The 57,671-nt window shown below is 63.6% G+C and carries 43 protein-coding genes, 2 tRNA genes and 2 rRNA genes (2 of these 47 running past the window's edge); 20 read left to right on the forward strand and 27 right to left on the reverse strand.

The genetic code is table 11. The features are described from left to right. The 4 genes from EJA05_RS18925 to EJA05_RS18940 form a co-directional block, all read right to left on the reverse strand. Window positions 1-2,709: ribosomal RNA gene (locus EJA05_RS18925) — 23S ribosomal RNA — on the reverse strand; it reaches 185 nt to the left of the window's first position. Between the two features lie 245 nt (window positions 2,710-2,954). Further along, a tRNA-Ala gene (locus EJA05_RS18930) sits at window positions 2,955-3,030 on the reverse strand. A 24-nt stretch (window positions 3,031-3,054) separates the two neighbouring features. Further along, window positions 3,055-3,131, reverse strand: a tRNA-Ile gene (locus tag EJA05_RS18935). 86 nt (window positions 3,132-3,217) lie between these two features. Beyond that, window positions 3,218-4,754 (reverse strand): 16S ribosomal RNA (locus EJA05_RS18940). The 16S and 23S rRNA genes sit together here with 2 tRNA genes alongside, the layout of an rRNA operon. A gap of 628 nt (window positions 4,755-5,382) precedes the next feature. Between EJA05_RS18940 and rhtA the strand changes: the two genes are divergently transcribed. Next, window positions 5,383-6,270 carry a threonine/homoserine exporter RhtA gene (rhtA, locus tag EJA05_RS18950; RefSeq protein ID WP_125859409.1) on the forward strand — a complete coding sequence of 296 codons (888 nt, stop codon included), beginning with the start codon at window positions 5,383-5,385 and terminating at the stop codon, window positions 6,268-6,270. Between the two features lie 187 nt (window positions 6,271-6,457). Then, window positions 6,458-6,739: a hypothetical protein gene (locus EJA05_RS18955; protein WP_125464811.1), complete on the forward strand. Its 282-nt coding sequence runs from the start codon at window positions 6,458-6,460 to the stop codon at window positions 6,737-6,739. 40 nt (window positions 6,740-6,779) lie between these two features. On the opposite strand, the gene EJA05_RS18960 is transcribed toward EJA05_RS18955, so the two are convergent. Beyond that, on the reverse strand, window positions 6,780-8,582 hold the full coding sequence (locus EJA05_RS18960; RefSeq protein WP_125859410.1) for an aminopeptidase P family protein: 1,803 nt from the start codon (window positions 8,580-8,582) through the stop codon (window positions 6,780-6,782). Window positions 8,583-8,777: 195 nt separating this feature from the next. Between EJA05_RS18960 and EJA05_RS18965 the strand changes: the two genes are divergently transcribed. After that, window positions 8,778-9,890 carry a DUF3182 family protein gene (locus EJA05_RS18965; RefSeq protein ID WP_125859411.1) on the forward strand — a complete coding sequence of 371 codons (1,113 nt, stop codon included), beginning with the start codon at window positions 8,778-8,780 and terminating at the stop codon, window positions 9,888-9,890. Further along, window positions 9,874-10,644 carry an alpha/beta hydrolase family protein gene (locus EJA05_RS18970; RefSeq protein ID WP_125859412.1) on the forward strand — a complete coding sequence of 257 codons (771 nt, stop codon included), beginning with the start codon at window positions 9,874-9,876 and terminating at the stop codon, window positions 10,642-10,644. Before EJA05_RS18965 ends, EJA05_RS18970 begins: the two co-directional genes overlap by 17 nt. Here the strand turns inward: EJA05_RS18970 and EJA05_RS18975 are convergent. Continuing rightward, window positions 10,623-11,003, reverse strand: a complete 381-nt coding sequence (locus tag EJA05_RS18975) for an antibiotic biosynthesis monooxygenase (protein ID WP_125464815.1) — start codon at window positions 11,001-11,003, stop codon at window positions 10,623-10,625. The genes EJA05_RS18970 and EJA05_RS18975 overlap by 22 nt on opposite strands. A gap of 147 nt (window positions 11,004-11,150) precedes the next feature. Then, on the reverse strand, window positions 11,151-12,128 hold the full coding sequence (locus EJA05_RS18980; RefSeq protein ID WP_125859413.1) for a GlxA family transcriptional regulator: 978 nt from the start codon (window positions 12,126-12,128) through the stop codon (window positions 11,151-11,153). An 82-nt stretch (window positions 12,129-12,210) separates the two neighbouring features. Between EJA05_RS18980 and EJA05_RS18985 the strand changes: the two genes are divergently transcribed. Further along, window positions 12,211-12,759 (forward strand): cysteine hydrolase family protein, encoded by a 549-nt coding sequence (locus EJA05_RS18985; RefSeq protein WP_125859414.1) that lies wholly within the window; start codon window positions 12,211-12,213, stop codon window positions 12,757-12,759. Window positions 12,760-12,763: 4 nt separating this feature from the next. Here EJA05_RS18985 and EJA05_RS18990 read toward each other — a convergent pair whose 3' ends face one another. Then, a complete protein-coding gene (locus EJA05_RS18990) occupies window positions 12,764-13,327 on the reverse strand; it encodes a helix-turn-helix domain-containing protein (protein WP_125859415.1) in 564 nt (187 codons plus the stop codon). A gap of 84 nt (window positions 13,328-13,411) precedes the next feature. Between EJA05_RS18990 and EJA05_RS18995 the strand changes: the two genes are divergently transcribed. The 7 genes from EJA05_RS18995 to EJA05_RS19025 all read left to right on the forward strand — a co-directional run bounded on the left by EJA05_RS18995 (window position 13,412) and on the right by EJA05_RS19025 (window position 20,563). Next, complete coding sequence (locus EJA05_RS18995; RefSeq protein WP_125859416.1) at window positions 13,412-14,356, forward strand: DMT family transporter; 945 nt, start codon at window positions 13,412-13,414, stop codon at window positions 14,354-14,356. Between the two features lie 149 nt (window positions 14,357-14,505). Further along, window positions 14,506-17,421, forward strand: coding sequence for a monovalent cation/H+ antiporter subunit A (locus EJA05_RS19000; RefSeq protein WP_125859417.1), 2,916 nt, complete (start codon window positions 14,506-14,508; stop codon window positions 17,419-17,421). Next, complete coding sequence (locus EJA05_RS19005; RefSeq protein WP_003250128.1) at window positions 17,421-17,765, forward strand: Na+/H+ antiporter subunit C; 345 nt, start codon at window positions 17,421-17,423, stop codon at window positions 17,763-17,765. Before EJA05_RS19000 ends, EJA05_RS19005 begins: the two co-directional genes overlap by 1 nt. After that, window positions 17,762-19,441 carry a monovalent cation/H+ antiporter subunit D gene (locus tag EJA05_RS19010; RefSeq protein WP_125464821.1) on the forward strand — a complete coding sequence of 560 codons (1,680 nt, stop codon included), beginning with the start codon at window positions 17,762-17,764 and terminating at the stop codon, window positions 19,439-19,441. The genes EJA05_RS19005 and EJA05_RS19010 overlap by 4 nt, the downstream gene beginning before the upstream one ends. Next, a complete protein-coding gene (locus tag EJA05_RS19015) occupies window positions 19,438-19,926 on the forward strand; it encodes a Na+/H+ antiporter subunit E (RefSeq protein ID WP_125859418.1) in 489 nt (162 codons plus the stop codon). Before EJA05_RS19010 ends, EJA05_RS19015 begins: the two co-directional genes overlap by 4 nt. After that, window positions 19,923-20,201 (forward strand): K+/H+ antiporter subunit F, encoded by a 279-nt coding sequence (locus tag EJA05_RS19020; protein WP_110994579.1) that lies wholly within the window; start codon window positions 19,923-19,925, stop codon window positions 20,199-20,201. Before EJA05_RS19015 ends, EJA05_RS19020 begins: the two co-directional genes overlap by 4 nt. Beyond that, complete coding sequence (locus tag EJA05_RS19025; RefSeq protein ID WP_125464823.1) at window positions 20,198-20,563, forward strand: Na+/H+ antiporter subunit G; 366 nt, start codon at window positions 20,198-20,200, stop codon at window positions 20,561-20,563. Before EJA05_RS19020 ends, EJA05_RS19025 begins: the two co-directional genes overlap by 4 nt. A 13-nt stretch (window positions 20,564-20,576) precedes the next feature. On the opposite strand, the gene EJA05_RS19030 is transcribed toward EJA05_RS19025, so the two are convergent. Together EJA05_RS19030 and EJA05_RS19035 are read right to left on the reverse strand one after the other, a co-directional pair. Beyond that, window positions 20,577-20,786, reverse strand: a complete 210-nt coding sequence (locus EJA05_RS19030) for a hypothetical protein (protein ID WP_125464824.1) — start codon at window positions 20,784-20,786, stop codon at window positions 20,577-20,579. Then, the gene (locus EJA05_RS19035) at window positions 20,783-21,253 is read right to left on the reverse strand and encodes a hypothetical protein (RefSeq protein WP_125464825.1); all 471 of its coding nucleotides are present in this window, start codon (window positions 21,251-21,253) and stop codon (window positions 20,783-20,785) included. The genes EJA05_RS19030 and EJA05_RS19035 overlap by 4 nt, the downstream gene beginning before the upstream one ends. Before the next feature lie 214 nt (window positions 21,254-21,467). Here EJA05_RS19035 and EJA05_RS19040 point away from each other — a divergent pair, with 214 nt between their 5' ends. Next, a complete protein-coding gene (locus tag EJA05_RS19040) occupies window positions 21,468-21,764 on the forward strand; it encodes a hypothetical protein (protein ID WP_125859419.1) in 297 nt (98 codons plus the stop codon). A gap of 5 nt (window positions 21,765-21,769) precedes the next feature. Here the strand turns inward: EJA05_RS19040 and EJA05_RS19045 are convergent, their stop codons facing one another. The 3 genes from EJA05_RS19045 to EJA05_RS19055 form a co-directional block, all read right to left on the reverse strand. Beyond that, window positions 21,770-21,964 (reverse strand): hypothetical protein, encoded by a 195-nt coding sequence (locus EJA05_RS19045; protein WP_125464827.1) that lies wholly within the window; start codon window positions 21,962-21,964, stop codon window positions 21,770-21,772. A gap of 115 nt (window positions 21,965-22,079) precedes the next feature. Then, the gene (locus EJA05_RS19050) at window positions 22,080-23,708 is read right to left on the reverse strand and encodes a methyl-accepting chemotaxis protein (protein WP_374046860.1); all 1,629 of its coding nucleotides are present in this window, start codon (window positions 23,706-23,708) and stop codon (window positions 22,080-22,082) included. 97 nt (window positions 23,709-23,805) lie between these two features. Next, the gene (locus tag EJA05_RS19055; protein ID WP_125859421.1) at window positions 23,806-24,210 is read right to left on the reverse strand and encodes a TraR/DksA family transcriptional regulator; all 405 of its coding nucleotides are present in this window, start codon (window positions 24,208-24,210) and stop codon (window positions 23,806-23,808) included. A gap of 354 nt (window positions 24,211-24,564) precedes the next feature. Between EJA05_RS19055 and EJA05_RS19065 the strand changes: the two genes are divergently transcribed. Next, complete coding sequence (locus EJA05_RS19065; RefSeq protein WP_125859422.1) at window positions 24,565-29,106, forward strand: DUF6543 domain-containing protein; 4,542 nt, start codon at window positions 24,565-24,567, stop codon at window positions 29,104-29,106. A 36-nt stretch (window positions 29,107-29,142) separates the two neighbouring features. Here EJA05_RS19065 and EJA05_RS19070 read toward each other — a convergent pair whose 3' ends face one another. The 9 genes from EJA05_RS19070 to EJA05_RS19110 form a co-directional block, all read right to left on the reverse strand. Next, window positions 29,143-29,916 carry an enoyl-CoA hydratase gene (locus tag EJA05_RS19070; protein WP_125464832.1) on the reverse strand — a complete coding sequence of 258 codons (774 nt, stop codon included), beginning with the start codon at window positions 29,914-29,916 and terminating at the stop codon, window positions 29,143-29,145. A 13-nt stretch (window positions 29,917-29,929) separates the two neighbouring features. Beyond that, a complete protein-coding gene (locus EJA05_RS19075; RefSeq protein ID WP_125859423.1) occupies window positions 29,930-31,057 on the reverse strand; it encodes an acyl-CoA dehydrogenase in 1,128 nt (375 codons plus the stop codon). A gap of 8 nt (window positions 31,058-31,065) precedes the next feature. Beyond that, on the reverse strand, window positions 31,066-32,259 hold the full coding sequence (locus EJA05_RS19080; protein ID WP_125859424.1) for an acetyl-CoA C-acyltransferase: 1,194 nt from the start codon (window positions 32,257-32,259) through the stop codon (window positions 31,066-31,068). 12 nt (window positions 32,260-32,271) lie between these two features. After that, a complete protein-coding gene (locus EJA05_RS19085) occupies window positions 32,272-33,039 on the reverse strand; it encodes an SDR family NAD(P)-dependent oxidoreductase (protein ID WP_125464835.1) in 768 nt (255 codons plus the stop codon). 12 nt (window positions 33,040-33,051) lie between these two features. Beyond that, window positions 33,052-34,698 (reverse strand): AMP-binding protein, encoded by a 1,647-nt coding sequence (locus tag EJA05_RS19090; RefSeq protein WP_125859425.1) that lies wholly within the window; start codon window positions 34,696-34,698, stop codon window positions 33,052-33,054. Window positions 34,699-34,851: 153 nt separating this feature from the next. After that, complete coding sequence (locus EJA05_RS19095) at window positions 34,852-39,402, reverse strand: NEL-type E3 ubiquitin ligase domain-containing protein (RefSeq protein WP_125859426.1); 4,551 nt, start codon at window positions 39,400-39,402, stop codon at window positions 34,852-34,854. 91 nt (window positions 39,403-39,493) lie between these two features. After that, a complete protein-coding gene (locus tag EJA05_RS19100) occupies window positions 39,494-44,017 on the reverse strand; it encodes an NEL-type E3 ubiquitin ligase domain-containing protein (RefSeq protein WP_190306005.1) in 4,524 nt (1,507 codons plus the stop codon). 90 nt (window positions 44,018-44,107) lie between these two features. After that, window positions 44,108-45,118, reverse strand: coding sequence for an AraC family transcriptional regulator (locus EJA05_RS19105; RefSeq protein WP_125859428.1), 1,011 nt, complete (start codon window positions 45,116-45,118; stop codon window positions 44,108-44,110). A gap of 41 nt (window positions 45,119-45,159) precedes the next feature. Then, window positions 45,160-46,023, reverse strand: coding sequence for a LysR substrate-binding domain-containing protein (locus EJA05_RS19110; RefSeq protein ID WP_125464840.1), 864 nt, complete (start codon window positions 46,021-46,023; stop codon window positions 45,160-45,162). Between the two features lie 114 nt (window positions 46,024-46,137). Between EJA05_RS19110 and EJA05_RS19115 the strand changes: the two genes are divergently transcribed. Together EJA05_RS19115 and phnX are read left to right on the forward strand one after the other, a co-directional pair. Continuing rightward, on the forward strand, window positions 46,138-47,244 hold the full coding sequence (locus EJA05_RS19115; protein WP_125859429.1) for a 2-aminoethylphosphonate--pyruvate transaminase: 1,107 nt from the start codon (window positions 46,138-46,140) through the stop codon (window positions 47,242-47,244). 34 nt (window positions 47,245-47,278) lie between these two features. Continuing rightward, the gene (gene phnX, locus EJA05_RS19120; protein WP_125859430.1) at window positions 47,279-48,106 is read left to right on the forward strand and encodes a phosphonoacetaldehyde hydrolase; all 828 of its coding nucleotides are present in this window, start codon (window positions 47,279-47,281) and stop codon (window positions 48,104-48,106) included. A 65-nt stretch (window positions 48,107-48,171) separates the two neighbouring features. On the opposite strand, the gene EJA05_RS19125 is transcribed toward phnX, so the two are convergent. Next, on the reverse strand, window positions 48,172-48,732 hold the full coding sequence (locus tag EJA05_RS19125) for an NADPH-dependent FMN reductase (protein ID WP_125859431.1): 561 nt from the start codon (window positions 48,730-48,732) through the stop codon (window positions 48,172-48,174). A gap of 157 nt (window positions 48,733-48,889) precedes the next feature. Here EJA05_RS19125 and EJA05_RS19130 point away from each other — a divergent pair, with 157 nt between their 5' ends. After that, window positions 48,890-49,108: a hypothetical protein gene (locus EJA05_RS19130; protein WP_110994558.1), complete on the forward strand. Its 219-nt coding sequence runs from the start codon at window positions 48,890-48,892 to the stop codon at window positions 49,106-49,108. On the opposite strand, the gene EJA05_RS19135 is transcribed toward EJA05_RS19130, so the two are convergent. From EJA05_RS19135 to EJA05_RS19150, 4 genes are all read right to left on the reverse strand, one after another. After that, window positions 49,092-51,341 (reverse strand): Orn/Lys/Arg family decarboxylase, encoded by a 2,250-nt coding sequence (locus tag EJA05_RS19135; RefSeq protein WP_125859432.1) that lies wholly within the window; start codon window positions 51,339-51,341, stop codon window positions 49,092-49,094. The two genes, EJA05_RS19130 and EJA05_RS19135, sit on opposite strands and share 17 nt — an antisense overlap. Window positions 51,342-51,504: 163 nt before the next feature. Beyond that, window positions 51,505-52,260: a DNA polymerase III subunit epsilon gene (dnaQ, locus tag EJA05_RS19140; protein ID WP_125859433.1), complete on the reverse strand. Its 756-nt coding sequence runs from the start codon at window positions 52,258-52,260 to the stop codon at window positions 51,505-51,507. Window positions 52,261-52,423: 163 nt separating this feature from the next. After that, a complete protein-coding gene (gene rnhA / locus EJA05_RS19145) occupies window positions 52,424-52,876 on the reverse strand; it encodes a ribonuclease HI (RefSeq protein WP_125464845.1) in 453 nt (150 codons plus the stop codon). A 13-nt stretch (window positions 52,877-52,889) separates the two neighbouring features. Further along, window positions 52,890-53,663, reverse strand: a complete 774-nt coding sequence (locus EJA05_RS19150) for a class I SAM-dependent methyltransferase (RefSeq protein WP_125464846.1) — start codon at window positions 53,661-53,663, stop codon at window positions 52,890-52,892. Between the two features lie 85 nt (window positions 53,664-53,748). Between EJA05_RS19150 and gloB the strand changes: the two genes are divergently transcribed. The 3 genes from gloB to EJA05_RS19170 all read left to right on the forward strand — a co-directional run. Then, window positions 53,749-54,528, forward strand: coding sequence for a hydroxyacylglutathione hydrolase (gloB, locus tag EJA05_RS19155; RefSeq protein WP_125859434.1), 780 nt, complete (start codon window positions 53,749-53,751; stop codon window positions 54,526-54,528). Window positions 54,529-54,628: 100 nt separating this feature from the next. Beyond that, window positions 54,629-56,056 (forward strand): lytic transglycosylase domain-containing protein, encoded by a 1,428-nt coding sequence (locus tag EJA05_RS19160; protein ID WP_125464848.1) that lies wholly within the window; start codon window positions 54,629-54,631, stop codon window positions 56,054-56,056. Window positions 56,057-56,268: 212 nt separating this feature from the next. Beyond that, a protein-coding gene (locus EJA05_RS19170) for an extracellular solute-binding protein (protein WP_223811857.1) crosses the window boundary here: on the forward strand, window positions 56,269-57,671 show its 5' portion. The gene runs 430 nt beyond the window's last position; only the first 1,403 of its 1,833 coding nucleotides appear in the window; its start codon is at window positions 56,269-56,271; the stop codon falls past the right edge of the window.

Below are 57,671 nucleotides of genomic sequence, written 5' to 3' on the forward strand. Positions count from 1 at the left end.
CCCGGCAATGCCACTGGCGTGACAACCGGAACACCAGAGGTTCGTCCACTCCGGTCCTCTCGTACTAGGAGCAGCCCCTCTCAAATCTCAAACGTCCACGGCAGATAGGGACCGAACTGTCTCACGACGTTCTAAACCCAGCTCGCGTACCACTTTAAATGGCGAACAGCCATACCCTTGGGACCGGCTTCAGCCCCAGGATGTGATGAGCCGACATCGAGGTGCCAAACACCGCCGTCGATATGAACTCTTGGGCGGTATCAGCCTGTTATCCCCGGAGTACCTTTTATCCGTTGAGCGATGGCCCTTCCATACAGAACCACCGGATCACTAAGACCTACTTTCGTACCTGCTCGACGTGTTTGTCTCGCAGTCAAGCGCGCTTTTGCCTTTATACTCTACGACCGATTTCCGACCGGTCTGAGCGCACCTTCGTACTCCTCCGTTACTCTTTGGGAGGAGACCGCCCCAGTCAAACTACCCACCATACACTGTCCTCGATCCGGATAACGGACCTGAGTTAGAACCTCAAGGTTGCCAGGGTGGTATTTCAAGGATGGCTCCATGAGAACTGGCGTCCCCACTTCAAAGCCTCCCACCTATCCTACACAAGCAAGCTCAAAGTCCAGTGCAAAGCTATAGTAAAGGTTCACGGGGTCTTTCCGTCTAGCCGCGGATACACTGCATCTTCACAGCGATTTCAATTTCACTGAGTCTCGGGTGGAGACAGCGCCGCCATCGTTACGCCATTCGTGCAGGTCGGAACTTACCCGACAAGGAATTTCGCTACCTTAGGACCGTTATAGTTACGGCCGCCGTTTACCGGGGCTTCGATCAAGAGCTTCGCTTGCGCTAACCCCATCAATTAACCTTCCGGCACCGGGCAGGCGTCACACCCTATACGTCCACTTTCGTGTTTGCAGAGTGCTGTGTTTTTAATAAACAGTCGCAGCGGCCTGGTATCTTCGACCGGCATGGGCTTACGGAGCAAGTCCTTCACCCTCGCCGGCGCACCTTCTCCCGAAGTTACGGTGCCATTTTGCCTAGTTCCTTCACCCGAGTTCTCTCAAGCGCCTTGGTATTCTCTACCTAACCACCTGTGTCGGTTTGGGGTACGGTTCCCAGTTATCTGAAGCTTAGGAGCTTTTCTTGGAAGCATGGCATCAACCACTTCGCGCTCTAAAGAGCACTCGTCATCAGCTCTCGGCCTTGAGATCCCGGATTTGCCTAAGATCTCAGCCTACCACCTTAAACTTGGACAACCAACGCCAAGCTGGCCTAGCCTTCTCCGTCCCTCCATCGCAATAACTGGAAGTACAGGAATATTAACCTGTTTTCCATCGACTACGCTTTTCAGCCTCGCCTTAGGGACCGACTAACCCTGCGTCGATTAACGTTGCGCAGGAAACCTTGGTCTTTCGGCGTGGGAGTTTTTCACTCCCATTGTCGTTACTCATGTCAGCATTCGCACTTCTGATACCTCCAGCAAGCTTCTCAACTCACCTTCACAGGCTTACAGAACGCTCCTCTACCGCATCACCAAAAGGTGATACCCGTAGCTTCGGTGCATGGTTTGAGCCCCGTTACATCTTCCGCGCAGGCCGACTCGACTAGTGAGCTATTACGCTTTCTTTAAAGGGTGGCTGCTTCTAAGCCAACCTCCTAGCTGTCTAAGCCTTCCCACATCGTTTCCCACTTAACCATGACTTTGGGACCTTAGCTGACGGTCTGGGTTGTTTCCCTTTTCACGACGGACGTTAGCACCCGCCGTGTGTCTCCCATGCTCGGCACTTGTAGGTATTCGGAGTTTGCATCGGTTTGGTAAGTCGGGATGACCCCCTAGCCGAAACAGTGCTCTACCCCCTACAGTGATACATGAGGCGCTACCTAAATAGCTTTCGAGGAGAACCAGCTATCTCCGAGCTTGATTAGCCTTTCACTCCGATCCACAGGTCATCCGCTAACTTTTCAACGGTAGTCGGTTCGGTCCTCCAGTCAGTGTTACCTAACCTTCAACCTGCCCATGGATAGATCGCCCGGTTTCGGGTCTATACCCAGCGACTAAAGCGCCCTATTAAGACTCGCTTTCGCTACGCCTCCCCTATTCGGTTAAGCTCGCCACTGAATATAAGTCGCTGACCCATTATACAAAAGGTACGCAGTCACCTAACAAAGTAGGCTCCCACTGCTTGTACGCATACGGTTTCAGGTTCTATTTCACTCCCCTCTCCGGGGTTCTTTTCGCCTTTCCCTCACGGTACTGGTTCACTATCGGTCAGTCAGTAGTATTTAGCCTTGGAGGATGGTCCCCCCATATTCAGACAAAGTTTCTCGTGCTCCGTCCTACTCGATTTCATTGATAAGAGATTTTCGTGTACGGGGCTATCACCCACTATGGCCGCACTTTCCAGAGCGTTCCACTAATCTCAAACCAACTTAAGGGCTGGTCCCCGTTCGCTCGCCACTACTAAGGGAATCTCGGTTGATTTCTTTTCCTCAGGGTACTTAGATGTTTCAGTTCCCCTGGTTCGCCTCTTGCACCTATGTATTCAGTACAAGATAACCAGCTTATGCTGGCTGGGTTCCCCCATTCAGAGATCTCTGGATCACAGTCTGTTTGCCGACTCCCCAAAGCTTATCGCAGGCTACCACGTCTTTCATCGCCTCTGACTGCCAAGGCATCCACCGTATGCGCTTCTTCACTTGACCATATAACCCCAAGCAATCTGGTTATACTGTGAAGACGACATTCGCCGAAAATTCGCATTTCGCTCAATTAAGAGCAGAACTCACAAATTTTACCTTAGCCTGATCACACACCAGTGAAAGTGCGTGTCAGTCTATCTATCACATATCCGAATTTTTAAAGAACGATCTGACAAAAGTCAGAAATCAACATTCATTGCCGAATGTTCATTTCTAAGTTCTGAGCAGTGCTGCGAAACCTGAAAGAGTGGTGGAGCCAAGCGGGATCGAACCGCTGACCTCCTGCGTGCAAGGCAGGCGCTCTCCCAGCTGAGCTATGGCCCCATTTGACCAGCCGCACCAAGTAATTGGTAGGTCTGGGCAGATTTGAACTGCCGACCTCACCCTTATCAGGGGTGCGCTCTAACCAACTGAGCTACAGACCTATAACAGGGTTGCGTTACAGCATCGTCTTTACACAATGAATCAAGCAATTCGTGTGGGAGCTCATCAGCAGGCTGATGTCGTCGATTAAGGAGGTGATCCAGCCGCAGGTTCCCCTACGGCTACCTTGTTACGACTTCACCCCAGTCATGAATCACACCGTGGTAACCGTCCTCCCGAAGGTTAGACTAGCTACTTCTGGTGCAACCCACTCCCATGGTGTGACGGGCGGTGTGTACAAGGCCCGGGAACGTATTCACCGCAACATTCTGATTTGCGATTACTAGCGATTCCGACTTCACGCAGTCGAGTTGCAGACTGCGATCCGGACTACGATCGGTTTTGTGAGATTAGCTCCACCTCGCGGCTTGGCAACCCTCTGTACCGACCATTGTAGCACGTGTGTAGCCCAGGCCGTAAGGGCCATGATGACTTGACGTCATCCCCACCTTCCTCCGGTTTGTCACCGGCAGTCTCCTTAGAGTGCCCACCATAACGTGCTGGTAACTAAGGACAAGGGTTGCGCTCGTTACGGGACTTAACCCAACATCTCACGACACGAGCTGACGACAGCCATGCAGCACCTGTGTCAGAGTTCCCGAAGGCACCAATCCATCTCTGGAAAGTTCTCTGCATGTCAAGGCCTGGTAAGGTTCTTCGCGTTGCTTCGAATTAAACCACATGCTCCACCGCTTGTGCGGGCCCCCGTCAATTCATTTGAGTTTTAACCTTGCGGCCGTACTCCCCAGGCGGTCAACTTAATGCGTTAGCTGCGCCACTAAAATCTCAAGGATTCCAACGGCTAGTTGACATCGTTTACGGCGTGGACTACCAGGGTATCTAATCCTGTTTGCTCCCCACGCTTTCGCACCTCAGTGTCAGTATCAGTCCAGGTGGTCGCCTTCGCCACTGGTGTTCCTTCCTATATCTACGCATTTCACCGCTACACAGGAAATTCCACCACCCTCTACCATACTCTAGCTCGCCAGTTTTGGATGCAGTTCCCAGGTTGAGCCCGGGGCTTTCACATCCAACTTAACGAACCACCTACGCGCGCTTTACGCCCAGTAATTCCGATTAACGCTTGCACCCTCTGTATTACCGCGGCTGCTGGCACAGAGTTAGCCGGTGCTTATTCTGTCGGTAACGTCAAAACAGCAAGGTATTAACTTACTGCCCTTCCTCCCAACTTAAAGTGCTTTACAATCCGAAGACCTTCTTCACACACGCGGCATGGCTGGATCAGGCTTTCGCCCATTGTCCAATATTCCCCACTGCTGCCTCCCGTAGGAGTCTGGACCGTGTCTCAGTTCCAGTGTGACTGATCATCCTCTCAGACCAGTTACGGATCGTCGCCTTGGTGAGCCATTACCTCACCAACTAGCTAATCCGACCTAGGCTCATCTGATAGCGCAAGGCCCGAAGGTCCCCTGCTTTCTCCCGTAGGACGTATGCGGTATTAGCGTTCCTTTCGAAACGTTGTCCCCCACTACCAGGCAGATTCCTAGGCATTACTCACCCGTCCGCCGCTGAATCGAAGAGCAAGCTCTTCTCATCCGCTCGACTTGCATGTGTTAGGCCTGCCGCCAGCGTTCAATCTGAGCCATGATCAAACTCTTCAGTTCAATACTGCTTGGGTTTTTAAGAAACCCTAAACTTGGCTCAGCAATCTCAAATGACTATGTGATTTCTCGCATGGCCACTTGTGATGCTGATAATCTTTTTGACTATCAGTCCGTACTCACAAGCACCCACACGAATTGCTTGATTCAATTTGTTAAAGAGCGTTTGGTTAAGAGCTTTTCGTCTCAACCGAGGCGCGCATTCTACGCTTTCCTCATTTACTGTCAAGCGTTTATTTGAAGTTATTTCCGAGAAACTCGTTTAGCTTCAACCGCTTAACTCGCTGCGATCTCTCGTAGCGGGAGGCGAATCATACAGCGTTACAACCTGCTGTCAACCACCTTTTTCACCGCTGCCGATCGTGAGACCGAAACGCTTCCGGAGCTTTCGAATCGCTTAACTCATTGAATTTCAAGGAGTTTTGCGTTCCGTTGTCGCTGGAAGTGGGGCGCATTATAAGGGGATCTGAAACCCCGTCAACCTTTAATTTCATGAAACTGAAATAAAGAGGTAACACCAAGCCCGCAACGCCCCTGCTCGCACAAGAGATAACCTTCCCTTGCACATCCCACCGCAAATTGCGCACTATATTGCTCACCCCGCCGTACAACCATGGACCCTCCCCCTACAATGAACACCCCCCAACGCAGCCTGGCCGCCACCCTGTTCCCCATCGGCCTGCTGCTGATCGCCATGGCTTCCATCCAATCCGGCGCCTCGCTGGCCAAAAGCATGTTCCCTGTCGTAGGCGCACAAGGTACCACCACCCTGCGTCTGATCTTCGCCAGCATCATCATGCTATTGCTGCTGCGCCCCTGGCGAGCACGATTGGACGCCAGCACTCTGCGCAGCGTGATCATCTATGGCATGGCCTTGGGCGGAATGAATTTCCTCTTCTATATGTCACTGCGCAGCGTGCCCTTGGGGATCGCCGTGGCGCTCGAATTCACCGGCCCACTGGCCGTAGCACTATGGGCCTCGCGCCGGGCGCTGGACTTTGTCTGGATTGGCCTGGCGGTAGTTGGCCTGCTGTTGCTGATCCCCGTCGGCCAGTCCGGCGCCAGCATCGACCTGTTGGGTGCCGGCTACGCACTGGGGGCAGGCGTATGTTGGGCGCTCTACATTCTATATGGCCAGCGCGCGGGCGCCGAAAATGGCATCCAGACTGCCGCACTGGGGGTAGTCATCGCCGCGCTGTTCGTTGCCCCCATCGGCATCGTCCATGCCGGCAGCGCACTGCTCACACCGGCTTTGCTACCTGTGGCGCTGGGCGTCGCGATTTTGTCGACCGCGCTCCCCTATAGCCTGGAAATGGTCGCTCTGACCCGCATGCCCGCACGTACATTCGGCACCTTGATGAGCATTGAACCGGCATTTGGTGCCCTTTCAGGCTTGCTGTTCCTGGGCGAGAAACTCACCACCTGGCAATGGCTGGCGATCCTCGCCATCATCACCGCATCGGTCGGTGCAACACTGTCGATGAGACGAGAAACAGCACCCGTCGTGGCCGCCGACTGATTTGAGAAATATTTGCATTTAAAACATGCCTGGCCTTGTACCGCTCCCGTCTGCTGATTAAGCTGTCACAAAATCATAATCAAGACGCTATCTACTTGGCTGCAAAAGGACGCAGGGGAATCTCAGGGAAGACTCGAAGCGCTGACGACAGGCCCAGGTATGTAACCGGGCCCGCATAAGGACAGGAATGAAACGTATTTTTCTCATCCTGGCCATCTTGGCCATTGCTGGATGTGCCGCGACTGCCAAGACCGAGGTGAAGCGGGGGAAAAAGGGCATGCACATCAACTGCTCGGGGCTCTCTTCGTCGTGGGACAAGTGCTACAGCAAAGCCGCTAGCGCCTGTAGCAGCAAAGGCTACAAAGTCATCGCCCGCTCTGGCGACAGCGATGAAGAGCCCGGCGACTATATCTTCGGCATCAACCCCGCCGGCTATACCAGCCGCAGCATGATCGTGATCTGCAAGTAGATATGAAAGGGCAGCCTCCGGGCTGCCCTTTTCGTTGCTGTCAGATCGGTGCGGTGCGCCGCTTCAGCCACTCCAGCGCATCACCCTGGAGCAGCGGCGATAGCCGCTCCCGCACGGTCTCGTGATAGCGATCGAGCCAGGCGATATCTTCGCTGCTCAGCCCTTCGCGCAACAGGCAGCGAGTATCGATCGGGCACAAGGTCAAGGTTTCGAATTCGAGGAAATCACCGAACGCACTGCTGCCTGCCTCGCGATTGACCACCAGGTTCTCGATCCGTACCCCCCACTGTCCCGGTCGATAAGTGCCAGGCTCGATCGAGCTGATCATCCCCGGCTGCATCGCCGTCTGTGGCATGGCCGCCGCCTGGTAGGCAATCACCTGCGGCCCTTCGTGCACATTCATGAAGTAGCCCACACCATGGCCGGTGCCATGCCCATAATCGACTTGGTCGGCCCAGATCGGCGCCCGCGCGATGGCGTCGAGCAAAGGTGAAAGAATGCCGCGAGGGAACTTCGCCCGCGACAGCGCGATCATGCCCTTGAGCACCCGCGTGCAATCGGCCTTCTGTTCATGGTTGGGCTCACCGATGGGCACCATCCGCGTGATGTCTGTGGTGCCACCCAGGTACTGGCCACCGGAATCGATCAACAGCAGGCCATTCCCTTCAACAATCGCATGCGATTGATGAGTGGCATGGTAATGGGGCATTGCACCGTTGGCGTTGTAGGCCGCAATGGTCGAGAAGCTCAACGATACGAAGCCAGGCCGCCGGGCACGCGCCTCGCTCAGTTTCTCGTCGATGGTCAGCTCGGTAATCTCCTGCTGCCCCTGATGGGCTTCGAACCAGGCAAAGAATTCGCACAGTGCCGCGCCGTCCTGCTCCATGGCTTTGCGAATGTGAACAAGATCCCCCTCCCCCTTGCGCGACTTGCTCAAGGTCGTGGGATTGATGGCTTCAATCAGCCTCACCTCGTTCGCAAGATGGTCCAGCAAACCACAGGTGACACGCGCCGGGTCCACCATCAAACTGCTTTCAGCGGGGATTGCCGCCAGCGCGCTGCGCACCTCGGTGTAGTCGCACACTTCGATGTGGTCGGCCTTCAGTACCTGGCTCAGATGCTCATCGACCTTGTCCTTGCCTACGAACAGGTAGGTATTGTCCTGACCGATCAATGCAAATGAGACAAACACCGGATTGTAGGAAACATCGCTGCCACGCAAGTTGAACAGCCAGGCAATGTCATCGAGCGTGGCAATAAAATGCCAATCAGCACCCTTGTCCTGCAGCGTGCGACGCAGCTCGGCAAGCTTTTGCGCACGATTGACCGTGGCGTGCGGCGCCAAGTGCTGGTACACCGGATTAGCCGGCAAGGGCGGCCGGTCAGTCCAGACCTGCTCAAACAAATCAAGATCGGTTCGCAGGCTCACACCTCGGGCCTGCAAGCGCTCGTTCAGTTGACGCGCCGAAGCCAAAGCCATCACCGCGCCGTCCACGGCAACCGTGCCTTGAACATGCTCGCCCAACCACTCAAGCGCCCCCGGCTGCCCGGGCCGCAGCTTCATCAGTTCGATACCGCTACCCGCCAGCTCTTTATCCGCCTGCTCCCAATAACGGCTGTCAGCCCACACCCCGGCGAAGTCCGCAGTCACCACCAGCGTGCCCACCGAACCGTAGAAACCGGACAACCATTGCCGCCCCTGCCAATGGCCCGGCAGGTATTCGGACAAATGCGGGTCGGCGGAAGGTACCAAAAGGGCATCGACCCCCTCGCGGGCCATGACCTGACGCACTCGGGCCAGACGCGCCGGTACGGATTCCTGAAGGGGGGACTGACTGTTCATGCGCACTCCTGCGGACACATCTCGACTGATCCAGGCCATCGATAATGGAACAGGCGGCCACCGCCCGCAATCTTCAAGACCGGAACAGGGCCAGGATTGCCCCATGCGCCGTGCAAACCGCCGATCAATCCCGCTGAACTTTGCCCCGCAGATGCCTTCATAGCCCATACACACTTCAGTGCACGCGAGGCCCTCATGCCCCACTCCCGCGAGCCGAAAACCGCTGTCGCACTGCTCGACACCCGCGAGCACACTTCGGACCACGAACACGCCGTCCAGCTCAAGCTGGCCGACTGCCTTGCACAGTTGCTGAACCTGCCGCGAGCCCAACTCGATCAGCCACCAACCGAGCATGCCCACTACTATTACTTGGCCACCGACACCCTGATCGACCCGGCACGCTACGCACCACTGGGCATCCACAGCGAACGCGACTTGTTCGGCGGTTTGGTCAGCCACCCCTACATGGCCACCAAGGCCATCTCCCATCCCCTGCCCGCCGGGGCAAGCTTCCCGCCGGGCTGGACCAATGCGTTCGCCCAGGATGCCGGCAACGCCTTGCTGCGGGGCTACACAGTCTTCAGCAAGAACGACGCGCGCCGTGCCGCCGCCTTGCTACTTGCCGAAGGCCGAATTCGCATCAAGCCAGTGCTGGCCTGCGCCGGTCGTGGCCAACAGGTCATCACCCGGCTTGAAGCATTGGAAACACTGCTGCAGCCGATGGACGAGCAACAGCTCGCCGTATGGGGCCTGGTGCTGGAAGAAGACCTGAGCGACGTCGAGACCTTCAGCGTCGGCCAGGTTCGTGTGGCCGGGCTCACCCTGAGCTACCACGGCACCCAGCAGCTCACCCACGACCACGCCGGCACCGAGGTGTACGGTGGCTCCGACCTGCACGTAGTGCGCGGCGACTACCAGCAACTGCTGCAGTTGCCGCTGGAAGACCATCTGCGGCTGGCCATCAACCAGGCCATGGCCTACGAGCAGGCTGCCGAACGCCACTTCCCTGGCTTCATCGCCTCGCGACGCAACTACGACATCGCCCGCGGCACCGACCCGCACGGCCACCTGCGCAGCGGCGTGCTGGAGCAATCGTGGCGCCCAGGCGGGGCCAGCAGCGCGGAGATTCTCGCGTTGCAGGCTTTCGCCGACGACCCGGCCCTGCAACAAGTGCGCGCATCAACCCACGAAGTGTTCGGCGAAGCCCAACTTCCGGCCGACGCCACGCTCTTCTATCAGGGGCATGACAGTGAACTGGGACAACTCAGCAAATATGCACGGATCCGCGACCATGACCATCGAAAGTGAAACCATCGAACTGGCCGTCGAAGGTGAATGCATCGCCGGCACCTTGGTCAGCCCCGGCAGCAAGATGCCGGGCATCCTTTTCGTCCACGGCTGGGGTGGCAGCCAGCAGCGCGACCTGGCGCGGGCCCGACAGATTACCGGGCTGGGTTGCGTGTGCATGACCTTCGACCTGCGCGGCCACGAGAAGACGCAAAGCCAGCGCCTGACCGTCACCCGCGAGCAGAACCTCGCCGACCTGCTGGCCGCCTACGACCGCCTCGCCAACCACCCCGCAGTCGACCCCGCCGCCATGGCCGTCATCGGCAGCAGTTATGGCGGCTACCTGGCTACCCTGCTCACCCGCCACCGAGCGGTGAAATGGTTGGCGCTGAGGGTGCCGGCACTGTACTGGGACGATGAATGGAACAGCCCCAAGCAGGCACTGGACCGTCAACGCCTCAACGCCTATCGCCTGCGCGCCTTGAGCCCGGCCGACAACAGCGCCCTTGCCGCCTGCGCGGAATTCGCCGGCGATGTGCTGCTGGTGGAGTCCGAACAGGACGACTATGTACCGCACAGCACCCTGATGAGCTACCGCTCGGCGTTCGTCAGCGCACATTCGCTGACTCACCGCACCGTCGATGGCGCCGATCACGCGCTATCGAGCGAAGAGAGCCAGAAAGCCTACAGCGCGATACTGAACGCATGGATCAGCGAGATGGTCATCGGCGCACGCCTGGACCGCTACCCACACTACGCGCCCTGGTACGCCTGAGCCTCGCCGACCTGGCAGTGCAGGCCGCCATCCGCCCCCCGCACCAGGCTACGCAAGGTCTGGTAGGCCGCGAAGTTGACGCCTCGGGCCTGGTGCTGACGCAACAGCTCGAGGAACGGCTCCTCGACGAAACAACTGGCGGCCGCCGCCCAAGCAACCCGCGACTGCCATTGCAGGTATTGGAGCACCCGACAGCCGTCATCACTGGCCTGGATGCTGACGCCCTGCAAACCGTCACAGCGTTGCGCCAATTGCTCGCTGCGCACGACCAGGGCCTGGGCCAGCATCTGCTGATGCCCAGGTGGGACGTCGTACTCGATCATCTGGGTGAACCACAGGGAAGGGGCATTTAGCACCATGGACTGTCTCCTTGCTTGGGCCACTATCAGCCTATTGGCACGCAGGTTAAAACCTCCAGTTAACTCAAGGTCAAGGACTTTTTCCTTGACGACACCCTCCCCCCCGGAATGGTGTGCCACCGCGCAACCAGCAGGATCGGCTGAGCCTCACTCACTGCCAACCGCAAAACGCCGTCGGTAGTCACTGGGGGTCATGCCGGTGAGGCGCTGGAACACCTTGCGAAAGGCGCCGGGGTCCTGATAGCCGACGCCCCAGGCGATCTGGTCGACACTGCGCCGGGTGAACTCCAGCAGCCGGCAGGCCCGGCCAACCCGCACTTGCTGGGCATACTCGGTGGGACGCAGGCCGGTGGCGGCACGAAAGCGCCGCAGGAAAGTGCGCGGTTCGAGCCCTGCACAGCGGGCCATGTCGGCCAGGCCGGCGACGCGAGCCTGCTCACCCTGCAACCAATGCTGCACCCGCAGCACCGCCTCGTCGCCATGTTCCAGCCGCGGGGTGAACAGCGCCCCCGGCACAGGCGCCGGTGCCGGCTCCACCGCCAGGTAGCGTGCGGTCTCACGGGCCAGGGTGTGGCCAAGGAAGCGCTCGATCAGGTGCAGCCCCAGGTCGGTCCAGGCCATCAGGCCAGCGGACGTGACGATATCGCCATCGTCCAGCAGTGGCTGGCTGGTCGCCACACGCACTTTGGGGAAGCGCTCGCTCAGGGCCTGGGCGTAGTTCCAGTGGGTGCAGGCCGAACGCCCGTCGAGCAGGCCGCTGCCCGCTATCAGGAACACCCCGATGCACACCGAAGCCAGCACCGTCCCCTGGCCATGCAAGTCGCAGAGTGCGGGGCGATGAGCGGCCAGCAGTTCGCCGGAAGGCGTCGCAGCAAGGCTGGGGGGAATCAACATAGCCCGTGGTGCATGCCCGGCCTGCGGCAGGCTGTCGTGAATGACCTGCAGTTGCCCAGCGGCATCGAGCTGCCAGTGGCTGACACGCAGCAGCGGCAACTGGTGTTCACCCAGTTCGGCCGCCACCCGGTTGGCCACCGTGAACAGGTCGGTCAAACCATGCACCGCCGCACTCTGGGCACCCGGGTACACCAGCACGCCAATTTCCAGGCTGTCAGTTTTTGCCGTCATTGTGTCGCTCGCGCCAATCCTCGATCCGATCGTTCAAGCCTATAACTATCAGCAGTTCATCACTACTGCCGAAGGAGGCACCATGAGCAAGCAGGCACTGATCATCATCGACATCCAGAACGACTACTTCCCGGGTGGTAAATGGACCCTCGACGGCGCCGAGGCTGCCGCCGACAACGCCGCACGACTGCTTGACGCTGCGCGTAAACGGGGCGACCTGGTGGTTCACGTGCGTCACGAGTTCGAAAGCAGCGACGCCCCCTTCTTCACCCCAGGCTCGGCCGGTGCACGGATTCACCACAAGGTCGAAGCTGCCAACAACGAGGCCGTGGTGCTCAAGCACAAGGTCAACAGCTTCCGTGACACCAACCTGAAGGCGCTGCTCGACCAGCATGATGTCAAGGCGCTGACCATCGCCGGCAGCATGAGCCATATGTGTGTCGATGCCGCCACCCGGGCGGCCGCAGACTACGGCTATGACGTCACCGTGGCCCATGACGCCTGCGCCACCCTGCCGCTGGCGTTCGACGGCAAGCAGGTGCCAGCCGCCGAGGTGCACGCCTCGGCGATGGCCGCACTGGCCTTCGCCTACGCCAAGGTGGTCAGCACCGACGAACTGCTCAAGGGTTGACCGCTCAGATCACCACATTGCGCACGAAGCGCACGGCCAGTTGACCATCGTTGCGATAGGCATAGCGGCAGTTGCTGGGGAACACATGGAACTGGCCGGTAATCAGGTGGTGCTCGACGCCTTCAATGACCAGCGTCAGCTGCCCTTCGGCGACGTAGATCTGTTCGCTCCAACCCGCCGCGTCGGCCTCGCTGGTGTAGCACTCGCCGGGCGCCAGGGTCCACTCCCACAGCTCTGCCTCGCGCCGGGCCGGGCTGCTGCCCAGCAGCACCGCCCGGCTACCGGGGTGTTCACCGGCCCAGGCCAACTCGTCGATGCGGCTCGGGTCGCGTTGGTCGGGCGCCTGGATCAGCGTGCTGAAAGCCACACCCAACGCCTCGGCAATCAGGTCGAGGGTGGTCAGGCTGACATTCTTCTCGCCGGCCTCGATAGCCACCAGCATTCGCCGGCTGACCCCGGAACGCTCGGCCAGGGCCGCCTGGCTGAGGCCGGCGTCGCCCCGCAGGCGGCGAACATTCTGGCTGACATGCTGCAACACCGAGGCACGGTGTTCGGTTTCTTTGTGCACTATATTGCTCACTAACAGGGGTTGCGCAGTATACTGCCCACTTTGCGGCGGATTGTGCGCCGCCCCTGCCGAGCACGCAAGCCCATGAACCAAGCCACCTACAGCAAGCCCGCCGCCTCCTTCCGCCTGAGCAAGGCCGAGTTGGTGCTGGTATTCATCACCATGCTCTGGGGTGGCACCTTCCTGATCGTGCATACGGTCATGAGCGTCAGCGGGCCGATGTTCTTCGTCGGCCTGCGCTTCGCCGCCGCCGCGTTGTTCGTCGGCCTGGTGTCGGCGCGTTCGCTGCCCGGGCTGACCTTCACCGAACTCAAGGCCGGCATGCTCATCGGCGTGTCGATCATGCTCGGCTACGGCTTGCAGACCATGGGCCTGCAGACCATCAGCAGCAGCCAGTCGGCGTTCATCACCGCGCTGTACGTGCCCTTCGTGCCACTGCTGCAATGGCTGGTGCTGGGGCGCCGCCCAGGGCTGATGCCGAGCCTGGGCATCTGCCTGGCCTTCGCCGGCCTGATGCTGCTGGCAGGCCCCGAAGGCGGCAGCTTGCACTTCAGCGAAGGCGAGCTGGTGACGCTGGTCAGCGCCGTGGCGATTGCCGGCGAGATCATCCTGATCAGCCGTTATGCCGGCAAGGTCGATGTGCGCCGGGTCACCGTGGTGCAACTGGCGACTGCCTCGGCGCTGGCATTCCTGATGATCGTGCCGACCCAGGAGCCGCTCCCCGACTTCTCCTGGTTGCTGCTGGTCAGCGCCGTAGGCCTGGGTGCCATGAGCGCGGTGATCCAGGTGGCGATGAACTGGGCGCAGCAGTCGGTTTCGCCCACACGCGCCACCTTGATCTATGCCGGCGAGCCGGTGTGGGCCGGCGTTGTCGGGCGCATTGCCGGCGAGCGCCTGCCGGGGGTAGCGCTGATCGGCGGGCTGCTGATCGTGCTGGCGGTGGTGGTAAGCGAGCTGAAGATCCGGCGCAGTGACGAGGCCGCCGCATTGCAGGACGACGACGAGCGTCAACGTGAAGCCGGGCTGTGATGCGGCCAACACCCGCTATGCTTTGTAAAGAACTGTTATAAAAAAACAGCTTGTCACAGCACATTTGTAGGATCCTGCAACCGCTTGCGTGTTGGTGATACACACCCCGGCACGTATGATCCTTGGCAAACTTCTCAGAACAGAACGCTATGTCATTGATTGTGCTATTGCTTCTGCCCTTCGTTGGCAGTTGCCTGGCGGCTGTCCTGCCGCACAACGCACGCAACGCAGAGTCCATTCTCGCCGGGCTCGTCGCCCTGGTCGGCACCGTCCAGGTGGCGTTGCTGTACCCCCAGATCGCCGACGGCGGCGTCATTCGCGAGGAACTGCTGTGGCTGCCCAGCCTGGGCATGAACCTGGTGCTGCGCATGGACGGCTTCGCCTGGCTGTTCAGCTTGCTGGTGCTGGGCATCGGCACCCTGGTGTCGCTCTACGCGCGCTACTACATGTCTCCCCAGGACCCTGTGCCGCGCTTCTTCGCCTTCTTCCTGGCGTTCATGGGCGCCATGCTCGGCCTGGTGATTTCCGGCAACCTGATCCAGCTGGTGTTCTTCTGGGAACTCACCAGCCTGTTCTCCTTCCTGCTGATCGGCTACTGGCACCACCGCGCCGACGCCCGCCGCGGCGCCTACATGGCGCTGATGGTCACCGGTGCCGGCGGCTTGTGCCTGCTGGTCGGGGCCCTGCTGCTCGGCCATGTGGTCGGCAGCTACGACCTGGACAAGGTCCTGGCTGCCGGCGACACCATCCGCCAGCATGCGCTGTACCCGGTGCTGCTGCCCCTGATCCTGATCGGCGCCCTGAGCAAGAGCGCGCAATTTCCCTTCCAGTTCTGGCTGCCCCACGCCATGGCGGCGCCCACCCCGGTCTCGGCTTACCTGCACTCGGCGACCATGGTCAAGGCCGGGGTGTTCCTGTTGGCCCGGCTATGGCCGGTGCTGTCGGGCAGCGAAGAATGGTTCTGGATCGTCGGCGGTGCCGGCGCCGCCACCCTGTTACTCGGCGCATTCGCCGCGATGTTCCAGAACGACCTCAAGGGCCTGCTGGCCTACTCGACCATCAGCCACCTGGGCCTGATCACCCTGCTGCTGGGCCTGAACAGCCCGCTGGCCGCCGTGGCCGCGGTGTTCCACATTCTCAACCACGCCACCTTCAAAGCCTCGCTGTTCATGGCCGCCGGGATCATCGACCACGAAAGCGGCACCCGTGACATCCGCCGCTTGAGCGGCTTGTTCCGCATGGTGCCGTTCACCGCCACCCTGGCCATGGTCGCCAGCGCCTCGATGGCCGGCGTGCCGTTGATGAACGGCTTCCTGTCCAAGGAAATGTTCTTCGCCGAGACCGTGTTCATCAGTTCAACCGCCTGGGTCGAGGCCGCCCTGCCGGTGATCGCCACCCTGGCCGGCACCTTCAGCGTGGCCTATGCGCTGCGCTTCACCGTCGACGTGTTCTTCGGGCCTAAGGCAGAGGACTTGCCGCACACGCCCCACGAGCCACCGCGCTGGATGCGCGCACCGGTCGAGCTGCTGGTACTCACCTGCCTGGTGGTCGGCATCTTCCCGGCGCAATCGGTCGGCCCGCTGCTGGCCGCCGCCGCCCTGCCAGTGGTCGGTGGCACCCTGCCGGAATACAGCCTGGCCGTCTGGCACGGCTGGAACGCACCGCTGATGATGAGCCTGATCGCTATGTGCGGCGGCATCCTCCTCTACCTGCTGCTGCGCAAGCAATTGCAACGTGGCCGCTTCGCCAAGCCACCGCTGATCGGCCGTTTCAACGGCAAGCACCTGTTCGAGCAGGGCCTGGTGCACCTGATGTTGCTGGCCCGGCACATCGAGCGGTTGCTGACCACCCGCCGCCTGCAGACCCAACTGTTCATGCTGGTGCTGGCGGCCTTCATCGCCGGCCTCATACCCTTGCTGTACAACGGCCTGAGCTGGGGCGACCGGCCGAAAATCCCCGGCTCAGGGGTGTTCGTCGCGCTGTGGCTGATCGCCATCGCCTGCGCCATCGGCGCCGCCTACCAAGCCAAGTACCACCGCCTCGCGGCGCTGATCATGGTCAGCGTCTGCGGCCTGATGACCTGCATCACCTTCGTCTGGTTCTCTGCCCCCGACCTTGCACTCACGCAGTTGGCGGTCGAAGTAGTGACCACCGTCCTGCTGCTGCTCGGCCTGCGCTGGCTGCCCCGGCGTATCGAAGGCGTATCGCCACTGCCCGGCAGCCAGGACCGCGCACGCCTGCGTCGCCTGCGCGACCTGGTGCTGGCGGTGCTGGTCGGTGGCGGCATGGCGCTGTTGTCGTACGCCATGCTCACCCGCCCCACGCCCAACGACATCTCCTCGTTCTACCTCAGCCGGGCCCTGCCACAAGGCGGTGGCACCAATGTGGTCAACGTGATGCTGGTGGACTTCCGCGGCTTCGACACCCTCGGCGAGATCACCGTGCTGGTGGCCGTGGCACTCACCGTGTTCGCCCTGCTGCGCCGCTTCCGCCCGCCCAAGGAGAGCATGCAGCTGCCTGCCCAGCAGCGCCAGCTGGCGCCGGACGTGGTCACCGACCTGGTCAACCCGCGTCACGCCACCGACACCGCGCTGGGCTTCATGATGGTGCCGGCCGCCCTGGTGCGTCTGCTGCTGCCGATCGCCCTGCTGGTGTCGATGTACCTGTTCATGCGTGGCCATAACCAGCCGGGCGGCGGTTTTGTCGCCGGCCTGGTCATGTCCGTGGCGTTCATCCTGCAGTACATGGTCGCCGGCACCCAATGGGTGGAGGCGCAGATGAGCCTGCGTCCGCTGCGCTGGATGGGCACCGGCCTGCTGTGCGCCACCCTCACCGGGGCGGGCGCCATCGGCCTGGGCTACCCGTTCCTGACCACCCACACCGCCCATCTGCACCTGCCGCTGCTGGGTGACGTGCACGTGGCCAGCGCGTTGTTCTTCGACATCGGCGTATTCACCGTGGTGGTCGGCTCGACACTGCTCATCCTCACCGCGCTGGCGCACCAGTCGGTGCGTGCCTATCGCCCGGGCAATCCCGGCAAAACCAGTCAAGCAGGAGCCGCCTGATGGAAGAAGTCATTGCAGTCGCCATCGGCGTGCTGGCCGCCTCGGGGGTGTGGTTGATCCTGCGCCCGCGTACCTACCAGGTGATCATGGGCCTGTGCCTGCTGTCCTACGGGGTCAACCTGTTCATCTTCAGCATGGGCAGCCTGTTCATCGGCAAGGAGCCGATCATCAAGGACGGCGTCACCCAGGACCTGCTGCACTACACCGACCCGCTGCCCCAGGCGCTGGTGCTCACCGCCATCGTCATCAGCTTCGCCATGACCGCACTGTTCCTCGTGGTACTGCTGGCCTCGCGTGGTCTGACCGGCACCGACCATGTCGACGGTCGGGAGCGTGACGAATGAGTGGGATGAACCAATTGATCATCGCGCCGATCCTGCTGCCGCTGGTGACCGCGGCGCTGATGCTGCTGATCGGCGAGAAGCACCGCTGGCTGAAGGCGCGGCTGAACCTGCTGTCGACCTTCACTGGCCTTGCCATCGCCGTCACCCTGCTGATGTGGGTGCGCACCCAGGGCCAGGCCGAGTCCATCGGCGTGTACCTGCCGGGCAACTGGCCAGCGCCGTTCGGCATCGCCCTGGTGGTGGACCACCTGTCGGCGTTGCTGCTGGTATTGACCGGTATCGTCGGCAGCAGCGCGCTGTTGTTCGCCCGGGCCCGCTGGGACAGCGCCGGGGCCAGCTTCCACGCCCTGTTCCAGATCCAGCTGATGGGCCTGTACGGTGCCTTCCTGACCGCCGACCTGTTCAACCTGTTCGTGTTCTTCGAGGTGCTGCTGGCAGCCTCCTACGGCCTGCTGCTGCATGGCTCGGGGCGCGCGCGAGTGCGGGCCGGGCTGCATTACATCGCCATCAACCTGTTTGCCTCGTCGCTGTTCCTGGTTGGCGCCGCCATGCTTTATGGCGTCACCGGCACCCTGAACATGGCCGACCTGGCGCTCAAGGTACCGCTGGTGCCAGAAGCTGACCGCGGCCTGCTGCATGCGGGCGCTGCCATTCTCGCCATGGCCTTCCTGGCCAAGGCCGGGATCTGGCCGTTGAACTTCTGGCTGGTACCGGCCTACTCCTCGGCCAGCGCCCCCGTGGCGGCGCTGTTCGCGATCATGACCAAGGTCGGGCTGTATGCCGTGCTGCGCCTGTGGAGCCTGCTGTTCTCCGGGCAGGCCGGCGCCTCGGCGAACTTCGGCGGCGAGTGGCTGGTGTATGGCGGCCTGGCGACGCTGGCAGTGGCTGCAGCGTCGATCCTTGCCGCCCAGCGCCTGGAGCGGCTGGCGGCGCTGAGCATCCTGGTGTCGGCCGGCACACTGATGGCCGCCATCGGCTTCGGTCAACCGGTACTGACCGGCGCCGCGCTGTTCTACCTGGTCAGCTCCACCCTGGCCCTGTGCACGCTGTTCCTGCTGGCCGAACTGGTCGAGCGCTCGCGTTCGGCCAACGAGGCGCCGCTGGATGAAGAGGAGGATGCGATGCCTTCGCCGCTGGAGTCGCTGCACCCGCCCAAGGGCATCAACCTGGACGATGAACAGAAGGCGGTGATCGGCCAGATCATCCCCTGGACCATGGCCTTCCTTGGCCTGTGCTTCATCGCCTGCGCCCTGCTGATCATCGGCATGCCGCCGCTGTCGGGGTTCATCGGCAAACTCAACCTGATCAGCGCGCTGTTCAACCCGCAAGGGCTGGGTATCGCACCAGGGCAGCCGTTGGGCACCGCCGGCTGGACGCTGGTCACCCTGTTGATTCTGTCCGGCATGGCTTCGCTGATCGCCTTTGGCCGGGTCGGCATTCAGCGTTTCTGGAAGCCCGAGGAGCGCCAGTCACCCTTGCTGCGCCGCTATGAATGCCTGCCCATCGTCATCCTGCTGGGCCTGAGCATTTTCCTCAGCTTCAAGGCCGAACCGCTGCTGCGCTACACCCAGGACACCGCAGCCAGCCTGCAGGCCCCCGACGCCTACATCCAGGCCGTCATGGCCACCCGGCCAGTGCCTGGCCCAACCACCCTGAATGCGCAGGTGCAGCCATGAACCGACTGTTCCCTGCACCGCTGCTTTCGCTTTCGCTGTTTGTCCTGTGGCTGCTGCTGAACCTGTCGGTCAGCCCGGGCAACCTGCTACTGGGGGCCGCGCTGGGCATCCTTGCACCGATCCTGATGGCGCCCCTGCGTCCGCAGCATGCCCACATTCGCCGGCCGTTGGTGGTCGCACGGCTGATCGGCCGGGTGGGCATCGACGTGATCGTCTCCAACCTCCTGGTGGCCCGTGGCGTGCTGCGTGCCGGCAGCAACCCGCCACGCTCGGCCTTCGTCCATATCCCGCTGGCGCTGCGCGATGCCCACGGCCTGGCGGCACTGTCGATGATCACCACGGTGGTACCGGGCACGGTCTGGTCGGAGCTGGCCCTGGACCGCAGCGTACTGTTGCTGCACGTGTTTGACCTGGACGACGAAGCGGCGTTCATCGAGCACTTCAAGCGCACCTACGAACGCCCGCTGATGGAGATTTTCGAATGAGCGGCCTGCTTGCCAACGCCGTCCTCGCCAGCCTGTTCATCTTTGCCTTGGCCATGGGCCTGGCACTGATCCGACTGTTCCGCGGCCCCTCCGCCCAGGACCGGGTGCTGGCGCTGGACTACCTGTACATTCTGGCCATGCTGATGATGCTGGTGCTGGGCATCCGCTACGCCAGCGACACCTACTTCGAAGGCGCCCTGCTGATCGCCCTGTTCGGCTTCGTCGGCTCGTTCGCCCTGGCCAAATTCCTGCTGCGAGGCGAGGTGATCGAATGAGCGAAACCCTGGTGTTGCCGTTCTGGCTGGAGCTCACGGTTTCGGCGCTGCTGCTTGTCGGCAGCCTGTTCGCCCTGATCGGCGCGATCGGCCTGGTGCGGCTGAAAGATTACTTCCAGCGCATGCACCCGCCCGCGCTGGCCTCGACCATCGGTGCCTGGTGCGTGGCACTGGCGTCGATCCTGTACTTTTCAGAACTCAAGCAGAGCCCGGTGCTGCATGCCTGGCTGATCCCGATCCTGCTGTCGATCACCGTGCCGGTCACCACCCTGTTGCTGGCCCGGGCGGCGCTGTTTCGCAAGCGCACCTCTGGCGAGGATGTTCCGGAAGAGGTCAGCAGCGGGCGCGACCGGGGCAACTGAAACTATCGCGGGCTCAGCCGCCCGCCAGGCGCTGCAGCTCACGCCGCACCATCGCCGCATAAGGCGGTGGGCTGAGCTGGTAGAGCTCGCTGGCTACCCAGGCCAGCCAGGCGCCCTGCAGCGCTTCACGGCGCGCCAGCAACTGCTCGGCCTGGGCAATGGCCTGGGCCTGGTGACGACGGTGGAAGTCGGCACGCGAGCCCGGCGCCGCCAGGTCACTCATTCGCTGGCCTTGAAGGTGGTCAGCTCGCCCTTGCGCCATTTGGCGACCTTGCCGGTCACTGCCTTGAGCAGCTTGCCCAGGCCTTCCTGTACCTGTTGTTCTGCGGCAAACACCAACATCACGCCCTGCCCCTCGCGAAACACGATGCCCTCGCCCTCGGGCACACGAACAAAGGCATAGTCGCCTTGCCCGTAGACATTCAACTTGATCTCGCGAAAACGCAGTTCCAGCTTTCCGCCTTCACGGCTGGGCAGCACCGCCGCGCGGAAGTGGTCGCCCACTTTCAGCTCCAGGCGCTGTTTGTCGTCGACCACCATGGCACCCTCGGGGTCGATCTCGGCCATGTACAGGCCTTCAGGGTTTTGCTCGGTAACGTAGATGAACCGCCCGTTGAACAACTTGACCAGCTTGGCGCGCAAATCGCCCAGGGCAAACAACGCATGGGTATCCAGAGTACTGACTGCCAATGAAGAGCTCCTCACATCAATTACTACAGGCCATCACCCGGCCGCGGTATCGCGCCAGGTGCCAGCCTTTTCAAGTCAACGTCCACAGGACTTCGCAATCACGCCACGGAGTATCCCCGCGAGATAAGCCGAGCGATAACCGGGAAATGCTTCACTCAACTATCGTTCGGGCGCGCGGGGTAGGCTTCGGCGTGATTCCATAAAGGGAACCGTAATGTCCGACATCAAAACTGCCAGAAAAGATGCGACAGCCAGCAACAGGTCCCTCAAAGAACAGGCCTGGCCTTCGGTCGCGCATTACAGGAGAACGAATATGCCCGAAAACACTGAAATCCGTCGAGAGGCGCAACACATTTCCTTCAAGTTCGCCCCTCCAAACCAAGCGCGCTTCATCGTCGTGCCTGCCGGTGTCGCGTTCTTTCATATCACCGAACGCACCACAGGCAGGGTCAGGGGCTTTCGCCAACGCCACCAGGACGCCTGCGAGCTGGCCCGCCAGCTGGAAGCTTGACGCCCTCAGGCCACCTCGCCCCGCGCCAACTGCGCCAACCAGGCGGCCTGGCACTCCAGCGCTTCGCCACGGCTGGCAAAGGCGGTGCCACGCCGTTCGCCATTGACCAGCACCACCCAGCACGCCCGCTTGCCCAACGCCTGCAAAGAGGCAGGAACACCCGTGCCAATCATCACTGCCACATCGACTTGGCTATTCATCATTCCCTCCGGAATTTAATTAGCAACCTAACGATATGGCTATGATACGTGCTGCATGCTTCAGGAAAAAGCCCAGGCAGGTAGAGCTGTATTGCACCTGAGGCAACAAATCGCCTCAATCAAGCCCGGGTTCGGGGCGGTAGCCCAGCCGCAGGCCGCCCCAGTGGCGCCCCTTGACGTAGATCGGCACCGACAGGTCATGCATCAACTCACCGGTATCGCGGGTGTAGGTTTGCAGCAATACCCGCTGCTGATGGCTGCCGCAGCGGATGCCGGTGCGGTCGTCGAAGGTACGCTTGCTGCGGTTATGCGCCGTATCCTCTACCGGGTCACCGGTCAGTGGCCGATTGAAGGCGTTGTTGTGGGTCGGCACATAGCCCTGCTGGGTACAGGCGATGGCGTAGACCAAACCCTCATGTTGCAGCAGTGGCTCCTGGATCTGCGGCAACACCGTGTCGGTGTAGTGGTCGAAGCGCGTGGTGAAACGTGGCGGCTGCATGCCGGCAATCGGCCGGTACTGGCGGTCGAACAGATCCTCCAGCGCCACCCGCCCCTGCTCGATATCGGCCTCGAAACGTTCGGCAATACGCCGTGCCCCACCCTGCGCCAGCTCGAACACCCGCTGGTGATAGGCGTCCAGCCCGACCTCGGCCAGGCGCTCGCTGAGGTGCTCGACCTGCCCTTCCATCTGCACCGCGGCCTGGGCCAGGCGCCTTGTTTGCTGCTCGCTCACCGCCAGGTCGCTGCGCACCTGCGCCACCGCCTGGAACAGGGTATCAAGCTGAGTACGATTGGTCTGGGTGCCCGCGGCGATTGCGCCGACCTGCCCTTCAACGCTGGCGGCCAGGCAGGCGATCTGCGCCAGTTGCCCGCCGGTCTGCTCCACCTGCGCCACGCCGCTGCCCAGGTCATCGGCCAACGCGCGGATCTGCGTGACCACCTGGGCGGTACGTTCCTGGATATCGGCCACCATCTGACCCACTTCCTGGGTGGCGGTGGCGGTACGCCCGGCCAGGCCGCGCACTTCATCGGCTACCACGGCAAAGCCGCGGCCATGCTCACCCGCCCGCGCCGCCTCGATGGCGGCGTTGAGCGCCAACAGGTTGGTCTGGCTGGCAATGGCCTGGATCACCAGGGTCACCCGGGCAATGTCCTCGCTGCGCAGGTGCAGCGCCTCGATCAGCTCACGGCTGGCGGTGGCGCGCTGGCTAAGGTCGTGCATGCACTGGATCGACTCGGCCAACACCGCACTGCCGGCGACACTGCTGCCATGGGCCGAGCGGGCGGCTTCCAGGGCCTGATGACTGAGCTGGGCACTGGCCTGTTCAGTGGCGATCATGATCTCGGCACTGCCGACGATCTCCTCGGCGGCGCCCAACTGCGACTGCACCCGCGCAGCCAGTTGCTGCACCGCGTAAGCCACCGCCGCGGCCGACAGCGCATTGTGGCTGGTGCCCCGGGCCAGTTGCGCAATCAGGTCATCGTCCTGCGCAGCTGTCTCCACCGGCATCGTTACCGGTGCGCGCCGCAGATGAGGTAGCCACAGCACCAGCAGGGCCGACGGCAGAGCCAGGTACAGCGCCAGGCCGGCATAAGCCTGGGCCGCCAGCAGCGCGCACAGCATGCCACCCTGTAGCAAGGCGATGGCAACAGCCAGCCGAGTTCCTTCTCGCATCATCTTCGTGGTCCGTCCGCGTGTCGTTATTGTGACGCCATTAAACGCCACCATAACGCCACTATCCATAGTCCCTTGGATGTATGACGATCACACTTGATGCAAGGCAAGAAAACACAAAGGCCCCAGGGATCGCTCCGTGGGGCCTCGCGCAGTGCGCCGAGTATCAGATCTGCCGCTGGTGGCGGTCGAGCTGCTCGTGACGCTCCTGGGCTTCGATGCAGTACTTGGTGGTCGGGCTGATCAGCAGACGCTTGAGGCCGATTGGCTCGCCGCTGTCGTCGCACCAACCGAAGCTGTCGTCACCGATACGGTCCAGGGCCATCTCCAGCTGCGGCAGCAGGCGCTGATCGCGGTCGATGGCGTTGACCAGCCAAGTGCGCTCTTCCTCGACCGAGGTCACGTCAGCTGGATCCGACGGGGTATCCAGGCCTTCGATGGCAATGCGGTTGAGTTCGATGCGCTCATGCGTCTCGACTTTCATCGCTTGCAGCAGCTTGGTAAAGAACACCAGTTGGTCGGCATTCATGTAGTCATCGGCCGACATGGCCAGCAACTGTTCCTTGGTCATCGATTTCTCTATGAAAAAATGTGCATTTGGGCGATTCGAGTGCCACCGATGATGGCTCATCGGCAGCGGAATTCTTCAAGCGCCAACCGGCACTCTTTTACAGGGGGCGGAAGTCTAAGGTGCCAAGCGGCAAGGGGCAACAGAAATGACGGCAGATTTGACCGAAATACCGAGGAATCCGCCCATTGGTGCCGCGTTAGCCCTCGCCGGCGCGCTTGCCAAGCGCCAGCGGGCAATATGCCGCAACACATCTCCCCACTGCCAGCCCCTCCTGCAGGCACAGGTGGCAGTTAGCTAACACCGACGATTGCGCTCAGTACCGTTTGATGACGCCTTTCATCAACGGAGCTTGCCATGAACCTGCATCAACGCCTCATCGCCCTCAGTGACCTGGACTGCGCAGTCGCCCGGCGCTTCCAGGATCGTCCCGTACTGACCGAGGTGGCGGGCCGACTGCTGGCCGAGCAGTGGCGGCAACGCCGCCTTGGCGACTCACACGATCCGCTGAGCCTCTACCTGATCAGTCGCCCTCCGCCCGGTGCCCGCGCCTGGATACGCCCGCTCTCGACACTGTTGATCGAGCGTTTCTGTCGCCGCGTCACCCTCAACCTCACCGAGGGCGAGGACTTCATCAGCACCCACGCCGAAGACAACCCGGACTGGGCCGTGGCGATCGACCTGCACGCGGTCGAGTTGCTGATCAACGACTGCGGCCCGTTCATGCTCGATCGTTATCGGGAAGAACTGCTGGCTTACTGGAGCCGATTCGACATCACCGGCCAGACCCCTTGGCAGTGGTACACCGAACATCTTCGCCAACAGTTCATTAATGCACTGGACGCAGGCAAGCGGGCCAGTCGCCTGCGACCACAGGTGATCGACCTCGCCAACCGCCTGCTGGTGATACCCGAAACTGCAGTTACGCCCACCGCTTCGCCCTCAGTCAGCCTGCTGTCCAGCGACCTGTCCGCCAGCGGCAAGATCGACCGCGACCTGGGCAGCGCCTTGCTGATAGAGCACAGCAGCGATACTGCAGGCACGTCAGTCACGCTGCTGTTCACCCTGGTCGGCAAGCTGCTGGTGTTTCCATCCCGTCAGGTGATGATCAATATCCTCGAGCGCCTGTGGCCGGTCACGCCCACCCCGGCGCCCCATGTCCTGCGCATTCTGCCGCAGACCGAGGAACCATTCGCGGCACAGGCCCTGGGCTTGCTTCGCCAGCAACTCGACGTGGTGCAAGCTGTCGCGAACAACTATCACACCCAGGGTCTGGCGCTGGCCCTGGGTCGGAACACGGACCATCTGACATCGATGGTGGAACTGTGCAACCGTGCCGAGCGCACACAGCGCCAGCGCCTGACCGAACAACTTCCCGACTGGCTGCGGCACGCCCCCTACACCGCCCAGGCACTCTATGCCCGCAACCTGGTGGACGTGGCACAGAGCTACGAAGATGCCAATGGCCAGTTCTGGCTCGACGGCATCGTCAGCGCAGAGGCGTTCGCCAATCAGCAACTGCGTGCCCGGCTGGCCGTCGACCATCCCGGCGAAAGCCTGGCGCCGGAAGAAGTGCTGGTTCTGAATTACCAGATCACCACCTCCAGCACCGCCATCGGGGACACGGCGTTCACCAGTGGCGAGATCCACACCGTCACATTCAGCCTCGCCGAGCTGGCCATCGGCAACCTCGTACTGCTCAAGCCCGGCAAGGTGGCGCTGGCCTCGTCCACTGGCCAGCCGCTGCCCGCATGGTTGAACGAAGGCTATGTGAAGACCCTGGTCAGCGAACTGGACATCGGCGCCTCCTACCCACGCCTGCTACGCACAAAGCTGCTCGATGACCCAGAACAGAGGCACGCACGCGAACGGCTGCTTGATGCCCAACTGCGCAGTCAGCTGCCCGCGCAGGCCATGGAGTTGCACCTGCGCGGCGAGGGGATCAGCGAAGCCAGTGCGCTGCGCATCGCGCAGATCTTCACCCGTACCCCTGATGATCGGACGCACTGGGTGATGCGTCCATTGGGGCTGCTCCGGCGAGCGGACGCCGAACCCGATCACCCGCTCAACACCTGGCTGATCGAAGCGGCCAACCCCACGAGTGGCGTCTGCCTGCTGTACCGCCCGCAGCACGAGCAACCCTTGCTGGAGTATGACGACCGCCTGGCCCTGCTGGTCGCCATCGGCACGCCCGGAGCGCTGCAGGACGATCTGCTGCAGCGCCTGCCTGCGCCGGACCGCAAGGTCTACGCCCACGGCGGATTCCAGGAACCCCACCTGTTCCACCCGCTGGACGACAGCTTCGCCGTCCCCTTCGGCACCCCCGCCCCGGTGACGCTCAGCACCGAGCCCGCTGTCGATGACATCGGCAAGGCCATCTACCAGGCCAGCATCGAGGAAACCATCCAGCACTTCCAGGCACACGCCGTGACCACCCACGAAGCCACCTGGAAGAGCCGGATAACGTTCGGCTGGCTGCTGTTCAACAGCGTGCTGCCGTTCGCCGGACGCCTGGCTGGCAGGCTTGCCTGGCTGGCCCAGATTGAGATCGCCCTGGCGCAGGTCATCGATACCGACGACAGTCTCTCGCCAACCGAACACCGCATCGCCTGGGTCAACTTGTTGCTCAACCTTGCCCTGTTGCTGCTGTCGAGTTCGCCGGCACAGCTGCAACTGGAGGAAGGCGCGGAGGACCACCTTGCGCCTCCACCGTTGCCATCCCCCCTGCCCCCTGCCCTCCCGCAGGTAGAAACCACGGTGCCTGACAGCGAGCTCGACTTCAGTTGGGCGCAGCCGGCCGGCAAGCTCAGCCAGGCGCAACGACAGGCACTCAATGCCCTGTCTTCCCGTACGCTGCCGCAAAGCCTTGGCGAGCCTATTCCCCACGGCGCCCTGGCTGGACTGCACCTGCATGACAACAACCTTTACGTGCTGCTCGAAGGCAAGGCCTATAGCGTGCTGCTGGACGAACCCAGCGGCCAGCCCAGGATCGTCGGCGATTCGCCGGAGCAGCTCCCCGGCCCCTGGCTGCGACGTGACGAAGCAAACCGATGGGGCATCGACCTGCGCCTGCGCCTGCGGGGCGGCATGCCCATGACCTCGCGCATTGCCCGGCTGCGCGAGGCGAACAGACAGGCATTGGTCGAACTCGACCGCACCCTTGCGCAAGATCTCGAGCAAGGGCTGGAACAGTTGCGGCGCATGCGCATAGACGCGTCGAGCTTCAACGACGACATGCCCGAGGATGACCTGCGCAAGCACCTGCACACCTGCCAGGCCGCCTCGCTGCACTGGAAGGCCTATCTGGAGCGCCTCAACCAGCGCAACGCGCTGGAGGTCCGTGACGGCTTCAAGCTGGAGCGTGCCAACGCACTCACCCAGCGCGCTTTCAGCGAGCAGATGATCTACGCCACACTGCATCAGTTGTATACGCCCAAGCGCACGCAGCTCATGCGTTTCATCAGTGAGAACGAAACCCGCATGAGCCCTGCGGACCTGGTCATCTACAGCCGACGCCTGGCCGAAATCTCGCCCCTGCTCGACGAGCTGGTGATCAACGCCGATGCCATGCACGACATTCATGCCCAGTTGAAGAAACTGACCAATCGTGGCCAGGACCGCATCCAGGCAATGTTCGACAGCCTCGAGCGCGGATGGCCCAGCGCCGAGCGCCCGATCACCTGCCGCTACATACGCCTGGAAAACCACTTCAACCGGCTGTTCGCCTTCCACCCGCTCAAATCCAGCGAGCCCAGGAACGGCGGTTTCTGGCTCAAGCTGGCCAACGACAACATCAGCCTGGTCATTGCCCAGCGCCGACAACTGGCGGCCCTGGCCAAGCCAAGCGACGAGCTGGCCACGCGCCTGCTAAAAAGCGCCAAAGAGTGGCTTGCCCAGGCAGACCGACAACTGGGCAACTTCAAGACACTGTCCACGGACACGGCGTCGACGGCCTTGCTGGCCCCTATCGAACAGGACCTGGCGTACATCCAGGCGACAGTCAGCAGCGAACTGGCCGAGTACCCGGACTACCCACCCACCACGACACTCTCGCGCTTGCGCGAGCAGACACCCGGGCTGATCGAGACCGAGGAACACGGGGTGCTGCTGGGCGTACCGCGTGCGGGCGATGAGACGACCGTCGACATCGAGGCGCCGGGGCCGGAGGGCCGCACACGTACCTACCGCCAAGACCACGGCAACTGGGTCGAAGTCCCGCCAGCCCCGGTTGCACGAGCGAGAGCCAATGACAGCCTGAAACGCCTGCTCAAGGGTAGCCAGGCACTCATGGACAACGCCCGTGCAACCCTCCATCACCTGCAGGGCAGCCCCAGTGAGCGCTACCTGCCCGTGGAGATCCACGATGAACTCATGCTGCATGGGCAACGGTTGACGGAACGTGCCGATGCCATCGAACGAAGGCTGACTGCCGACAACGCCAGTGACGAGGCCAGCGGCGGCCAGGATGCAGCGCGGGTCGGCAAAGCGCTGAGTGACCTGGCCATGATCCTGGAGAGCCAGGCCAAGGCCTTGCGCATCCAGGCTGCCCTGAGCCAGAAGCCGCGCATGGGTGAGCTGCAGAACCTCATCGACAATCATGAAGTGACCGTGCATGCCCTGGGGGCTCGCACGCGGCTGGCAAAGGTCAAGGGGCGGCCCGCCGACTACCTGGACGAATACGTCATTCGCCATCAGGGCCGCGACCTGTGGTACGCGCACTTCCACTACCCCGCGCAGGACACAGCCAAACCCCAGTTCCTCGCCGGTCACCTGAAAACAGCCGACCAACGCCATCTCAAGGGCCAGACTGCCGTGGACGTCGCCACGGGTCGGCCGGTCGAGGTCTACCGCTCACCCATCACCCTGGCCGCGGCGACTCGATTCTTCTTCAGCCTCTGATGCGACGGGCGCCGGCCGCGGCGCCCGTTCCCGTGCTCAGCGATCCTTGAACTGTGCCTCGCGCTTGGCGATGAACGCCGCCATGCCTTCCTTCTGGTCCTCGGTGGCGAACGCCGCATGGAACACCCGGCGCTCGAAACGCACGCCCTCGCTCAGGGTCACTTCGAAGGCGCGGTTGACGCTCTCCTTGACCATCATGCTCACCGGGATCGATTTGCTGGCAATGGTCGCGGCCACCTTCAGCGCCTCCTCAAGCAACTCGGCCTGCGGCACGACGCGCGCCACAAGGCCTGCCCGTTCGGCTTCCTCGGCCCCCATCAGGCGGCCGGTCAGGCACAGTTCCATGGCCTTGGCCTTGCCCACTGCGCGGGTCAGGCGCTGGGTGCCGCCCATGCCCGGCAGCACGCCGAGGTTGATTTCCGGCTGGCCGAACTTGGCGTTGTCGGCGGCCAGGATGAAATCACACATCATCGCCAGCTCGCAGCCACCGCCCAGGGCGAAGCCGGACACCGCGGCGATGATTGGCTTGCGCCGGTTGGCGACGCGGTCGGCGTCGCTGAACAGGTCTTCGACGTAGATCTGCGGGTACTTCAGGTCGGCCATTTCCTTGATGTCGGCGCCAGCGGCGAAGGCCTTGGCGGAGCCGGTGAGCACCACGCAGCCGATGTTCGGGTCACGCTCGAGCTGATCCAGGGCCTGGTTGATCTCGCCGACGATCTGCGCGTTCAGGGCGTTGAGCGCCTGCGGGCGGTTGAGGGTGATCAGGCCGACCTTGCCGTGGATGTCCAACAGGATGGTTTCGAATGCCATGCAGACTGCTCCTTCAAAGATTGCGCGCAATGACCATGCGCTGAATGTCGCTGGTGCCTTCGTAGATCTGGCAGACCCGCACATCGCGGTAGATGCGCTCCAGCGGGAAGTCGCTCAGATAGCCATAACCACCGAGCGTCTGCAAGGCATCCGAACAGACCTTTTCGGCCATTTCCGAGGCGAAAAGCTTGGCCATCGAAGCTTCCACCAGAGCCGGTCGCCCAGCATCGCGCAGGGCAGCGGCATGCAGCACCATCTGCCGGGCCACGGCAATCCTGGTTGCCATGTCGGCCAGGCGGAAGGCCACGGCCTGGTGCTCGATCAGCGCCTTGCCGAAGCTCTGGCGTTCGTTGGCGTAGTCGCGGGCCACCTCAAAGGCGGCGCGGGCCATGCCCACCGCCTGCGAGGCGATGCCGATGCGCCCGCCTTCGAGATTGGCCAGGGCAATCTTGTAGCCCTGCCCTTCTTCGCCCAGGCGGTTGGCCACCGGCACCCGCACATTGTCGAAGACGATCTGGCAGGTGTCGGAGGCGTGCTGGCCGAGTTTGTCCTCGACCCGTGCCACCTGGTAGCCGGGGGCGTCGGTCGGCACGATGAAAGCGCTGATGCCACGCTTGCCGGCGTCCGGATCGGTGACGGCAAAGACGATCACCACCCCGGCGTTCTGCCCGGAGGTGATGAACTGCTTGCTGCCGTTGAGCACGTAATGGTCACCGTCCAGGCGCGCGCGGGTCTTCAGGCTGCTGGCGTCGGAGCCGGCCTGGGGTTCGGTCAAGGCAAACGCGCCAAGCATCGCACCCGTGGCCAGCGGCGTGAGGAACTGCTGCTTTTGCGCCTCGTTGCCGAACTTGAGGATCGGCACGCAGCCCACCGAGTTGTGCACGCTCATGATGGTCGAGCAGGCACCGTCACCCGCGGCGATTTCTTCCAGGGCCATGGCGTAGGCCACATAGCCCGTATCGCTCCCACCGTACTGCTCCGGCACCAGCATGCCGAACAGGCCAAGTTCGGCCATTTCCTCGATGGCCTCTTTGGGGAAGCGGTGCTCCTTGTCCCATTGCTCGGCGAACGGCTTCAAGCGCTCCTGGGCAAAAGCCCGCACGGCGTCGGCGATCTGTTGTTGCTCGTCAGTTACCAGCATGGCTCACCTCAGTACAGGCATTCGACGGCCATGGCCGTGGCCTCGCCACCGCCAATGCAGATGGCCGCCACGCCACGGCGCAGGTTGTTCTGGCGCAACGCCGACAGCAGGGTCACCAGGATGCGTGCGCCCGAGGCGCCGATCGGGTGGCCCAGGGCGCAGGCGCCACCATGGATGTTGACCTTGTCGTGGGGCAGGTCGAGGTGCTTCATGGCCGCCAGGGTGACCACGGCGAAGGCCTCGTTGATCTCGAACAGGTCGACCTCTGCCAGGTCCCAGCCGGTGCGTTTCATCAGCTTGTCGATGGCGCCGATGGGGGCGGTGGGGAACAGCGCCGGGGTGTCGGCGAAAGCCGCGTGACCGTGGATCACCGCCAGCGGCTTGAGGCCGCGCTTCTGGGCCTCGGAGCGACGCATCAGCACCAGTGCCGCAGCGCCGTCGGAGATCGAGCTTGAGTTGGCCGCGGTCACGGTGCCGCCTTCGCGGAAGGCCGGCTTGAGCTGCGGGATCTTGTCCAGGCGCGCTTTCGGCGGCTGTTCGTCATCCTTGATGACGCGCTTTTCCCTGCCCTCGGTGACTTCCACGGGAACGATCTCGGCAGCGAAGCGGCCGTTCTTGATGGCGTCCTGGGCCCGGGTCAGCGAGGCGATGGCGAAGTTGTCCTGGGCCTCACGGCTGAATGCGCCATGCTGCGCGCAGTCCTCGGCGAAGGTGCCCATCAGCCGGCCCTTGTCGTAGGCGTCTTCCAGGCCGTCCATGAACATGTGGTCGATGATCTTGCCGTGGCCCATGCGGTAGCCGCCACGGGCCTTGTCCAGCAGGTACGGCGCATTGGTCATGCTCTCCATGCCACCGGCGACGATCACCTCGGCGCTGCCGGCCAGCAGTTGGTCATGGGCCAGGATCGCCGCCTGCATGCCCGAGCCGCACATCTTGTTCAGGGTGGTGCAGGTGGTGTGCTTGCCCAGGCCGGCGCCCAGGGCGGCCTGGCGTGCCGGGGCCTGGCCCTGCCCCGCGGGCAGCACGCAGCCGAACAACACCTCCTGGACACTGGCGGCATCGATGCCGGCGCGCTCAACGGCGGCGCGGATAGCCGCGCTGCCCAGTTGTGGCGCGGTCAGGCTCTTGAGGTCGCCCTGCAGGCCGCCCATGGGCGTGCGCACGGCGCTGACGATAACGATCGGATCATTGGCGAGAGTCATGTTCATTGCTCCTTATTTGGCAGCCATGCGCAGCGCGCCGTCGAGGCGGATCACCTCGCCGTTGAGCATGCTGTTCTCGATGATGTGGCGGGCGAGCGCGGCGTATTCCTGCGGGCGGCCCAGGCGCGGCGGGAATGGCACCCCGGCAGCCAGGGACGCGCGCACTTCCTCGGTCATGCCAGCCATCATCGGGGTTTCGAAGATGCCCGGGGCGATGGTCATCACGCGGATGCCGAAGCGCGCCAGTTCACGGGCGGCCGGCAGGGTCAGGCTGGCGATCGCGCCTTTGGACGCGGCATAGGCGGCCTGGCCGATCTGGCCGTCGTAGGCGGCAATGGAGGCGGTGTTGATGATCACCCCACGCTCACCGCCTTCGTCGGCCTGACCCTCGGCCATGGCAGCGGCAGCCAGGCGCAGCAGGTTGAAGCTGCCGATCAGGTTGACGTTGATGACCTTGGCGAAGCTGCCCAGGGCGTGCGGGCCGTTCTTGCCCAGCACTTTCTCGGCACCGACGATGCCCGCGCAGTTGACCAGCCCGTGCAGGCTGCCGAAGGCGCTGACGGCGGCATCGACCGCTGCCTTGGCGGCCTGCTCGTCGCTGATGTCGGCCACCGCGAAGCGGGCGTTGTCACCCAGCTCACGGGCCTTGGCCTCGACGGCGGCGGCGTTCAGGTCGACCAGCATGACCTTGGCGCCAGCTTCGATGAGCATTTGCGCGGTGGCGGCGCCCAGGCCCGAGGCCGCGCCGCTGACGATGAAGTGCTTGTTCTGGATATGCATGTCGGATTTCCTTCAGGCGCCCGCAGCGATCGGCTGCGCAGCTTGTTGTTTGGCGATTTCCTGGTTGCGCAGGATGAAGCGTTGCAGCTTGCCGCTCGGGGTCTTTGGCAGCTCGGCGACGAAGTCGATTTCACGCGGATAGGCGTGGGCGTACAGACGCTGGCGCACGTGCTGGCGCAGGGTTTCCTCAAGTTCGGGGCTGCCCGCGTACCCCTTGGCCAGCACCACGAACGCCTTGATCAGCTCGGTGCGCTCCGGGTCGGGCTTGCCGATCACCGCAGCCTCGATCACCGCCGGGTGCTCGATCAGCGCGCTCTCCACGTCGAACGGGCCGACACGGTAGCCGGAGGTGGTGATCACATCGTCGCTACGGCCGACGAAACTGATGCTGCCGTCCTGGTTGAGCTCGACGGTGTCACCGGACAGGTAGTAGCGGCCGACGAACGCCTTGGTCGGCAGGCCGCGATAGCCGCCGAACCAGCACAGCGGCGAGCGTTCGCGGTCTACGGCAAGAATGCCTGGCTGTCCGGCCGGCAGCTCGAAGCCCTGTTCGTCCACCACCACGATGCGGTGACCGGGAATGGCGAAACCGGCCGACCCCAGGTGCACCGGATGCGCCAGGCCGTGGTGGTTGCACAGCACCATGCCCAGTTCGGTCTGGCCGTAGTGATCGTGAATGGTCACCCCCAGTTCGTCGGCGAACCAGCGGATCACCTCGGGATTGAGCGGCTCGCCCGCGCTGCTGACCACCCGCAGGCGGCCCTTGATCGGTGCCGAGAACTGCTCCCCGGCGGCGATCAGCAGACGGTAGGCGGTGGGTGAGCCGGCCAGGTTGGTGATGCCCAGCTTGTCGATGATCCGCGCACAGCTGTCGACACTGAACGGGCCGTCGTAGAAGGTGGTGGCATGGCCCAGGGACAACGGGCCGGTGACGGCGTAGTAGAGACCGTAGGCCCAGCCCGGATCGGCCAGGTTCCAGAACCGGTCGTCCGCACGCAAGTCGATGGCATCGCGCATGTAGCCCTGGAAGGCGACGATGGCGCGCAGCGGTACTTCCAGCGGCTTGGCCGGGCCGGTGGTGCCGGAGGTGAACATCAGCAGGAAGGCATCGTCACCGGTACGCATCACGGGCTCGCAGTGGCTGTCCGCCGCGTCGAGGGCCTGGTGGAAGTCCAGCTCGCCGGCGCGCGCACCGACCGTGATGAGCACCGGGCAGTCCGCGACGTCATCGAGCTTGGCGCGGTTGTTGCGGTCAGTGACCACCAGCCGGGCCTGGGACTGTTCGAGGCGGTGCTCGATGGCTTTTGGGCCGAAGGCGGTGAACAGCGGCTGATAGACCGCGCCCACTCGCCAGGTGGCAAGGATGGTCACCAGCAATTCAGGCGTGCGCGGCATGAGCCCGGCCACCCGATCACCGGCCCCGACACCTTGGGCCTTGAGCACATTGGCCAAGCGTGCCGCCAAACCCTGCAACTGCTCGAATGTGTAGCGCCCGCTGTTGCCGTCACGATCCTCCCAGATCAGGGCGGCACGGTCGCCACCGACATGCCGGTCGCAGCACTCGACGCAGGCATTCAGAGCGTCAAGGGTGCCGTGCAAGGCCGCTTCCACGGCCTGGACATGATCGAAGGAACGGGCGGCCTCGGCGTAATCGCGCATCGTCGGACTCCTGGATTGTTATTGTTGGAGTGCTTCATCGGTCCGACGATGTTCGCGCCGCTGTCAGGCGGCAGCAATGGCCAAAGACGTCAATCTGGATGACCGGTTTGGCCGCTGCGCAAGGCTGACGAGCCAGGGGCGATCAAACCGTCCTCAGCGCTCGCCGGGCGCCACCCTGGCCAAGGCCTCCCGGGTCAAGCGCAGGTACCAGGCCTGCTCGGCCTCCAGCAGCGCCTGACGCAAGGCGTCAGCCTGCGCAAGGTATCCACCTTCATTGATTTCACCCGCTATGCGCCGCTCATCCAGCCGCTCCAGGTCGGCGAAGAAAGGCTCCTGGACCTCATCCAGGCTGGTCGCATGCTGCTGTTTCAGGTACGCCTGCCAGAAATCGCGCTGACTGATGAAGCGTGCCAGTACTTCACCATTCGCCTCGGCGGCACGTACGCTGCGCTCGGCATCCGCGAGTTGCTCGTCGCCGACATGAGCCATGGATCTGAACTGCATGGTCCTGGGTTGGCGCGGCAATGACAGGCGCTCGGCAAGACCGATCCGATAGGCCAGGTCGACTTCGACCTCATCGACACTTTCGTCCGGGTACTGCCTGCGCAAGGCACGCTCCACCCGTGGCAGGTCAGCGCGGGCGTAAGCCTGGACCTGTTCCAGGCGGAACAGCCGCCGCGCCATTTCCAGGCGCCGACCCTCGGCCTGCCCGGCGTCTGCGCGACGCAACATCTGCGCCACCTGGACACGCACCTCCAGGGCACTGAAGCAGCCGATCACACTGTCCGCGCAGGTACGTCCCGAACCGGCCCAGTTGAACAGTTCCTCGCGCAACGCGCTCTGCTCCGACGCGGCCTCGATCATGTCCCACAAGCGGTTGCCCAGGTCTTCGCGGGCTTCACGATAGTCACTGGTGCCGGTGAGTTCGGCGAACAACTGCAACAGCGCTTCACTCTCGGGCTCGGCGGCCAGCAAATCCCATTGCTGCTCGCGCCGCTCACGCAGCAACCCATCCTCACGACCCACCCAGATCTGCCGGGCCTGTTCCACGGTGACCTCCTGCGTGGTGCCAGCGGCCCCCTCGTTGACCGGTTCAAGCATGGCGCTGCCTGGATGCATCAGCCGAGCATGGGCGCTGGCGGGCAAGGGGTTGCCAGCCAGCAGCAAGGCCCGCCGGAAGCTGTACGGTGTCTGGAAAACGATCGGTTGCAACGTGGCGATCTGGTTGTCTCGCAGATCCGCCAGTTCCAGATAGCCGGCCCACAACAAGTCCGCAGGCAAGCGCTGCAGCCGGCAGTTTCGCGCATGCAACTCTCGCAGGCGGCGCAGTTCATCCAGCGGCAGGTCGACAGGCCCCAGCGGATTGTCGCTCACATCCAGCAGCCGCAACTGCCCAAGGGGCTGGAGCACCACCGAAGACTGCTCGTCCAGACGAATACGATTGTTGTTCAGCCGAAGCTCATGCAGGCGGGTCATCGAACCCAGTCCGTTTGGCAATCGGCTCAGGCGGTTGTTGCTGAGGTTGCACGAGCGGGTATTGGGAAAGCACTGCAAGAAGCGTGTCGGCAGCGACTGAAGCTCCAGGTGGACCAGAACCAGTTCGGTAACCTGGGGGAAACTCACGCCCGCAGGTATGTCGGGCAAGCCATGGGCGGGCACCCCGACCAGGCTCAGGCGCATGCCGAAACCGGTGCCCCGGACGTCGACCAATCGCTCTGCGCACATCTGCCACGCGCGGCTGATCTGCTGGGCGACGCGCTGACGCGCCGCTCGATGTTCGGCCTGTTCGCTGATCCACGCCTGCAGGCTCTCATGCAGATCGCGGTACTGCTGCTCATGGCGCAGCAGACGGCTGAACGCCTGCGTATGCGATTGCCGGTAGTCCGCCATCCATACTTCCAGTTCGGCCTCTTCGATGCCCGGGTACAGCGCGCGTACCCGTGCGCGGAAAGTGCTTTCCATTGCCTGCCTGGGGTCACCCCGCCCACTGAGCGGATAGCCCACGCGCCCATCAGGCATGCGCCTGCCAGGATTGAACCAGGGTCGGGCGGGTGAAATGCCGGCGGATAGCGCAATGTCTCGACGCGAGGAAGGCAACGATTGTTGCAACGTCTGGCGAACCTTGGCCGGGGCGTCATCCCCGGTCCAGCCCAGGCGTTGCCGATCACTCGGCGCCAGCATGGCCAGCAGCACCTGCTCCCAGCCGCTGGGCTCGTCGACCTCGACTTCCGAGGCACGGCCGTCGTTGTACAACCGGTAGCGCCCTTCATTGCGCACCAGGGTGGTCAGCAGCCCTGGCCGTCCTTCAGGGAAGATGAGCCCCAGGCGGCGCCCGCTGTCGCTGCCCTGGCGTACTTCCAGATTGATGCTTTGCGGCCATGCAGCCTGGCGCGAAAGCAGCGAAAGCACCAGGGCGCAGGTTTCGTCGCAGTGGCTGTCCTGCAGGTAGAACCCTTCCAGCGCGCGGGTCAGCCTCGCTTCGCGCAGCAGTTCACGGGCCTTTTCCGCCAGTGCCAGCGGAACTCGCCGCGCCTCGGTCATGCGCTGGCGCTGAGCCGTCGTGGCTTCGCCCAGCACGGCGGCGGCATAGGCGTCGGGCAAACCTGGAAAGTCACGCTGAACCAGGCCCAGCAACGCGTCTGGGTGTACGTAGCGGACCGCAAAGTGCTCGAGCAGCCTGCCACGCAAGGCTCGGGCGTGCAGCAGTATCGCATCAGGCTGCTCGACCTCCTGCAGCCCTGCGATTTCGGGCTGGTGCAAGCACCACGCGAAGTACTCGCGGGATCCGGACGGCACCTCGCCCCTGCCCAGTGCGGTGAAAAAGGCGTCGATGGCGTCACTCACCTCGAACCGTTCAAGGGTGTCGCGCAAGGTCACGGGCAACGGGCGGTTTTCCACCAGCAATCCACGCAGACCGTCCTCGTCGAAACCGGCAACTTTGAGGATCTGCGCGACCCGCTCTGGCGAACGGGCCTGCGCCCCTGGCCACAGCACCCCCAGCATGCGCCTGCTGCCGCTCCACGCCTGAGGCTCATCATGAGCAAGACGCCAGGCGCGTTCACCATTGCTGACCAGCTCGGGGCCATAGGCGGCATCATTGCCGGGGTGACGCAGGGACCAGTTGGCACCGGGGCGGGCCTGTTGAACTTCGTAGTAGTCATCCGCATCTCGCCACCAGTGGCGTTGCCCATCGCCGTACAGGCCACGTTCGGTGAGTGTGGCGCTGCCTGGCAGGCCCGCAGTGCGATAGGGCTGCAGATCGTCCGACCATAACCGTTCCTTGCCCGGCATCACCGTGACCGGCTTCAGGCCGTCGACGAAGGCGCTGCCGACGAAGCGTCGCGCCGCAACGGCGCCGCCTGCCACCAGGGTGTTGCCGACCACCGTCTGCGCCACATTGAGAAGGTGCTCCAAGGCTTCGTGATCCCGCCCCTTGCTCCAGTCGGCAACCCCTTCGTATACCTGCGTCAGCGTTTCCTGAAGCATCTTCGCCAGTAACAGCTCCCCCACTCCCGGCACGAAGAATGCTGCCAGATTGAGCAGCGTCAGGCCCACCTCTTCCAACTCTTCGCGTCGGCGCCTGGACGCCGCGGCATCGACCTGCCGAGTGGGCACCACCAGCAAGCACGCATCCTGCAGGATCCGCTCGACCTGTCGCTGGGCCAGGGCAGCGAAGACGTCGTGGCGGCTCACCTTGCCGCGAGGTTGCATGTCTGGGGAACTGTCCTGCACTCGGGTGCGTAGCGTCGTGATGAATCGCGCTCGCTGGCCAAGCGCCACGCGCTGCAACAGATACCCCTGGAATGCCGGGTCCTTGACCAGAGTACCCAGGCCGGCATTCATTTGCGCCCAGGAGTCGTACCCTTTCAGCACAGCCTGCGGGGCGCCTGGCAGATAGCACACCAGCCCCTTGACCACGTTGCCCGCCAGGTCATCGCTGAGGACGAACAGCAATGCCCCATCGACCGGGCAATCCAGCAGGTCCAGTGTCTGCACGCTGATGAACGCGCTGTCCGGATGAGTGATCAATTGCCCGTCACAGGCCTTGAGCAACAGGCTCAATACGTCTTCGTCTATTTCCTGCTTCATCGCTGCAATCTGAGCGGCGACACCCAGCCCCAGACGCCCGTCGTCGGCTATCTGCCGCCGTAGTTCGGCATCGAGCCGGGCCTGCAGATGTTCCTGGTAGCGCTGGCCGACATCCAGCGAACGGCACTGCTCCACCAGTTTGTCCAGCGCCACCGGCAACGGCAGGTCCGGGCCCTCCCCCTGCAGCGCGGCACCTTGCGCCAGCCCGGTGCCTGGGAAAAACGCCTGGCCTTGCTCGAAGTTCTGCAGCAATCGCTGCAACGCCGGCTCTCGCAGCGTAACCCGGCTTATGGTGCCGCCTGGCATGGCAATCTCGGGAAGGAAGGGTGAAGTACCACGCTTGAAGCCCTGGAAGGCCTCCTCCCAACGCAGTATCTCCAAGGGCTGCGCGATACCCAGCCCGCGCGACAGCATCCGTTCGAACAGTGGCCGGGCGAAATCGATCGGCGACTCGATCTGGCGCCAGGCCTCGGCAAGCCGGTCCTGGGTCGCTCGGTGTGCCTGGAAGCGCGCCCGCAGGGCTTGCAACTGATCGACACTGGCGGATCTGAGCCATGCAGGCAGTTGCTGCGCAATGAACGCGTCTGTAGCGGAAGGTAGGGGCGTGCCGGACATGGTTGTCGCTTCCTGAGGGATGAGAGCGACAACCCTGCCCGCTGTACGTGCGGCGGATCAGCGGGAAATACGCCCGGTCGGGCGTTGCACGCTAGGTGAGCGAGCCATTGGCCTCACGCTCGAGTGCCTCCTCGGTAAGCCGAAGCGCCAAGGTCTGTTCTGCCGAAGTACGCCCACCGACCAGCGCATCCCAGCGTTCTCTGTATTCCTGGCTGTCCAATGCCGAAGCTTCATCGTCAAGCTCGCTGCCATACCGCGAGAACGTCTCTGCCAATGCCGAAAATGCAGCGCCATGGCGCTTTTCCAGGTAGGAGCGCCAGAAATCACGCCCACTGATGCTTTGCGCCAGCGCCGGGGACGCCTCTGCCGCCTTCACTTCAGCCAACGCCTTGGCCTTCCTCGTCGCATCGATATGCGAAAGACTCTCGAAGCGCAAGTTGCGCGGCTGGTTCGGCAAGTTCAACTCGCTGGCCAGCGAGGTGCGATAGCCGAGGATAACCTGCAGCGCATCGACGCCTGCCGACTGCGGATCGTCAGCGCGTAGCGCCGCGTCCTGCTGACGAACGTCCTCAGCGGCGATCTCGTCCAGCTTTTCCAATCGGAACAATTGCCTCCCCAGCACTAGCAGCCCGTCACCACCAACGCCCTGGGCACCCAGGACGTTGGCCTTGTACACCAGTTCGTGGATCATCAAGCGGCTGAAGCGCTCCACATGGCTGTCATGACAGCCGCGCACCTCATCGGCGTGCAGGAAGATCTCCTCACGCAGTTGCGCATCCTGATCCATGCTCTCAAGCAACGGCCAGAGTTGCTCGGACATGTAACCCGGCGCTCGCACGAAATCCGGGGTCGCCGTCAGGTTGCGCAGCAACTCGAACAGGCCAGCACTGCCGGGCAGTGCTTCCAGCCGTGTCCACAACTGCATACGGGCCTGGTCATTACGCCTGTCCTTGTCCAGCGCCAGCCAGCGCTGCATCACCGCTCCTGGCTCGGGGGTGTTTTCCTCGTTATCCACCTGGTCCAGCAGAAATCCGTGCTGCAGATCCACCTGATACAGACGCTCCATCGCTTGGTAGTCCAGCGGATTGCCCAGAAGGTTCAGGCGTCGCCGGAACGACCATGGCTGAGCGGCCAGTGCGTCCGACACACTGCGGATGCGGTTGTTGCTCAGGTCAGCTGTGCGCAGCAGCGCGCAGTGCTCGATACCGTCAGGCACTTCGAGCAACTCGCACCCTCTGGCCCGAAGTGTCGTCAACTCAGGCAGACGGTCGAAACGCAACGGCAACCGGCGAATCGGATTGAAGCTCAGATCCAGGACCTGCAAGTTGTCCAGCTCGGCCAGCACCTGCTGGTCACTGTCGGTCATGCGTATCTGGTTCGACAGCAGCAGCAGGCTGCGCAGGCCTGTGAACCGGGCAAGCGAAGGCGGTATTGCGCCGATCCGATTGCTGTTGAGGTTCAGCACGCTCAGGGAGTCGAAGACATGCAGGAAGTTGCCATTCACCGCCGTCAGCCCCATGCGCACCATCGTCAACTCGGTGACATGGCCCAGATCGATATCCGCCGGCAACTCCGGCAGACTGCCGATACGCCAGCCGCTGATGTCCAGACGCATGCCGTCAGCCCGCCTTTGCGCGCCACGCGCAACTTCTCCCTCGAAACGCCAGATGGCGCGCAAGCGATTGGCGAACTGCGCACGCACTCGACGAAGCTGCGGTTCCGTATCGGTGTGGGTCCAGCGCCGTAGTGCTTCGTCAAGGTCGTTGTAGTTGCGCTCCTGCCGGGCGATCGCTTCGAACGGCCGCTCATTGTCACGCTGTAATCCCTGAACATAACCTTCCACTTCCTCGGCATCAAAAGCGGGGTACAGCATGCGCACTCGCTGTCGCAACCGCTCGGTGGACGGACGTGAGGAGCGCCCGCCGAGCTCGTAACCGACACGCCCATCGGCCAGGCGCCGGCCCGGGTTGAACCATGGCGTGGACACGCGCCAACCCAGGCGCGCCAGCACACTGCTGCGTGTCGCCGGCAACTGCTCGATCAGCGCATTGCGCAACTGCTCGGCAAGGTCGCTGGCGTCGAATTTCAGGGCCCTGCGGTCCGACTCTTTGAGCAAGGCCGCAAGCGCCTCGAACAGGCCGCCGGGCTCTGCCACATCCTCCTCCCGTGGACGGCCTGCACTGTCGTAGAGCCAGAAACGCCCGTTACGGGTGAACAGCACGATGCGCTCGGCGCTCGGCCCTTGCGGATCGAGAATCGCCAGCGTGGCACCGTTCTCGGAACCTTCATGCAACTCCAGGTTGAGGCGTTCGGGCCAACCGGGCAGGCGTCCGAGCAATGCGATGACCAGTTCGGCCGTCGCACTGGAACAAGCACTGCGCAGGTACAGGCCCTCCACGGCGCGGTTGGCGCGCGACAGCTCAAGCAAGGCCCGGGCCCGCTTGCCCAACGCGAAGGGCAGGCGCGCTTCGGCCAGTGCCTGTGCCTCCACTTCAGGTTCGACCTCGCGTGCGACCTCCTCGACATACGCCTGCGGCAACCCGGGGAAATCGCGCCGCACAAGGGCCGCCAAGCCCTGCGAAGGCGCAGCCTGGGTGGACAGATGCTCAAGCAGTGCCCCCTGCAACTCGGCCTGCCGTCCGGCAAGCTCCCTGGCAATGGCGGCATCGTCCAGGCCTTGCATGTCGTCACGGCTCTTGCACCATGCCAGAACCTGGTCATCTTCCAGGCTCGGATCAGGCAAGCGCAGGGCAACGAAGAGTTTCGCCAGCCTGGCGTCGGCCTCGAAACGCCGAAGGGTGTCACGCAGGTTGACCGGCGTGGGACGGTTTTCCACCCACACCCCCCGCAGCTCATCCTTGTCCATGCCCGCCGTCCTCAGGATGCGATCGGCCTGCACGGCATCGAACGGAGGTTCATGGGGCCAGAGCCGGTTGAGCATGTCGGTGCTGTCATCCCACTCCAGCGGTCGCTCCTGGCGCAGGCGCCAGCCCCGCTCGCCATTGTGTTCCAGCGGCGGCTCGTAGGCACCCTCTGCATCGGGGTGGCGCAAGCGCCAGGCCTGGCCCGGCGCAGGCTGATGCACTTCGTAGTAGCGAGTACCGATGCGCAGCCAGCGCTGCTGCGCGTGCGCGTACAGACCATCCTGCCCAAGCGTCGCCGGGCCCGGGTCCGACTCATAGACACTCAAGTCGTCGTTCCACAAGCGTTCGCCGCCTGCCGAGAGCGGCACCGGCTCCAGCGCGTCGACAAACGCGCTGCCCTGGAAACTGCGCGCCATTGCGCCGGCGCCGGCCACCGTCGCCCCGGTGACGAGCACGGTTTGCGCCACATGCAGCAGGTGCTCCCTGGCCTCATGCTGATGGCCTTCGGACCAGTCCTCGATACCGGTATAAACCTCACCGAGCAGATCGACGACCAGCTTGCCGAATAGCACCAGCCCGACAACCGGCACTGCCAGGCCGACCAGGCCGAGTGCCGCCCAACCGACAGACTTCCAGCGTTCCAGGCGTTGCTCGGCGGCCTTATGGTCGACTGCCTCGTTCGAAACCAGCAGTACCCGCGCATCCGCCTCGAAACGCTCGACCTGGGACAGCGCCAGCGCCGCGAAGATATCGCCAACCGCCACCACCCCTTGCACCTCGAGATCAGGCACATCGTCCTGCAAGCGCATGTTGAGGGTAGTGACGAATTCCGCGCGCTGATCGAGGCCGACCAGCGGGTAGAATTGCTGGCGCGCATCGTCCCGACTCAGCTCCATGGCCAGGAATGCTTGCAGCTGCAACTGCGAATCGAACCGTCGCAGAGGGCATTGCCGGTCAGTGGGCAGGTACAGGACCACGCCACTGTCCTCTCCCTGCTCGTTGCGCAGCTGGATCTTCAGGCCGTTGGCGATCTTGCACCCGAGCAACTGCAACTCACCGGCGTAGGCAGCCAGAGGCGCCGAGGACGCGTGCGGCGCCGAGGACAGCAGGCGGCCCAGGGCTGTGTGCTCCTCGGCACTTATCCAGCCCTGCATGAGCCCCAGCTCGCAACTCAGGGCGAAGCCCGTGCGCTGGTGCGTCGCAAGCAACGCGCGAGCTTCGCTGGTAAAGGCTTTCTGCAACAACGCTTGGTAGCCATCTCCCACCTTGAGTGCCCTGACCCGCTTGACCAGCGTGCCCAGGTCCTCGAACAGCAGCTTTTCATCAGCACTGGCGGTCAGCCCGCTCCCCTCGTAGAACGAGGCATCGGCGGCGAACCCCTGCATCAGCCGCAGCAATGCCGGATAGCGCAAGTAGTGGATCTGGTCCTCAGGCAGACCGCCACCCAAGGGCACTCGAAACCGGCGCCTTACCTCCAGCCAGTCGAGTTTGGCGAGCGCCGGGCCAGCGGGCAGCAGTTCGCCGATCAAAGGTTCGAATGCCTGCTCGGCAAAGCGTTGCGGCGACATCAGCGACCGTTCGAGTGCCGCCAGTGCCTTGCCGCTGTCGGCGTGCGCTTTGAAGCGCGAAGACAGTGTGCGGACCTGCTCGGCCGAGCCTGTGCGCAGCCAGGCCGGCAACTTCGCCGCGATGAAGCCATCGGTCAACTGCTCGGGAGTCAAGGGAGTGGGGGTTGGAGTTGTAACTGCCATGGGGTGGACGACCTGCATGATTAAGGGACGTCCACCCTCTACAGCCTCAACGCTCGATCACAGCGGGAAACGCCGTCACCTGTTCGAGCGCTACCCCTGCATGACCAGTTGCCGGTAGTGCCCCGGATTGCAGCCGAACCACTTGCGAAACGCCTTGTAGAACGAGCTGCTGTCGGCAAAGCCCAGGCGTTCGGCGATATCGCCCATGGCGGGCTCGACCTCGCCCAGCCAGGTCACGGCCAATTCACGTCGCACGCTGTCCTTCAGGCCTTGGTAACTTTGCCCTTCGTCCGCCAGGCGACGTCTGAACGTCGACGGCGACAGGCATAAACGCCGGGCCAGGCTTTCGGCATCGGGCCATTGTGCTGGCGCCAGTTGCAGCAAGTCGTGGCGAATGCGCCGGGCCAGGCTGGCCGGGTCGCGGTATTTGACCAGGATGTTGCCCGGCGCCTCGGCGAGGAAACGCTGCAGCTCCTCCGGCGTGCGCTTGAGCGGCAGATCGAGGCAGTCGGCGGCGATGATCATGCGCGTGCGCGGGCGCTCGAATTGCAGGTTTTCGGAGAACATCACCCGGTAGTCGTCACAGAACGGCGGTTCGGCGCAGCGCAGATCGATGGCCAGGATCGGGATGCGCCGGCCCGCCAGCCAGCAGGCGACGCCGTGCACGATCATCCAGAAGGTGAAATAGGTGAAGGCCCGGCGCGGCTCATCGCGCGGTTCATTGATGACGATCTCGGCCAGGCTTTGCTGGCGCACCAGGCCCGGCTGCAGGTCTTCGAGCATCAGCCCGAGGAAGTCCAGGGCAGTGCGCAGGCCGTCGGCCAGGGTCGGTTGCATCATCGCCGCGCGGCACAGGAACGCCAGGCTGCCGCTGCGCAGGCCGCGCGGGTCCATGGCGAAGAATTCGTCGTTGCAGCGCCGCGCCAGCAGACGCCAGAGCCGGGCATAGGCGTCGGCGCTCACCCGTGCCTGGGGCAGGTCGAGGTGCTGCGCGTCGATCCCGGCGCCGGCCAGCAACGCCGCGTCCGGCTCGCCCGCCGGGCAGGTCTGCAACAGCGCTTCGCGCACCAGTTGCATGGAGATGGTGTCTTTCTCGCTCATCGACGATCCATTGTGCTCTGTGGCCGCCATCTTAAGGCTTGTCAGACGCTCGCAGCCAGACCAAGGAACGCCTGGATCAGGCGCAGTTCGCGGCGTCGCTCCAGGCAGCCGATCATGTGTTGGTTGACCAGCCCCGCGCCGCTCAAGGGGCGCGCCACCACCCTTGGGTCATGGGCGACCTCGGTGGACGACACCACGCCGATGCCCAACTCGGCCGCCACTGCCTCGGTGACCGCCTCCCGGCTGTCCAGCTCCAGCAGCACCCGTGGCAGTACACGGCCCTCGGCACAGGCCTTGTCGAACGTGCGCCGGGTGGTTGAGCTTGGCTCGCGCAATACCATGATCTGCTTGTCCAGCTCGGACAGCGGCAGGTCGCCGTCAGCCTTGGCCCAGGCATGCCCTGCCGGCAACAGCGCGCACAGGCGCGACTCGCACAGGCTCTGCAGGTGCAGGCCCTTGCGCGGTTCGATCTCGGTCAGCACCGCGACATCGGCATGTTCGGACAACAATGCGGCCAGCGTCTCCTGGGCATTGCCCAGGCGCAGGTTGACGGTGATACCGGGGTAGCGCTCGCGCAGCAGCGCCAGCATCGGCATCACCCGGTGCGGCCCGTCGGCCGCCACCTCCAGGCGCCCGGTCAGCAACTGGCGGTTTGCCTCGAGCATCGCCTGGGCTTCCTCGGCAAGGCCGAACATGGCCCGGGTGATGGCCGCCAGCCGAGTGCCCTCCTCGGTCAGTTCGACCCGCCGCGCGGTGCGCCGCAGCAAGGTGATCTGGTAGTGCTCCTCCAGCGCCTTGACGTGCCCGGTGACCGCCGGCTGGCTGATGAACAGGCGCTCGGCGGCGCGGGTAAAGCTGCCCTCACGGGCCACGGCATCGAAGGCGCGGAGCTGGAACAGGTTCATATCTATCGGCCTGACTTATGGCTGGCATAACGACAAACAATTTGAATGATGGACCGGCGAATTGCAACCTAGCCCCCATAAGTTTCCAGCCCACCGCATGTGAGGAACCACGGAATGAGCAACGCCCCGATCCTGCTGACCCCCGGCCCCCTGACCACCTCGATCCGCACCCGCCAAGCCATGCTGGTGGACTGGGGTTCCTGGGACCGCGACTTCAACCAGCTGACCGCCAGCGTATGCGAGCAGCTGCTGGCGATCATCGACGGTGCCGCCAGCCACCACTGCGTGCCCCTGCAAGGCAGCGGTACCTTCGCCGTGGAAGCGGCCATCGGCACCCTGGTGCCGCGTGACGGCAAGGTGCTGGTGCTGATCAACGGCGCTTATGGCCAGCGCCTGGCAAAGATCTGCAAGGTACTGGGCCGCCAGTACAGCACCTTCGAAACCGCCGAGGACCAGCCGACCACCGCCGCAGACGTCGACCGCCTGCTGGCCGCCGACCCAAGCGTTAGCCACGTGGCCCTGATCCACTGCGAGACCAGCACCGGCATCCTCAACCCGCTGGCCGAGATCGCCCAGGTGATCAAGCGCCACGGCAAACGCCTGATCATCGACGCCATGAGCTCGTTCGGCGCGCTGCCCATCGATGCCCGCGAAATTCCGTTCGAGGCGCTGATCGCAGCGTCCGGCAAATGCCTCGAGGGCGTACCGGGGATGGGCTTCGTGTTCGCCGAGAAAACCGCCCTGGCCGCCGCCGAAGGCAATGCCCACTCGCTGGCCATGGACCTGCACGACCAGCACGCCTACATGGCCAAGACCGGCCAGTGGCGCTTCACCCCGCCGACCCACGTGGTCGCCGCGCTGCACGAAGCACTGCAGCAGTACGCCGAGGAAGGCGGCCTGCCGGCACGGCACCAGCGCTATGCCGACAACTGCAAGACCCTGCTCGACGGCATGGCGAAGATCGGCTTGCAGAGCTTCCTCCCCGCCGAGATCCAGGCGCCGATCATCGTCACTTTCCACGCCCCCAGCGATGCTCGATACCAGTTCAAGGACTTCTACGAGCGGGTCAAGGCCAAGGGTTTCATCCTCTACCCGGGCAAGCTGACCCAGGTCGAAACCTTCCGCGTCGGCTGCATCGGCGTGGTCGGCCCTGACGGCATGCAGGCCGCCGTCAACGCCGTGGCCGAGGTGCTGCGGGAAATGGAAGTGCTGGACATCTGACCCTCTGCCTACCCAACTTCAGGAAACCGCGCACATGAACTACAGCAACCCTACCCAGCTGCAAGCCGCCATCCTCGACTGGGCCGGCACCGTGGTCGACTTCGGCTCCTTCGCCCCCACCCAGATCTTCGTCGAGGCCTTCGCCGAGTTCGACGTGCAAGTGTCCATCGAAGAGGCTCGCGGCCCGATGGGCATGGGCAAGTGGGACCATATCCGCACCCTGTGCGACGTGCCGGAAATCGCCGAGCGCTACCGCAAGGTGTTTGGCCGCACGCCCACCGATGATGACGTCACCGCCATCTATGAACGCTTCATGCCCCTGCAGATCGAGAAGATCGCCGTGCACTCGGCGCTGATCCCCGGTGCGTTGGACACCTTGACCGGCCTGCGCAAAGGCGGGCTGAAGATCGGTTCGTGCTCGGGCTACCCGAAGGTGGTGATGGACAAGGTGGTCGAGCTGGCAGCGCAGAACGGCTATGTCGCCGACCATGTGGTGGCCACCGACGAAACCCCAAACGGCCGCCCATGGCCGGCCCAGGCCCTGGCCAACGTGATTGCCTTGGGCATCGACGATGTGGCGGCGTGCGTGAAGGTGGACGACACCGTGCCGGGCATCCTCGAAGGCCGCCGCGCCGGGATGTGGACCGTGGCGCTGGTGTGCTCCGGCAATGCCCTGGGCTTGACCTGGGAAGGCTACCAGGCGCTGAGCGCGGATAAGCTGGAGAGCGAGCGCAAGCGAATTCACCAGCTGTTTGCCAGCTCGCGCCCGCACTACCTGATCGACACCATCAATGAGTTGCCAGAGGTGATTGCCGATATCAACCGGCGGCTGGCCAAGGGCGAGATGCCGCAGGCGTTCTGACAGATCGGTGTCGCATTCTTCGCGGGTGAACCCGCGAAGGCGTCAGCGCAGGCAACCAAAAACCATCAAACTGCCCGGTTGAGCTTCACCCACGAGGCGAACTTGTCGATGAAGCCTTGCAGGAACGGCCGGGTCTTGTCGCTCAATTTACCGCTGTCCTCGAACAGCGTTGCCGCACCGCCGAGGTAAGCCTCGGGCATCTGCATGCAGGGCATGTCGAGAAACACCAGCGACTGGCGCACAGCGTGGTTGGCGCCAAAGCCACCGATGGCCCCTGGCGACACACTGACCACCGCCGCCGGCTTGCCGCTCCAGGCGCTCTGCCCATAGGGGCGCGAACCCACGTCGATGGCGTTCTTCAAGCCTCCGGGCACGGAACGGTTGTACTCGGGGGTAACGAACAGCACCGCGTCGCTACGCCGGATCTCGTCACGAAAACACTTCCACGCCTCAGGCGGCGCCTCAGCCTCGACATCCTCGTTGTACAACGGCAAATCGCCGATTTCGACGATCCTCAGGGCAAGGCTGGACGGCGCCAGCTCAGACAGCGCGCGGGCGACCTTGCGGTTGTAGGAGTCCTTGCGCAAGCTGCCGACAACGACCGCTACCGAATAGACCTGGCTCATGGCGTTTGCATCCTCTGCGTGGGAAATGGGACGTACTAGTTATAGATGACCGTTCCTCGGGCCCTGGATTTTTTTCCGCCCGGGCAAAAACTCCCAGGCGTTTCGCTGGTCTATGGCTGCAGACATTTCCCCAACGTTTCAGAGGGTTTCACCCAAAATGGCAGCAGTAATGGTCGGCCAGTTCCACGCCCGCGACGCCGAAGGCCGTATCTATCCCGTGCACGAATTCCAGGAGTCGACGCTCCAGGCCGACGGCAGCACCCTCGGTGCACCGATCACCACCTATCGCCTGGCCATTGGCGACCGGGTCAACTACCTGGGCGAGGACCGTTTCGAGCTGGCCCAGACCGGCGTCGAGATCATTCGCATTCCTTGATGCAGTCGACCGTGTACGCGCCGTGCTCGTGCTGCAGGCCATGCACATCGGCGACGAAGCCGGGGAAGCCCTGGTCGAAGGCCCGGGCGAACGCCAGGTAATCGAGGATCGAGCGGGTCGCCTCGGTGAACCGCTCGCCCGGCATGATCAGCGGGATACCCGGCGGGTACGGCACCAGCATCACCGCCGCAACCCGCCCCAGCAGCTGTTCGATCGGCACCGCCTCCACCTCTTCCTTCACCATCCGGTCATAGGCCTGGGCCGGGCTCATGGCCACCTCCGGCAGTTTGGTGAACAGCCGTTTCAGCTGCTTGGCGGTGGCGTTGGCGCGGTAGCAGTCGTGCAACTGCTGACACAACTCACGCAGGCCCAGCCCCTGGTAGCGCGCAGGCTGTTCGCCAACCACACTGGGTAGGCATTGCAGCAACGGCGTATTGCCATCGTAATGGCGCTTGAACTCCAGCAGCTCGGTAAGCAGGGTGCTCCACTTGCCCTTGGTGATCCCCATCGAGAACAGCACCAGGAAGCTGTACAACCCGGTCTTCTCCACCACCAGCCCGCGCTCCCAGAGAAACTTGCTGACCACAGCCGCCGGTATGCCGTGCTCGGCCAGCACACCACCGGCATTGAGCCCGGGCATGACCAGGGTGACCTTGAGCGGGTCGAGCAGCACGTAGTCGTCCGCCACCTCGCCAAAGCCATGCCACTCGGACCCCGGCTGCAACAGCCAGTCCGCGGCCGCCAGGCGCTGGGTGCCCTCGGTCGCCGGCGGCTGCCAGATACCGAACCACCAGTCGTCGGCGGCGATGTGCTCGCGCAGGTTGGCCAGGGCCCGGCGAAAGCTCAGCGCCTCGTCGAACATCTCCTGCAGCAGTGAACGCCCGGCCGGGCCTTCCATCATCGCCGAGGCCACGTCCAGCGAGGCCAGGATGCTGTACTGCGGTGAGGTGGAGATATGCATCATGAACGCTTCGTTGAAGCGGTCGCGGTCAAGCGCACGGGTGGCGCCATCCTGCACATGGATCATCGACGCCTGGCTGAAGGCGGCCAGCAGCTTGTGGGTGGAATGGGTGCTGAACAGCAGCGGGCCATCGTCGGCCTTGGGCGTGCCCATGGCATAACGGCCGGTAAAGAAATCGTGGAAGGCGGCGTAGGCGAACCAGGCCTCGTCGAAATGCAGCACCTCGACACTGGCGCCGAGGGCCTGCTTGATCAAGCCCGCGTGGTAGCACAGCCCGTCGTAGGTAGAGTTGGTCACCACCGCCAGCCTGATCTTCGCGGCCCGGCCCTGGGCCAGCGGATGGGCCTGGATCTTCGCCTGGATCGATTCGGCGCTGAACTCGCTGAGCGGGATCGGCCCGATGATGCCCTGCTCGTTGCGCTCCGGGCACAGGTAGATGGGGATGGCGCCGGTCATGATGATCGCGTGCACCACCGACTTGTGGCAGTTGCGGTCCACCAGCACCAGGTCATCGCGACCGACCATGGCGTGCCAGACGATCTTGTTGGCGGTGGAGGTGCCGTTGATCACGAAAAAAGTGTGGTCGGCGCCGAAGTTGCGCGCCGCGCGGGCCTCGGCTTCGGCCAGGGGGCCGGTGTGGTCGAGCAGCGAGCCGAGTTCGGGCACCGAGACCGACAGGTCCGAGCGCAGGGTGTTCTCGCCGAAGAACTGGTGGAAGGCCTGCCCCACCGGGCTCTTGCGATACGCCACGCCACCGCCATGGCCCGGTGTGTGCCAGGAATAATTCGATTGCGCGGTGTGCTGCACCAGCGCCTTGAAGAACGGCGGCAGCAGGCCATCGAGGTAATTGTGCGCGGCCCGAGCCACCTGGCGAGCGAGAAAGGGCACGGTGTCCTCGAACAGGTAGAGGATGCCGCGCAGCTGGTTGAGCTCGCTCATGGCCTCGGCGGGGGCGTTTTCCAGGGTGACCTGCTCGCCCAGGGCGAAGATCGGCAGGTGCGGCGCACGCAGGCGGGCCAGGCGGATCAGCTCGGCCATGTGCTGCAGCAGGTGGTTGTTGTCACCGGCCCCTTCGGCGCCGATCAGCATGCAGGCCAGCCCGTGGTGGGTGGCAGCGACCAGACGCGCTTCGGTGTAGTCGCCGGCGGCGAGGATGCTGAAACCGTCCTGGGCCAGCTCGGCGGCGATGCCACGCACCCGCTCGCCGGCAACGCTGTCAGCCTTGATCGCCCGGTGGACGATGAGGATGGGGAACTTGAGGTCCTTGTACATCAGGCGGCTACCTCTGCGGGGGCTTTTTTCCCTCAGGGTAGTCGAGTGTGGTGTTATCAGTACCGGCCTGATCGCCGGCAAGCCGGCTCCCACAGGGTGCGGCGCAGCATGCGGTCTATGTGGAAGCTGGCTTGCCAGCGATGGGGGCCAGCCTGCCTTCGAATCAGTTGGCAGCCGGCTCGGTCAACGCCTGCCACATGGCCGGCCCACCGGCCGACTTGGCTACCGCCGCCAGGCGCTCGGCATGGGCTTGCAGCTCTTCCTCGCTGGCCATGATCACTCGCCCCGGCGCACGGCCGGCGATCCGGCGGATCTCGCTACCGGTGCTGCCTTGGCCGTCTTCATCGCCCCCAGCATCACCGGCCAGCGACAGGCTGGTCTGCCCACCGGTCATCGCCAGATAGACGTCGGCCAGCAGTTCCGAGTCGAGCAGTGCGCCGTGCAGATCACGGCCGGAGTTGTCGATGCCGTAGCGTTTGCACAGGGCATCGAGGCTGTTGCGCTGCCCCGGGTGGCGCGAGCGCGCCATCATCAGGGTGTCGAGGATCGGGCAGTGCTGGGAGATATCGGCGCGGTCGTGCTGGCCCAGCAGGGCGAATTCGTTGTTGATGAAGCCTACGTCGAACGCCGCGTTGTGGATGACCAGGGTGGCGCCCTGGATGAATTCGAAGAACTCCTCGGCCACATCGGCGAACCGCGGCTTGCCGACCAGGAAGGCATCGGTGATGCCGTGGACGTTGATGGCGCCCTCGTCACTCTCGCGGTCGGGCTGCAGGTAGACGTGGAAGTGCCGCCCGGTCAGGCGTCGGCCCACAACCTCGACACAACCGATCTCGATGATGCGGTGGCCGTCGGCCACTGGCATACCCGTGGTTTCGGTGTCGAGGATGATGAACCGTTTGTCTTGCTGCTGCTCCACGCGGGGACTCCAACATGCGGTGCTTGAATTCAGGGCGGGAGTATACCGGACTCGGGGCCGCTTTGCGGCCCTTCGCGGCTAAAGCCGCTCCCACACTGGAGCGCATGGAACCTGTGGGAGCGGCTTTAGCCGCGAAGGGCTGCGCAGCAGCCCCATATGGATATCAACGCTTGGCGCGAAGCTCTTCGACACCGCGGTTGGCCAACTGATCAGCCCGTTCGTTGCCCGGGTGGCCAATGTGCCCGCGCACCCACTTCCAGGTCACCTTGTGGCGGTTGACCTGCTCATCGAGGGCCATCCACAGGTCGGCGTTCTTCACCGGTTCCTTCGCGGCAGTCTTCCAGCCACGCTTCTTCCAGTTGACCATCCACTCGTTGATGCCCTTCATCACGTATTGCGAGTCGGTGGTCAGCACCACCGCGCATTCACGCTTGAGCGCCTTCAACCCTTCGATCGCGGCCATCAGCTCCATGCGGTTGTTGGTGGTTTCGCGCTCGCCGCCCCACAACTCCTTCTCGACGCCCTTGAACACCATCAGCACGCCCCAGCCGCCCGGGCCAGGGTTGCCTTTGCAGGCACCATCGGTGTAGATCTCGACGATTTCGCTTTCGCTCATGTACTACTCATCTTCAATGCTTTTCGATATCGGGGTTGCTGGCGTTGCGGTTGACCTTGGCCAGCGGCAGCGGCAAAAGCTTGCCCATGGGCTCGCGGCGCTCCTGACGAAGTGGCCGCAGGCCGACCATGATCTTGCGTGCCACCAGCAGGTAGACACCGCCACCGGCCGTCTGCCAGCCACCGGCAATGCGCTCCCAGCCAGCCAGGCGTTGCTGCCAGGCCGCCGAGGCAAGCGGCGGACGATAGCACCCGAAACGGCGTTTCTCCAGCGCGAAGCCCAGCAGGTTGAGCCAGTCGCCAACCCGCGACGGCGGGATGCAGCGCGCCTTGCGCAAGGCGCCGTGGCTGAAGAAATGGCGCATGCCCCAGCTGCTCCAGGGGTTGATACCGACGATAAGCAGATGGCCACCTGGGCGCACCGCACTGGCCGCTTCGCGCAGCAGGCCATGGGGCGACAGGCTGAAATCCAGGCCATGTTGCAACACCACCACGTCGGCGGCGTGCTCTGACAGCGGCCAGGCCTGCTCCTCGCAGACGATCTCGACCCCCGGCAGCGGCGCGCCCAAGCGCACGTTGCGCTGCACCTGCGGGGCATTGGGCGGGGCGTCGGCACCGGGACCGTAATGCACCAGATAACCGCCGAAGAAGCGGCCGAGCTCTTGTTCGAGCAGTTTCTGTTCTTCCTCGAGCATCAATTGCCCGAGCGGCCCGTTGAACCACTCGCGGGCCAGGCTGATCAGTTCAACCCACTCGGGGTCGGCCTGGGCGAAGGCTTGGTCGGTCATTGCGTTCTCCCTCGAAGGTTCTCCGGCCGCGCCATCGCGGCTAAGATGCCTTCAATGTCCCGGCTTGGCGATACGGATCCGCACCATGATACAGATCGATGCCCTACCCGCTTTCTCCGACAACTACATCTGGTTGTTACAGGATACTGCCAATCGCCGCTGCGCGGTGGTCGACCCCGGTGATGCCGGGCCGGTGCAGGCCTGGCTTGACGCCCACTCTGGTTGGGTACTGACGGACATCCTCGTCACCCACCACCATCACGACCACGTCGGCGGCGTCGAAGCGCTGAAAAAGGCTACCGGCGCCCGCGTCTGCGGCCCTGCCCACGAACGCATCCCGGCCCGCGACCTGGCCCTGGAAGACAACGCCAGCGTGCAGGTGCTGGGGCTCGACTTCGAGGTGCTGGCCATGCCCGGCCATACCCTTGGGCACATCGCCTATTACACTGCGCAACCGGCCACGCCGCTACTGTTCTGTGGCGACACCCTGTTCGCCGCCGGTTGCGGCCGCCTGTTCGAAGGCACCCCGGAGCAGATGCACCATTCATTGCAGCGCCTGGCCGCCCTGCCCGCTGCAACCCAGGTGTACTGCACCCACGAATACACCCTGAGCAACCTGCGCTTCGCCCGCGCCGTAGAGCCGCACAACCCGCACGTTCTGCAGCGGTTCGAAGACGTTACCCGGCTGCGCGCCGAAAATCGCATCAGCTTGCCCTCGACCATCGGCCTGGAACGTCAGACCAACCCTTTTTTGCGCACTGCTGAAACATCCGTTAAAGAAAAAGCAGACGAATGGAAGGGTCTTTCAAACCCCACCCAAGCCACTGTTTTTGCTGCCTTGAGGTCTTGGAAGGACGTGTTCTGATAACCCTAAGATATATCGCGACACAGGTACAAAGGTTGACCCGGCCGGGACCGGTTTCTAGAATCGCCGAAATTTTTTGCCCGGATAACTGTCCCAGCCGATGCCTTCCACTAGCCGCAGAACCTCTCATTCGGTCGCCCTGACGCGACTGGCCCAGATCAGTGCACTGGCGCTGGCCGCCACCCTGGTCGGCTGCCAGAGCACCCGTCAGCTCGACGAATCCGACAGCGTTCGCGCGCACAATTACCAGGCGCGGATCAAGCACAAGCCCGCCCCGCTGCTGGTCAAACCGAAGGAGCAGGCCCCGCAGGACGTGTGGGAGCGCATGCGCCAGGGCTTCGCCCTGCAGGACAACGTCGACGTCAACCCGCGCATCGAGCAGCAGCGCCTGTGGTTCGCCAGCAACCCGTCGTTCCTCGAGAACGCCGGCGAGCGTGGCAGCCTCTACCTGCACTACATCGTCGAGCGCCTGGAAGAGCGTGACATGCCGCTGGAGCTGGCCCTGCTGCCGGCCATCGAGAGCGCCTACAACCCGATGGCCTACTCCCGCGCGCACGCCGCCGGCATGTGGCAGTTCATCCCGTCCACCGGGCGCCACTTCAACCTGCGCCAGACCAACTTCTACGATGGCCGCCGCGACATCACCGCATCGACCAACGCCGCGCTGGATTACCTGAACCGCCTGCACGACATGTTCAACGGCGACTGGCTGCTGGCCCTGGCTGCCTACAACGCCGGCGAAGGCACCGTCAGCCGCGCCATCGAGCGCAACGAACGCCTTGGCCTGCCCACCGACTACTGGAACCTGCCGCTGCCGCAGGAAACCCGCGACTACGTGCCCAAGCTGCTGGCCCTGTCGCAGGTGGTCAACACCCCGCAAGCCTATGGCGTCAACCTCAACCCGATCGCCAACGAGCCCTACTTCGAAGCCGTCGCCATCAACGAACGCCTCGACCTGTCGCGGGTCGCCGCCTTCGCCGACATCGACGAGGACGAGCTGATCCAGCTCAACCCGGCGTTCAAGAAGCGCATGACCGTGGACGGCCCCAAGCAACTGCTGGTGCCCACCGCCAAAGCGCAGTTGCTGACCGATCGCATGTCCAACCTCAAGCCCGAGGAGCTGGTCAGCCTGCAGCCGAACAAGGCCGTGTTCAATGCTGCCCTGGCCGAGGCCAAGGCGCCGGCGGCGCGCAGCTACCGGGTCAAACGCGGCGATAACCTGGCCAGCATCGCCAAGGCCAACCGGGTGTCGGTCAAGCAGCTGCAGGGCTGGAACAAGCTGCGCGGCAACAGCCTCAAGGTCGGCCAGGTACTGGCCCTGCGTGGTGGCAGCGCACCGAGCGCCGCCGCCAACCGGGTCGCCGACTCGAAGCAGCGCTCCACCCAGTACAAGGTGCGCAAGGGCGACTCGTATTACCTGGTGGCCAAGCGCTTCAATGTCGAGATGCAGCACCTCAAGCGCTGGAACCCGCGCAGCGGCCATGCGCTCAAGCCAGGGCAAACGCTGACCGTTTACCTGGCGCGCTGAGCCACAACGTCGAAGCCCGCGCCCCACCCTGTGGGAGCGGGTTTACCCGCGAAGCAGGCTCTGCGGTGCGTGGCACCGGCTTGGCCGGTGTTCGCGGGTAAACCCGCTCCCACAGGGGACTTCATTTGCTCCAAGGGCGCCCTTTTTCCTGCCAAGACAAGCTGTTACTGTACCCCGACCAAAGCCCAACGCCTTCTGGATCGGATGCCGACTTGATACGTCCCCTCCTGCTGTCCCTCAGCCTGGCCTTGAGCTTCCCCGCCGTCGCGATGGTGAGCGAAAGCCACGGATACGCGCAGTTCGGCACGCTCAAGTACCCGGCCACCTTCACCCACTTCGACTGGGTCAACCCGCAAGCCCCTAAAGGCGGCACCTTGCGGGCCATGGCGTTCGGCACCTTCGACACGCTCAACCCCTATACCTTCAAGGGCTCGAGCCCGGTCACCACGCCCAACTTCCTGCAATACGGCATCAGCGAGCTCAACGAGCCACTGATGGTCGGCACCGGCATGTACGACCCCTCCGGCGACGAGCCCACTTCAAGCTATGGCCTGATCGCCCGCAGCGTCGAGTACAGCGAGGACCGCAGCTGGGTGGTGTTCAACCTGCGCCCCGAGGCACGTTTCCACGACGGCACGCCGATCACCTCGGCCGACGTCGCCTTCAGCTACCGCACCCTGCTCAAGGATGGCCACCCGATCTATCGCACCAACCTGCAGGAAGTGCAGCGCGTCGACATCCTCGGCCCCCTGCGCATCCGCTTCGTCTTCAAGCGCGCCGGCAACCCGCTGCTGATCCTGCGCCTGGGCGAGATGCCGGTACTGCCCAAGCATTACTGGCAAACGCGTGATTTCAAGGCCACCACCTTCGAGCCACCGCTGGGCAGCGGCCCGTACCGCATTAGCGAAGTGCAGCCTGGCCGGCGCCTGGTGTTCGAGCGGGTGAAGGACTACTGGGGCAAGGACCTGGCGGTCAACCGCGGCAAGTACAACTTCAAGCGCGTCGAATACGAGTTCTACCGCGACGCCACCGTGGCCTTCGAAGCGTTCAAGGCCGGCGAGTTCGACATCTATATCGAGCACCAGGCCAAGAACTGGGCCAACGGCTACAACTTCCCCGCCGTGCGCCGGGGCCAGGTGATCAAGGCGCAGATCCCGCACCAGATCCCCACGCAAACCCAGGGCCTGTTCATGAACAGCCGCCGCGCCACCTTCGCCGACCCTCGGGTACGCCAGGCGCTGGGCCTGATGCTGGACTTCGAGTGGACCAACCGCGCGCTGTTCAGCAGCGCCTACCGCCGCGCCACCAGCTACTACCCCAACAGCGAGTTCGCCGCCAGCGGCCTGCCCACCGGCAAGGAGTGGCTGCTGCTCAAGCCGTTCCGCGACCAACTGCCGGAAAAGCTGTTCACCGAGCCCTACCAGGTCAGCCACACCGATGGCCGTGGCATCAGCCGCCAGACCCTGCGCCAGGCCCTCGATTTGTTCGCCCAGGCCGGCTGGAAGCTCAACGGCCAGCGCCTGGTGGACAGCAAGGGCCAGCAGTTGCGCATGGAACTGTTGTTGGTGAACCCGAACCTCGAACGTATCCTGCAACCTTATGTCGAAAATCTGGC

Origin of the sequence: Pseudomonas oryziphila (genome assembly GCF_003940825.1) — a bacterium.
GTDB lineage: Bacteria > Pseudomonadota > Gammaproteobacteria > Pseudomonadales > Pseudomonadaceae > Aquipseudomonas > Aquipseudomonas sichuanensis.

Excerpts from the sequence above, each read along its gene's own strand:
- rhtA (WP_125859409.1), top strand. The coding sequence starts at position 5,383 with ATGAACACCCCCCAACGCAGCCTGGCCGCCACCCTGTTCCCCATCGGC.
- EJA05_RS18955 (WP_125464811.1), top strand. The coding sequence starts at position 6,458 with ATGAAACGTATTTTTCTCATCCTGGCCATCTTGGCCATTGCTGGATGT.
- EJA05_RS18960 (WP_125859410.1), bottom strand. The coding sequence starts at position 8,582 with ATGAACAGTCAGTCCCCCCTTCAGGAATCCGTACCGGCGCGTCTGGCC.
- EJA05_RS18965 (WP_125859411.1), top strand. The coding sequence starts at position 8,778 with ATGCCCCACTCCCGCGAGCCGAAAACCGCTGTCGCACTGCTCGACACC.
- EJA05_RS18970 (WP_125859412.1), top strand. The coding sequence starts at position 9,874 with ATGACCATCGAAAGTGAAACCATCGAACTGGCCGTCGAAGGTGAATGC.
- EJA05_RS18975 (WP_125464815.1), bottom strand. The coding sequence starts at position 11,003 with ATGGTGCTAAATGCCCCTTCCCTGTGGTTCACCCAGATGATCGAGTAC.
- EJA05_RS18980 (WP_125859413.1), bottom strand. The coding sequence starts at position 12,128 with ATGACGGCAAAAACTGACAGCCTGGAAATTGGCGTGCTGGTGTACCCG.
- EJA05_RS18985 (WP_125859414.1), top strand. The coding sequence starts at position 12,211 with ATGAGCAAGCAGGCACTGATCATCATCGACATCCAGAACGACTACTTC.
- EJA05_RS18995 (WP_125859416.1), top strand. The coding sequence starts at position 13,412 with ATGAACCAAGCCACCTACAGCAAGCCCGCCGCCTCCTTCCGCCTGAGC.
- EJA05_RS19000 (WP_125859417.1), top strand. The coding sequence starts at position 14,506 with ATGTCATTGATTGTGCTATTGCTTCTGCCCTTCGTTGGCAGTTGCCTG.
- EJA05_RS19005 (WP_003250128.1), top strand. The coding sequence starts at position 17,421 with ATGGAAGAAGTCATTGCAGTCGCCATCGGCGTGCTGGCCGCCTCGGGG.
- EJA05_RS19010 (WP_125464821.1), top strand. The coding sequence starts at position 17,762 with ATGAGTGGGATGAACCAATTGATCATCGCGCCGATCCTGCTGCCGCTG.
- EJA05_RS19015 (WP_125859418.1), top strand. The coding sequence starts at position 19,438 with ATGAACCGACTGTTCCCTGCACCGCTGCTTTCGCTTTCGCTGTTTGTC.
- EJA05_RS19020 (WP_110994579.1), top strand. The coding sequence starts at position 19,923 with ATGAGCGGCCTGCTTGCCAACGCCGTCCTCGCCAGCCTGTTCATCTTT.
- EJA05_RS19025 (WP_125464823.1), top strand. The coding sequence starts at position 20,198 with ATGAGCGAAACCCTGGTGTTGCCGTTCTGGCTGGAGCTCACGGTTTCG.
- EJA05_RS19030 (WP_125464824.1), bottom strand. The coding sequence starts at position 20,786 with ATGAGTGACCTGGCGGCGCCGGGCTCGCGTGCCGACTTCCACCGTCGT.
- EJA05_RS19040 (WP_125859419.1), top strand. The coding sequence starts at position 21,468 with ATGTCCGACATCAAAACTGCCAGAAAAGATGCGACAGCCAGCAACAGG.
- EJA05_RS19045 (WP_125464827.1), bottom strand. The coding sequence starts at position 21,964 with ATGAATAGCCAAGTCGATGTGGCAGTGATGATTGGCACGGGTGTTCCT.
- EJA05_RS19050 (WP_374046860.1), bottom strand. The coding sequence starts at position 23,708 with ATGGATAGTGGCGTTATGGTGGCGTTTAATGGCGTCACAATAACGACA.
- EJA05_RS19055 (WP_125859421.1), bottom strand. The coding sequence starts at position 24,210 with ATGACCAAGGAACAGTTGCTGGCCATGTCGGCCGATGACTACATGAAT.
- EJA05_RS19065 (WP_125859422.1), top strand. The coding sequence starts at position 24,565 with ATGAACCTGCATCAACGCCTCATCGCCCTCAGTGACCTGGACTGCGCA.
- EJA05_RS19070 (WP_125464832.1), bottom strand. The coding sequence starts at position 29,916 with ATGGCATTCGAAACCATCCTGTTGGACATCCACGGCAAGGTCGGCCTG.
- EJA05_RS19075 (WP_125859423.1), bottom strand. The coding sequence starts at position 31,057 with ATGCTGGTAACTGACGAGCAACAACAGATCGCCGACGCCGTGCGGGCT.
- EJA05_RS19080 (WP_125859424.1), bottom strand. The coding sequence starts at position 32,259 with ATGACTCTCGCCAATGATCCGATCGTTATCGTCAGCGCCGTGCGCACG.
- EJA05_RS19085 (WP_125464835.1), bottom strand. The coding sequence starts at position 33,039 with ATGCATATCCAGAACAAGCACTTCATCGTCAGCGGCGCGGCCTCGGGC.
- EJA05_RS19090 (WP_125859425.1), bottom strand. The coding sequence starts at position 34,698 with ATGCGCGATTACGCCGAGGCCGCCCGTTCCTTCGATCATGTCCAGGCC.
- EJA05_RS19095 (WP_125859426.1), bottom strand. The coding sequence starts at position 39,402 with ATGTCCGGCACGCCCCTACCTTCCGCTACAGACGCGTTCATTGCGCAG.
- EJA05_RS19100 (WP_190306005.1), bottom strand. The coding sequence starts at position 44,017 with ATGGCAGTTACAACTCCAACCCCCACTCCCTTGACTCCCGAGCAGTTG.
- EJA05_RS19105 (WP_125859428.1), bottom strand. The coding sequence starts at position 45,118 with ATGAGCGAGAAAGACACCATCTCCATGCAACTGGTGCGCGAAGCGCTG.
- EJA05_RS19110 (WP_125464840.1), bottom strand. The coding sequence starts at position 46,023 with ATGAACCTGTTCCAGCTCCGCGCCTTCGATGCCGTGGCCCGTGAGGGC.
- EJA05_RS19115 (WP_125859429.1), top strand. The coding sequence starts at position 46,138 with ATGAGCAACGCCCCGATCCTGCTGACCCCCGGCCCCCTGACCACCTCG.
- phnX (WP_125859430.1), top strand. The coding sequence starts at position 47,279 with ATGAACTACAGCAACCCTACCCAGCTGCAAGCCGCCATCCTCGACTGG.
- EJA05_RS19125 (WP_125859431.1), bottom strand. The coding sequence starts at position 48,732 with ATGAGCCAGGTCTATTCGGTAGCGGTCGTTGTCGGCAGCTTGCGCAAG.
- EJA05_RS19130 (WP_110994558.1), top strand. The coding sequence starts at position 48,890 with ATGGCAGCAGTAATGGTCGGCCAGTTCCACGCCCGCGACGCCGAAGGC.
- EJA05_RS19135 (WP_125859432.1), bottom strand. The coding sequence starts at position 51,341 with ATGTACAAGGACCTCAAGTTCCCCATCCTCATCGTCCACCGGGCGATC.
- rnhA (WP_125464845.1), bottom strand. The coding sequence starts at position 52,876 with ATGAGCGAAAGCGAAATCGTCGAGATCTACACCGATGGTGCCTGCAAA.
- EJA05_RS19150 (WP_125464846.1), bottom strand. The coding sequence starts at position 53,663 with ATGACCGACCAAGCCTTCGCCCAGGCCGACCCCGAGTGGGTTGAACTG.
- gloB (WP_125859434.1), top strand. The coding sequence starts at position 53,749 with ATGATACAGATCGATGCCCTACCCGCTTTCTCCGACAACTACATCTGG.
- EJA05_RS19160 (WP_125464848.1), top strand. The coding sequence starts at position 54,629 with ATGCCTTCCACTAGCCGCAGAACCTCTCATTCGGTCGCCCTGACGCGA.